Genomic DNA, 57,671 nt, shown 5'->3' with positions numbered 1-57,671 from the left:
CGTTAGGTGCTGGAGTCCATCTGTGAAGTCCTCTAATAAGAGGGGCACTCCTAATTGAAGGACAAGTGATATTGACAATAATAAAGTACCAAGCAGATAATTCCATTTATGTTGGAGAAAATGTGCACGAAATATAGGTCGTCTTTTCATTAAACCCCACCTTCTCACTTGCTGAATAGTGTTAAGATTACGCTTTCTTTATTAAATAAACAATGGATTTCCCTATCATGTTATATGGATTATCTTGCTCACAAGAAAAGCGCAAGGCGCCTGACTATCGGCTACAAGCATAAGACGAGCTAGCTGGAAGCATGTTCTTTAACCTTCTGGACAGAATGGCTTATGACCTGTGAAAACAGGGTTTAGTTTTCCCCTCGAGCCGATGGCGTCTGGAGCTAGACATCAAAGCTATATAAAAAGGACATATATTCTGGTGTACAAAAAAATACCGACATACCTGTCAGTATTTACTTCGTTTATCTCTATTTAATATATCGCTTGTATTGACAACTGGATCAAACCCTAACTCTTTCTGTGCTGTTTTGATGGACCATGGTTTGTCTGGATTATCAGAGACACCGTAATACGTTCCAAACTTAACAGTTGACTGAATGGCTAGATCAAAAAGCTGTACTGCATCTTTATGTGACAAAAGAGTATGTTGTAATCGGTCTTTCTCCTTTAAAGCCTTATATTCGTCTTCATGAACACTTCCAATTCGCAAATTTATAACAGATAATTGATCCTTATCATGTGCGAGAATATGACCAATATTTTCTGATGCTAGCTTGAGTACACCATAAAGACCTCGTGAAAATGGGTAATCATTCGTCGTTATCTCCCTCCCTAAACTTGATCTACCATCCTCTTCATAAAAATCGGTCGTATGATTACTGCTCGCATAAACAACCTTAGGAATTCCTAACACTTTAGCAGCATGTAAAATATAAAAGGAAGATGTAAAGTGAATTTCGGTCATTCTTTGAAATTGATCAATCGTTTCTAAATCATTCTTTGATTTGATTGTTAATAAATTGACCAGTGCATATGTGTCTTTAGGAATACTACTTATTAAAGACTCAAAGTTTGTGGCATCCACTTTTATATAATTTTTGGCATTATAGGAAGTTGAGACGTTTTTATCAAGTATGATGATTTCGTATTTATCAGATAATCCTTTAGCTAAGATTTGACCGATTGTTCCGCCTCCACCAATAATTGTGATTTTCTTCATGTCCTTCCTCCAATAAAAATGTGGCATAAACCATTTAGTTTATATCTTCCCGCTTTTAATAAAATCATACATAAATCATCCATCTAATAATAAATGTAAAAAGAGAGCCTGGAGTATCCCCAAGCTCTCTCTATCATAACTATAAGTATTTTGTTCATGCCCTGTCTCTTAAGAATAGTAACAACTACATCTTCAATGTCTTTATTTTTTTGCTCTAGCAACAGCTTTAATAGTAATCGATACGTTGTGCATTGTAATCTATTTGGACAACCGCCTCTGATTCAACGGCAATTTTATCCATAAACATAGCTGGTACAACAATTAGTAGATTACCATGATCCGCTACTGCAATAACAGCAATAGCATTCATCACCTGAAGCTATTGTTTGGCATCTTCTAATGGATCCACCGCAACAACAACATTTGGCCTACATCCATTTCGCCTTCCCCAACAACAACAGTATCCTAGAGAAAATAGTAAATTTCTATCTTATCTTGCATATAAAGTGGGTAAACTTATAGTATATACGCGCATCAATATGACATTTGTCATACTTTGGATATGACACCTATGTCTGCAAAAGTGTTTGAAATAAAATTATAATCTACTTATTATGAAAGGAAAGAATTTAAGTCATGACCACACATTCATCTCAAAAACATTTAAGAAAACAAGTTGCTCCTTTTGAAAAATCAAATCTAAAGGCTAGTATCCTTCAACTAGTTAATACAATAGGACCTTTTATTATTCTCTGGATTCTTGCTTATCAAAGTTTGGCAATTTCTTATTTTCTTACATTAGGAATTTCAGTCATTGCAGCAGGATTTCTAGTAAGAATTTTCATTATTTTTCATGATTGTTGTCACTACTCTTTCTTTAAAAATCGCAAGGCAAATAAAGTAATCGGTACAATAACAGGTGCATTAACCTTGTTCCCATACAGTCAATGGCAGCACGATCACGCGATTCACCATGCTACTAGCAGTAACTTGGATAAACGTGGGACTGGCGATATTTGGACACTAACAGTTGATGAATATTTGGCAGAAACACCAGTACGTAGACTTGCTTATCGAATCTATCGCAACCCATTTGTCATGTTTGGGCTAGGGCCTATCTATGTATTCTTAATTATGAATCGGTTTAACAAAAAGGGTGCTAAGAAAAAGGAACGCATAAATACCTATATAACTAATTTTTTAATTGTTGGGCTTGTTTTACTACTATGCGGGACACTTGGCGCAAAGGCATTTTTACTCATACAAGGACCGATCTTTTTAATCTCAGGTATTCTCGGTATTTGGTTATTTTATGTGCAACACACATTTGAGGATTCTTATTTTGAAGAAAATAAAGATTGGGACTTTGTGAAGGCAGCAGTGGAAGGAAGTTCTTTTTATAAGCTTCCAAAACTTTTGCAGTGGCTTACAGGAAATATTGGCTACCACCATGTCCATCACTTAAGTCCAAGAGTACCAAATTATAAACTAGAAGATGCACACAATCATACAGAGCCACTGCAACACGTTCCAACGATTACGTTAGCAACAAGTTTGAAATCCCTGCAATTCCGACTTTGGGATACAGAAAATAAGCGATTTGTCGGATTTAAATATTTATCTAAATTGTCTAAAAACTAATATAGTCATAAGGCTACTTTCTAAACAAAGAATTAGCCTTATGGTAAACTGTTAGCAGATATAAATAATGATTTTGTTACCTATTCGAAAACAATCATGAATAAAGAGGGTTCGATAATGAAAAAAGGGTTAATCAGTTACCAAAAAGGAAATGGTATCTCTCCATACATTTGGGCCTTTCTAAGCATTTTACCGTTTTATTTTATTTTCCAATCATCTTCAACCATAGAAATAATTGTCGGTATCATACTGACAATTTTATTTTTTATAACATTTCGGATTGCTTTTATAGCAAAAGGATGGCGTATTTACCTTTTTACTTGCATATTAATTGGGATTTCCTTTGCTTCAACATATCTTTTTAACTATTTTTATTTTTCCTTCTATATTGCCTATTTCAATGGAAATATAAAAGATCGAATTGCATTTATTACACTATACATTATTCATTTGGTGAGCGCGGCAGCATCTATTAATTTCAGCATCATCTTGCATGAGGATTTGCTAATACAGCAATTACCTTTTGTTATTATTAGCTGTATTAGTATCATTTTATTACCATTCAGTATTTATAACCGTAAAGAGCGCGGACAACTCCAAGTAAAACTCGAAGATGCTAACAAACGGATTTCAGAATTGGGTAAGATAGAAGAAAGACAGCGGATTGCCCGTGATCTTCATGATACGTTAGGCCAAAAGCTATCTATGATTGGGTTAAAGAGTGATTTGGCTAGAAAATTAATCTACAAAGATCCTGAGAAAGCTCGTAATGAAATGAAGGATGTACAACAAACAGCAAGAACTGCATTGAATGAAGTCCGGAAGATGGTCTCACAAATGCGAGGCATTCGACTAAAAGAGGAAATAATCCATGTAAAGCAAATACTTTCAGCAGCTCAGATTAACCTAGTATGTAATGAGGATTTCACCATAACTAACGTCCCTTTGTTAACAGAGAATATCCTAAGTATGTGTTTGAAAGAGGCTGTAAATAATGTTGTAAGACATAGTCAAGCCTCAACTTGTAATATCTCGATCAATCAATCACAAAATGCGATCGAGATTATCGTACAAGATGATGGAATTGGTTGTATAATAAATGATAACTTTACTAAAGGGAACGGCCTTTCAGGAATGAGAGAACGTCTAGAATTTGTTAACGGAAGCCTGGATATTATATCCCAGGGGGGAACAACGTTACTGATTAAGGTGCCCAATATTGTAAAGGCTACGGATAAGGAGGAGCTAGTGTGATTCGAATTGTCATTGCTGAAGATCAGCAAATGCTTTTGGGCGCCTTAGGTTCACTATTAAATTTAGAAGATGATATGGAAGTTGTCGGTAAGGCAAGTAATGGTGAGGAAGCTCTCACTCTTGTACAAGAGCAACAACCTGATGTTTGTATTATGGATATTGAAATGCCAGGTATGACAGGACTCGAAGCAGCAGAAAATCTAAAAAAGCAAGGCTGCAAAGTTATTATTCTTACCACATTCTCTCGATCTGGCTATTTTCAACGCGCATTAAAAGCAGGTGTAAGTGGATATTTATTAAAGGATAGTCCCAGCGAGGAATTAGCTAGTTCGATCCGTAACATCATGTCAGGTAGACGTATCTATGCTCCAGAATTAATGGATGATGTTTACAGTGAAGAAAACCCATTAACTGAACGAGAAAAAGAAGTATTAGGTCTAGTAGCTGATGGAAAAAACACTAAAGAAATCGCCGATGAACTTAGCATCAAAACTGGTACAGTCAGAAATTATATCTCAACTATTTTAGAGAAACTTGACGTGAAAAACCGTATAGAAGCTATTACTCACTCCAAAGAAAAAGGTTGGTTTAAATAGACTCCTATATCTCTAGAAATAGCTATCTAGTATCAAGCGAATTTAGATGAAACCTTTTATAAACTAAACACATAGAAAGGGAGATGATTTAGTATAATCAACTCCCTTTTTTGATACCACTTTTTATTCACATAGGCTGTTTTCGCAAGGATTGATGTTTTTCGTAATAAGTAAATCTTTACGAATTCAGCCTATCTTCGTGCTCTTTTCGTTAAATAACTCTGATATACCTTTGGAGATCGCTTTAATTTACATAATAAAAATCCAAAAGCCGATTTTTATTAGTACTATAGCAACAAACTTTTAGAAAAGAGCCTTCACATAAGATAAAGAATAATCAATCTATCCTCTACTTATTATGTATCAATTAGTTACTTGCCTTTTTTACTACTTTCACGTCGTACAGGCCACCTTCATAATTAAGCAGATACTCTGGTTTTGGTTGACCTAGCTTTGCTTTGTGTCCGGCAATATGTGCCTCGCTTTTTTCCCATTGCTTCCAATGTTGTTCAGATTCCCAACGAATTAAGACTAAGACCTCTTCCTCACCACGTCTTACCTTCTTTTCCATTATAGTTAAATCAACAAACCCTTCTTGTTCTTCTAGAATTCCTGGTTTCCCAAATCGATTTACAACAAGATTTGCATTGCCTTCAGTAACCGTCATTTTCCTCATTTGAACAAACATCGCTACATCTCCAATCATAAAATATCTTACCTTATTATAAATGATAATGATTTTCATTGTCTATGTTTTTAGCGAATTGGTTCTAATAATATAAAAATTGAGCCAAACATTTTTACTAATCTATTTAGATTGAATACTTTTTTAGTATTGAAAATCAAACTTCCTTGAATTTGGTAATTGTACCGTTATTTTCTCACCATCAATCTTCACATCTGGTGAATCGTACCAATTATCTTCACTTCTCCCCGGCTCTCCAAAAACAGTACTAACTAACCAATGAGTCCCAGGATCCATCCTTGTTTTGATTGTAGGTATTACTGTACGAGAGCTTATCAGGTTTGTATTTGAATGTGGATAAATGAATTCGGCTTTTCCACCACCATGAAGACTCTTGATTCCGCTTGCTCCCCATGAAAATCTACTCATGCATTCATTCTCTTTTTGAATGCTATCTATATTAGGTTGATGTCCATTGCTATCTTCAATCCCTAAGGCAAAACCACCATCGGCCGCATCAAGTAGTCTATTAGTTTTTATACAGTGTATTCGGACATGCCAAGGAGTTCCAGGTACAATCCAGGTTTTCACCTCAACATCATCCCACGGCTTCCATCTTGTATAGATATAGTCGTTGTTTATCTTATACTCCTCACATTGTCTTTTTACTCGATAAAGATTATCTCCTTCACTTAAGGCAAGCATTGAATCAAATGCACCTTGCGAAAGTCCCCACTCTGCTCTTGGTACACTAAAACCAAAAAAATTAGAGTAGACGAATTTTTCATATTTCGCAGACGTGTGAGTATGTTCGTTTGTTGTTTGATGGCCAGAGTTAAAAGCAAGAATATGTTCACGATCATTATCTCTACATATCACCAAATGTGACTCCTCTTGAATGATTTTGCTTTTGATCTCTGGCAATGGTGCTTCCTCTACCTGCCAAAATGGATGATCATCTTGTAAGGCGAGAGGTAAAAAGGTTTTCAATGCCCAATAAGGTGAGCCTGGGGAATTATAGTTTTCTGCCATGACTAGATTAGGATATCTATATCCGATCGTTAAAATTCCATCATCATTAAAAATTGGTTGTTTAAGCCACCAACGCAAATTCCTTAAAATAATTCCCTTCATGACACCTAAGGGAAAAGGATCAATTTCTGCGAAAACAGCAGCACTCCAAAAAGCTGACTGAGCAAATCGATACGAGAGACTTCTACCATAAGGTAATGAAGAGCCATCACTAGAAAACCATGTGATAAAATCCTTTGCAAAAACTTCTGCTCTCGTTTTATACAACTGTGAACGAATAGGGTCGTCCTTTTCCATCACTTTCGCATAAATGAGACCGTAATAATGGATGGCAAAGGGGACGTAATAATCACTGTGACCATCTATTCCATCTGAATACCAACCATTAGACAGATAAAATTGATCTATTCTATCGAGATTTTCGTCCATTTTTTGTTGATCATAGGGTAGACCGACATTTTTAAGCCCTAAATTGACAATTATCGGGAAAAAGAGCCAATTGCAATCCCAGACCTTGCATTGATTAATTTGATTTAGCCAGTTAGATAAATTTCGTTTCTCTAATTCATTAAGCGGCTCCCAGACTTTCTCAGGTATTAGTAACAACGCTAAACCAAACACGGCCATTTCAACCATTTTTTGATCAAAATCTCGAATATTCCCCCAATATTCCTCATGGTGAGGATCTGTACCATTTTTAATTCCTTGAAGATGCAATTCCCATATTTCATATTCTTCCTTATCTCCATCTTCCCCAGCTAGAAGAGGAACAAGCCCCCATAATACTCGTGAAAAACCTTCCATTTGGGCAATCAAACCACTATAGCCTGCACCTGTATTTCCTAATCGTAATCGTGCACACCCTCTGCTGTAAAAAGGTTTTAGAGGGTCGCAAATTTGTTTCAATATGTCACTGAGATCTTGTTTTGTTTTAAGTTCGTTAAGTGGTGACTGTAAGGTAAACAATTAGTAAGTTCACTCCTAATCTAAAAGAAATTTTTATTATTTTACTACTTTACCAAAATCGTATTTTATTTCCCTTTAAGATAGATAATCCTTCTACAAAAAAGTAATCGCCATATATAAGTGGGACATCAATATTTTTCCCTTCAGGATAATGACTTGTTCCATGTAAGATCAATCCGTCTTGTTTCGAATTCTCCCAATCACCATAGTTTTCATATAATGATTTGAGGATATTAACACCAGCATTTTTATAGATATTCTCTTCTGTTGGTGGTACATGTTGGGCAAGTAATAATAATCCACTTGCAGCTATTGCTCCTGCTGATGAATCTCGGTATTTCACTATATTTTCTGGCAGTCTAAAATCCCAATAAGGAACATCATCTGCCGGTAAATTAGCGATAAAATAATGGGAAACATTTTTTGCTGCTTGTAAATATTGATCCTCTTCTGTGTAGTGGAACAATAAAGTTAATCCATAAATGGCCCAGGCGGCACCTCTAGACCATGCAGAATCTGGAGAGAAACCTTGTCCTCCAATCGCTTCAATTCTTTCACCCGAAAAGGGATCAAATCGAACAATATGATGGACAGAACCATCTTTACGGATAAAGTTTTCCATTACGGTCTCACCATGTTTTTTTGCTATTGCACTAAATCTTGGATCTCCGGTTACTTCGGTTGCCCAAAATAAAAGCGGTAAATTCATTAAACAATCAATAATTGACCACCCTGAATTATCTTCTCCTTCGTTCCAAGGGTTCCAAGCACGAATATAGTTTCCAGCCGTGTTAAATCTGCCTGCAAGTAAATTTGCGATTAATAGCGCACGTCTTTTTGAATCTTGTTCACCTAAAATCCTAAATCTCGCTACACTTGTTAGTGTCCACATAAACCCCATATCATGGTCTAACTTATAATAATCTGTAATGACCTGGTCAAGTCTTTCTTCACATTGTTCAGCTAGTTGTTTTAATGACTCGTCCTTTGTATCACGATATACAAGCCATAATAAACCAGGCCAAAATCCGGCGGTCCACCAATGTGGTTCTTCCATTTGATACGTTCCATTGACACTTGCATGTGGAAAATTTGCACCGATCTTTTCACTCGTTCTCTTAATCTTTGTACGTACACTACTCCATGCTTCATCTACCCACTCCAAGTTGTTGTTAGACATAGATCTCACCTATTCTCATTTATTATTTAGCCCCTACATAGTCATTCTCATTAATCCTTCTCCTACATGTTCTTTATTTTGTTTACAAGCTTGTTAAACGTTTAAAAACATTTATGAAAAGAACCCCCATTTCATGTTTAATAATGGGGGTTCTTTTTCCTTTTAACGAATTAAACAACTAATTAATTCCATTTAAAATAAAACCGTATTTGTATGTTCTATTGGCAAACAGAGTGAATTCAGGGTGAGTTTTCTGCCCCCAGCTGTCGTCACCACCGACACCCATTTGCTTATAATTTATACGAAGTACGACTTTATCGCTTGTTGGTAGTTTGTAGCCGTAATCATGTTCCTCAAGCTCAGATGGTGAATATGGAAGTGCATTTACTTCTACGAGAGGTAGACCCGCTACTTTTAATCCAACACCAGCTTCATTTGTAATTGACATCCATCTAACGCCTGTTTTATTTCCACATTCTTGTGGTTTTAAATATGGCACATATTGACCTTGTACTGTTCCACTATATAAGCCGATTTTTGCTCCCATTGATCTATCCCAGTAACTTTCGTGTGGTCCCTTTCCATACCATGTAATCGTTTGAAAGGAATCATTCATTACAAGCATTACACCTATTTCTGGTATTTCAGAAAGATCTTCACCAGGTACAAGTTCTTGTTCAACTTTGATCTGACCATCACCTGTGATTGAGTAGTTCATTTTGCAAGTGGAAACATTGCTAGTTGGTAGTCTATATTCCACAGCGACTTCAACGGAATCATCAGAAATCGTATAATTGAAGGATTGTAGTTCACGATTTTCACCAGCATCCCGCCACGTAGCACTTCTTTCTTGTAGCTTATTACCTCTATCATTATCAGTCATCGCACGCCAAAAATTAGGTGTGGGTGCAGAACGAATTAATTCCATTTCCCCAATTTGATAGGAATCTAGATTACCGTTCTGTTTGTTAAATTTCACAACAAACCCTTCCCCTTTGATTGTTAATACCTGGTGGTTATTAGTTGTTTTCATTGTTGTAGGTATTTTAACTATTTCTTGTTGTTTTATGATTGAAATCGGCAACACAAATTGACCAAATGCGATCTCATGTCCCTTTTTTGCCCATTTGTTTTCATTTTTATTTTGCAAGCTAACTGTGAGCACATATTCATCCTTTGTTTCCGTCATATCTAATGAGTAATTAATAGGAACCTTTTGAGAATTCCCTGCTTCAATATCAAGTTCCACTGAACCTGATTTCACTATTTTTCCATTTTGGGTTACAGTCCATACGAACTGATATTCTTTTAGGTTCGTAAACAAGAATTTATTGGTTATCTCTATGATTCCTTTTTCCATATCTATCGCCAAAAACTCAACATTCTGATAGCATCTTTTCACTTCAAGGAGTTTAGGTGTTATCGACCCATCAGCAAAAATCAATCCATTTCCTGAGAAATTCCCATCATGTGGGGATTCCCCAAATGCACCACCATAAGCTAAATACTCAATCCCATCTGCTGTTTTGTGATCTAATGCTTGATCCTTCCAATCCCAGATAAATCCACCTTGAAGAATCGGATATTTATCAAATAACTCTGTATACTTATAGAAATTCCCACATGAATTTCCCATTGCATGACTATATTCACAAAGAATGTATGGTTTTTGTTTTCCATCATCATTTTTGCCATAACGTTCAACACCATCAGGGCTAATGTACATGGTACTCTCAATGTCTGATGCCGCCTCTGACTCTCGGTAATGAAAGATACCTTCATAATGAATAATTCTTGTTGGATCTTTTTCTTTTAAATAGTCATGCATTTTAATAAAGTTTTCGCCACCAAATGACTCATTTCCGAGTGACCAAATGATAACTGAAGGATGGTTTTTATCACGTTGAAACATAGAATTACAACGATCTAGAACGTTCTCTGTCCATTCCGACTTACCACCAGGGATGGCATCTCCTTCTTCACTTTGTCCATATCCCCATGACCCGTGTGTTTCAAGATTTGTTTCATCAATGACATACAATCCGTACTCATCACAAAGTTCATACCATAAAGGGTTATTAGGATAATGGGAAGTTCGAACAGCATTAATATTATGTTGTTTCATCAATTTGATATCATGTACCATATCGTCATAATCTACTGCTCTACCTTTGTCCGCTGCAAATTCATGCCGATTTACACCCTTGAATACAATTCTTTCTCCATTAATTTTCATAAGACCATCTTTTATTTCAAACGTTCGAAATCCTATTTTACTACTCTCAGTTTCTATAATCGTTCCATTTTCATCGATTAAACTGATTACTAGAGTGTACAAATTAGGATGCTCTGCACTCCATTTCAATGGGTTTTTAACGAATGCTTTTGTACTTATATTAATGGAATGACTATTATTTAGTTCCAAAGCATGTTCAAGTGGTTTATCTAAAACCTCTTGATTATTATTGTCATAGAGAATAGCCTGAAATGTGAGATTTTTCACTTCTACTTGATAATAGTTTGTTATATTTGCTTGAATTTTTAGATTAGCATGCTTATATTGGTCATCTAATTCTGTTATGACAAAGAAATCATCGATATGCACATTAGGTGTAGAATACAAATAAACATCTCTAAAGATACCACTCATTCGCCAAAAATCTTGATCTTCAAGCCAACTGGCATCACTCCAACGATATACTTCAACAGCTAATTTATTTTCTCCATCTATTAGGTATGGTGTTAAATCAAATTCTGCTGGAGTAAACGTGTCCTCACTATAACCAACAAATTGGCCATTTAGCCACACGTAAAAAGCTGATTCTACTCCTTGAAAGCTGATATAGATAGGGTTGTCTTTCCATGTTTCAGGTACTTTAATCATTTGAACATATTGACCAACAGGATTGTATTTTGTTGGTGCAAACGGTGGTTGAATATCTTCATTACCTTCCCATGGATAACGAACATTGGTGTACTGAGGGTAATCATACCCTTGAAGTTGCCAGTGAGCAGGAACTTTAATCGTTTCCCATAAGCTGCAATCATATTCACTTTCATAAAAGTTTGGAATTCTTTTACCTGGATTCTCTGCAAATGCAAATTTCCAATTACCATTCAATGAATGATAATATGCCGATGACGTCCGCTCTCCTTCCAATGCCTCTTCAACTGTTAGATACGGCATTAAAGTAGCATGAGCGTTTTTTCGATTTAATTGGAAAATTTCAGGATTATTATTCCACTCCGGGTATCCATTACTAGGAGGTGTATAGTTGAATTTTAATAAATCATTTTTTAACAAATTTATCCCTCGCTTTTTTAGTTTAGGCTCTGTTAAAATTGCAGGTTGATTTCCGTTCCAGACGTTGGCTTAAGCGGGCTGTCCGGGAGTCTCACGTCTTCCACTTCGATTAACATTGCGTAATAAATCAACCATAACCTTTAACGTTGTCTTATTTTATGTGGATTTCTATTCATTGATTGGTAGATTTACACCTTAAGAGATTCTCTTGTTAGCTTAGCGCTGTTTTTTTATCAATACTTTCAAAAGCTGGAAGAATAAAAAATGACCATTAAAAAATCTCTTTGTAAGCGTCTTCAAAGTAATGTTAATTTTTTTAGTAAAATTAGTCAAGTAAAACTTTGTACATTTTACTTCCGATACATTCTAAGAGGCGTTTAAATATAGATTAAATTATGTCTTATACTTTTAGAAACGATTAAATTCAGAGGATTTTTATAGAGAATTACGACCAGAAGGACCTTTTCTTTTGTAAGTAATGATATAAACAAGTAAAAATCTCATTAAAAAATTTGACTGTTTTACTTTAAGTAGCTAGCATAGAATGGACCAAGAGGAACTTTCTGTTTGACAAACCACACATTTGTGGCCTTTCACTTCATTCTTATGTAATTTCTGTGAAAATAAATTCAATTTCGACGAATAACAACAACTTTTAGAAAAGGGCGATAACTATTTACACTTAGTTATTGTACTTAAGAGGCGCAAACAGATAAGTTATGCTGACTTATCCGTTATTTAAACACGAACTTAAGAGGGGTAAAATTATGGCTACTATTAAAGATATTGCAGATAAGGTTGGAGTCTCGATTGCAACCGTTTCAAGGGTTCTTAATTATGATTTAAGTTTATCAGTTGGAGATGATACAAAAAAAAGAATATTTGAAGTAGCAGAGGAACTTTCCTATCAAAAGAGGGCTCAAAAGAAAAAAGCTTCTTGGCGTGTTGCCTTTGTCAATTGGATAAATGAAGAAGAAGAACTTAATGATATCTATTACATGTCTATTCGCCATGGGGTAGAGTCACGCGCTGAAAAGAAAAAGATGGAGCTTTTGAAGTACCTTAGAGATGATTCCGATCAAATCGAAAGTGATATCGATGGCATTATTGCTGTTGGTCGGTTTAATGATGAACAAATAATTAAGCTGAAAAATCTATCTACCAATATTGTTTTTGTCGATTCAGATCCTGAGGACGATAAATGTGATGCTGTTTGCGTAAACTTTGAAAGAGTGACAAAACAAGTTCTCGACTATTTCATAAGGAAAGAACATAAAAAAATTGGATATATAGGTGGTTACGAAAATCTTAGAAATACAATTTCTCCGATACAGGAAATTCGTGAAAACTATTTTAGATCCTATATGAAGGAAAAGAAGTTGCTAGATGTGAGCTATATTTATATTAATAACTTCACCGTTAATGATGGGTATCAATTAATGAAGAAAGCAATAAAGGACCATAAGGAAGACCTCCCTACTGCATTTTACGTTGCAAGTGACCCGTTGGCAATAGGTTGCTTACGTGCACTTCATGAAGCGAATATTCAAGTTCCCGAAAGAGTTAGTATTATTGGAGTTAATGACATCAGTATTTCTAAATACATGTATCCGCCTCTAAGTTCAGTGAAAATCGAAACAGAAGTTATGGGTGAAACAGCTGTCGACCTTATGATAGAGCGACTTTCAGATGAACGAAGAGTTGCAAAAGTGGTCCACATTGCCACCAGATTAATGACTCGCGAAACGACTAAATAAGTTACGACTACTCCAAAGTTAAAGTAGGCAGTTTAACATTCAAAAAGCGTAAAGGAATGACATTCATCATTCCTTTACGCTTTTATTTATTTTCAGTCTATTAATGAATCACTACTATTTAAAATTGATCACCTTTTAAAAGCTTTTCATCTGATTTTGGTAATGTGATGATCTTACCGCCAATTTGGACGTGGATCGTGTCTTTAAAAATAGCTTTAACAATTCCTTTTAACGAAATAGTTGAATCAACTGCGATTGGATTTTTTGGTTCTGTCGTCATATAAATACACACCTTCCTAGCAAAATATTATGATTCATTAATAATTTGATAGTTTTTATGAGAAACTACGGTTAATTGTGTTTCAACCTGAAGTTTCTCAGCGTCGGTACTGCTAATTCTTACTATGACACTTTCATCTCTTACTTTACATACTTCCCCAATTATATCTAATTCGTTTCGAATAAAAAAGACTTTTTCTCCTTCTTTAGCTACTATTCCCTCTGGCATATCGACACTACACTCCATTTTAAGAAAGTCTGTTATCACAAAGATTATTCTTTTTTATAATAAGTACTTAAGTCTGTCATCTATCAAGTATTACATGTCACTTTTACTGTGTCAATAAAAATGAACTCTAGTTCAACTTTTGATTAATGTGGTATGATAATGGTGAGGTGATACGAAATGTCTGAGCAAGAAGAAGTCCATTTAGTTGGCAAATACCCCTCTTTGCCTAAACAGAAACGAGCTCTAGAAAAAAGACGTGCATTACTTCAAAGTGGGCGTGAATTATTTATTGAGAAAGGTTACGAGCAAACAAATGCAAAAGAGATTGCTGCTCATGCTGGTGTTGCGACAGGTACTTTTTATAGATATTTCACAGATAAACGACAACTGATGATGTCACTTTTGGACGATCAAGTCGAAAAGTTTCTTCCACCAATACCTAATTGGACAGAAATTGATCCAGAAACATTTTTTGCTACACGTTTGAAAGAACATTATACACAACTGGACAAGCTTGGCTTACATCGAGTTCTACCCGAAATGCTCTTTAAGGATTCACAATTTGCAGACGTTATTGCAGAGGCTAGGGAAAAAATACAAACTAGGATTTATTCTAGTTTGAAGCACGCCCATGAACAGGGATTGGTTTGGCAGGATCTTGACCTTGATACAGTTGCATGGTCAATTATGATGCTCTCAGAAAAAACACCTGAGAAGCTTAAGCAAAATAAGGAACAAGTTGACTATCAAGCACTATCAAAGGTGATTTGCCGATTAGTATTTCCTCCCAACGTTTTAGTACAATTAAAAAACAGGATAGAAAAAGATACTGGATGCTAAGAGAGGACTACAAGCTATTGAATACAAAACAGATAAATCTTAATGAACTGAAGAAAATAAAAGTTGAAATGACACGATTTATGATGGCATATAAATTTGCCCTAGATGAAGTGAATACGAAAATAAATATTTTAAAAGATGAATTTAATTATATTCATGATTATAACCCAATAGAACATGTAAAATCTCGAGTAAAGTCACCTGAAAGTATTTTGAAAAAGGTTCTTAAAAAGGGTAGTTCATTTGAATTCGCTTCGATAAAGGAAAATATTAGAGACATTGCAGGAGTAAGAATTACTGTATCCTTTATCTCAGATATATATAAATTAGCTGATATGCTTAAAACTCAGAAAGATATCACAGTTATCGATAGTAAGGACTACATTCTGCATCCAAAAAAAAATGGTTATCAAAGTTACCATATGATTTTGGAAATTCCGATCTTTATGTCGGATCGTGAAGAAAAGGTTTATGTAGAGGTCCAGATACGGACAATCGCCATGGACTTTTGGGCAAGTCTTGAACATAAGATATTTTATAAATACAATAAAGAAATTCCTGAAAATCTTTTAATTGAACTAAAAGAAGCAGCAACTGTCGCAAATGCTTTAGATGAAAAAATGGAACAACTAAATAGAGAAGTAACTGCATGTAAGGAAGACAACGCTGCCCAAGAAAAGGAAGAATTAATATTGAATAGTAACAAAGAACCATTCAACCTCCCGCTTACATTAATTGAATCCTTTCTTCAAAAAAAGGATGACTAAACTAGTATAGACCCAGTACTTTTACTAACCGCATAAAGGAAAAGATAGTAAGCTCAAACCTTACTATCTTTTTTAGTTTATCCAACACTTATTGTGTAAAATATGGAATTTGCAGAAAAATTATGTTATTTTAAGATCAAGAGATAGCCATAACTACTCATAACTTATAAACTGACTTCTAGAAGGATGTGGAACATATAGGCAGTCAACCTTATCAACATTCAATCCGTCTTATCCTATTTCTTTCTCTTATCATTTTGATACAAATACAAAGTTATCCTCTATTACTTATATGGGCACTTGTTACCCTTTTTATATACAACTTTAGCAATCATACAATGAAACAATTTATTCTCATTACTAGTTTATTCGGAATCGGTTTCTCACTTTACTTGTTTGCTACACATGGTGTAGACCTCGATCACTTTCCAAAGGAACTACAGGTTTTTATAGAACGTTCGTGTTTATTATTACTAGTCGCCGTTTTATCAGTATTTTCATTTCGTTGTAAACTCCCATTTATGCACTATTGGCAAAAACCTCAATGGAATAACGCTATATCTTTTCCATTTATTTGGTCTGGGTTTCACCATATAAAAACAAAGTACTTCTTATGCATAGCCCTAACAAGTAACATATTGATATTTCTTCCATTTATTATCGACAAAGGCTGGACCAATATTCAATCAATTTGGTTACTAGCAATTATCTTTTCGCTTACGAATGCTATCTTGGAGGAACTGATATGGAGAGGATATCTTTTGAGTCGCTTCTCGGAATTACTCGGAGAAAAGTGGGCAATCGTTTTGACAAGCCTAGGATTTGGATTGCAGCATTACTCCCTAGGTTTTCCATGGGGGATTTGTCTGGCCTTTTCCATTGGTGGCTTCTTTTATGCCGGAATTACAGTAAAAACAAAAAGCATATTTCCGGCATTAATATGGCATATTTCTCTAAATATCTTAATGGTTATTAGTGGATTAATAGAGTTTTAAGGTCTTTGTTTACTTCTAAAAGATAAGTAGAGCATCGTGTCTTTTTTGGAATGGAATATGTTTAATCTAAAAGGAGATCCCCCGGTAAGGAATCCCCCTTTGCTTGATCATTTCCTTTTAAAAAACGATGCTACTTCTTTTCAAGGTATTCTTCTAATTCCAACTTCAGTAACTCAAGACCTTCATGACTCAAAACAAACTTTCCCTGTCCCAAGGTCATGTTACGATCAGAAATGTTTCCTGTCATGATACACGAATTTTGAGGTTCGTACTTTTTTAAAATGATCCTGTTATCATCCGTATATATTTCAAGTGGTTCACCTAAATCTATTCCAAGTGATTTTCGTAACTCTTTTGGGATTACGATTCTACCTAATTGATCAACTTTTCTTACTATGCCGGTTGCCTTCATAGAAATTCTCCTTTACGGTTTTATACTCAACGTATTAACAAATAATATTGTTCGTTACACGGGATCGTTTCATGCCGGTATGTTTTCAAAGAAAACAATAATCGAAACTTATTCGTTTTAACATGAATTAGATAGATTCATAAGAGTAAGTTTCAACGTACTAATAACCTCATTATAGCATTTGACGAGTTAACAGTTAAACAGATAAGTATCATTCTCTTAAAGATGGGACATTATCTTCATTTAATACGTACCCTATACCCAATGCACCTAATCTCTAAACAAAGTAAAGTGAATATCTTCATTGGCTATAATGAATCTATAGACTTATATATAGTCACTATTTAATAGCTTCATCATTAATTTTAATATTCTCGTGGTATTTTTCGCGGTACCCTTTACCCCATTCATACATTGACTCAAGAATCGGCATTAATGTTATACCTTGTTCTGTTAAAGAATATTCTACCTTTGGTGGAACAACCGGATAAACTTCACGATGGACAATGAGATCCTCTTCAAGCTCTCGCAATTGGTTAACCATCATTCTTTGGGTAATCCCAGGAATTAACGCTTTCAATTCACTAAAGCGAAGTGTACCTACCTTCCCAAGATGCCACATAATTAACATTTTCCACTTTCCACCAATTATATTCAAGGTTAATTCCTTTTCACAATTAAATATTTTTTCATCAAAACGTCCCATTATAATCACCTCATCCTTATTTTAACCCATGGTATACTTTTAGGCACTATATGTTTTAAAAGTGCGTACTTTTCATTTCTTACAATTCATATACAATGAGAACTAGCACCAAATAACCGATTACATAGGAGGAGTTAGTTTTGAAATTACAATTAGCGTTAGATCTAGTAAATATCGAAGAGGCAAAACAAGTCGTTCAAGAAGTTCAGGACCATATCGATATTGTTGAGATCGGTACACCTGTTGTTATTAATGAGGGACTTAGAGCCGTAAGGGAAATAAAAGAGGCTTTCCCTGGATTAATTGTTTTAGCTGATTTAAAAGTAATGGATGCAGGTGGATACGAAGTGATGAAAGCGTCTGAAGCCGGAGCCGGGATAGTAACCGTACTTGGTGCAACAGATGATGCTACGATTATTGGGGCAGTTGAAGAAGGAAAGAAACAAGGATCAGAAATTCTTGTTGATATGATCAATGTAAAGGATATTGAACAACGCGCTAAAGAGGTTGATGCACTTGGAGTTGATTATATTTGCGTGCATACTGGTTATGATCTTCAAGCCGCAGGAGAAAATTCATTTGAGCAACTTCGAACGATTAAACGAGTTGTTAAACACGCAAAGACAGCCGTTGCTGGTGGAATTAAGTTAGAAACACTTCCAGAAGTGATTCAAGCCCAACCAGATTTAATTATTGTTGGTGGCGGAATAACTGGTCAAGATGATAAAAAAGCCGTTGCCGCTGAAATGCAAAAATTAGTAAAACAATCTGTCTTATCATAAAAGGTAAACTCTATGAAAATAAATGAGTATGTAAACATTGTCTTAGATGAATTAGATTCATCTACTAAACAAATATCAAATGAGGAAGCTGAAACATTTGTCCAAATGATTACGGCTTCTTCCAAAGTATTTGTTGCTGGAGCTGGGAGATCAGGTCTCATGGCTAAATCCTTTGCGATGAGAATGATGCACATGGGGATCGATTCCTATGTGGTAGGTGAAACCGTTACCCCTAATATTGGGCAAGAAGATTTACTAATTATTAGTTCTGGATCAGGTGAAACATCAAGTTTGGTTTCAATGGCCGAAAAGGCGAAAACACTTGAGGCAACAGTAGCTTTAGTTTCTATCTTTCCAGAATCAACCATCGGGAAGAAAGCCGACATAACAATTAAGCTTCCTGGTTCACCAAAAGACAAAGAAGCAAATCACTATAAAACGATACAGCCTATGGCTTCTCTATTTGAACAAACGCTATTAATTTTTTATGATGCCGTTATTTTAAGATATATGGAAAAGCAAGGGTTAGACTCAGGATCTATGTTTAGTAAGCATGCGAATCTCGAATAAACGCAAACTAGCTTCAAAACCTTTTCTAGTCGGTTTTGAAGCTAGTTTGATTTAATGATGCATTTATTTCACAATCTGTTTCAATTCCACAATTTGGCCTGGTTTGATCATTGCTAGAAGAGGCAAATTTTCTGGAACGACCTGACCTATTACATTGACTCGTTCATCTGCAGGTAGATCCCTTAAGGTAACCTGCACTTCGCCACGATACCTTCCATAAAGATCATTGTCCATAGTGATCGTCCCTATTGGTCGCCTTTCATTCCTTTTTTGCGGAACATTTCCTTCACTTCTAGTATCCATTAAACGCAGGACATCCCTAGAAAAATCAGGCCTAGTTCGGTATTCCCCCTCTTGCAAATTAGTAGTTTCGATATAAATAGGGAGAATTTTGTCCTCATCGTATTTAACTAATTGCTTTAGAAAATTCTCTCCGGGATCTGGGTCACCTATATACACATCGCTAATACCCAGTGAGTATAATTCAATCGCAGATATAAATGGATCTGCATCCCGATGTCGTTCTAATGTAGGTAGTCCCTCAAAAATTGGCCCTCGTTTCTCACCACGTCCTGGTATATAAGCATAGACTGGAATATTAAATCGTTTGAATAATGCGTTTTGTGCCATGAAAAAGTTTTTATCTAATCCTGTTTCACGTCTCGGGTAAAAATTATGCCATGCGATTAACTTTTCGTTATTTACTCCCTTAGACAATAATGAATCAAGATCTTGTTCTTGAATAATACTAGCATTTATCGCAAGTTGAAACTGCTTTGATAGTTTAATAATTACTTCATCATCAAAGAAATCATCTAATCGTAAACCTGCAACACCAAAGGAAGATAAATCTTCTAACTTTTCAATCCCTAAATGCTTCGGTGTCTTCAACGATACATCTGCATAGACTTCTATTCCAAGATCCCTTGAAAGTTCGAGTAATTTTTTCGCTCTATAAGCTAGATTACCCGTTTCTTCAGGAATATGAAGAGAGGTAAAAGCCTGTTTAACACCTAGTTTACTTGCTTCGATTATTCTGCTTTCTGCTTGAGCGTCATTTAAATAAAACGATATACCAATCAATCAAATTCACCAGCCATACCATCATTAAATCCAAATAAATAGGTAAAGATAAATCCTGCTATATACGCAATGAATAAACCTACTAAATACAAAACGATTTGTTGTGCATGAACTAGAAATGACAATGGTAGTCCAGAAACTCCAACAGCAATTGTTGCTATGTTAAAATAAGCCTGAAATGCACCACCGATTCCTGCTCCAAGACAGGCTGTTAAAAATGGTCTTCCGAGTGGCAAGGTAACACCGAATATTAATGGTTCACCAATACCAAGTATTCCAGAAGGAAGTGATCCACCTATTGCACGTTTTAGACGCGTCTTCTTTGTTTTTAAATAAATAGCAAATGCTGCACCTACTTGACCGGCACCACCCATTGCTAGTATCGGTAGGAGTGGATCGTCTCCAATTGTATTAATGAGTTCTAAGTGAACCGGTGTTAAACCTTGATGCAAACCTGTTACAACTAGGGGAAGGAAGGTTGCTCCTAAGACAAACCCTGCAACAATGCCGCCCATATCTAAAACAGCTAACAAACCTTTGGTAATCCCTTCAGAAATAAATCCTCCGATGGGCATAAATAAGATATAGGTAACTATACCAGTAATAAGTAAAGCTATTGTCGGAGTAAGAATAATATCAAGTGACTGTGGAACAAAACGACGGACACGTTTTTCAACAAGTGCTATGAAAATAGCAGCCATTAAAACTCCTATTAATCCACCACGACCAGGTACTAATTCTTCACCGAAAAGACTAATGCCTGCAACTGCTGGGTTTATGATCAAGATACCAGCAAGTCCTCCCAATGCTGGAGAACCTCCGAATTCCTTTGCCGCATTGATCCCAACTAAAATACCAAGGTATGCAAATAAACCTCCGCCTATCGTTGTTAAGATTAGGGCAATTTGTGACTCACCTGACATCCACCCAGCTTGAATAATTGCCTTTGTCACACCTGTTATTAACCCTGATGCAACCAGAGCAGGAATGAGGGGGATAAAGATACTAGCTATTCTGCGTAGTATCATCTTAAATGGAGTTGCATTTTTTTCCTTTAACTCTGATTTTTTTTGTGCTGCCCGTTCAGTTAGGTCTATTTCTGATGCTTCTACTAACTTACCAAACTCCTCTGTTACTTTATTTACTTTTCCTGGCCCTAAAATGATTTGTAACGTCTCCTGCTCAACAAGCCCAATTACACCATCTATTTTTTTGATTGCAACTTTGTTGACAAGTGATCCATCTTTTGGTGTAACACGTAACCTTGTCATACAATGAGTATAGGATGCAATATTATTGGGGCCACCGAGCTGTTCAATTATTTGTTTTGCTAGCTTTATATTTTCCACAGACATGTTAAATCCCCCTTATGTGAAAGCGTTATTATTTCTCTTCACAATAAAATTTTGGTTATTTGCTATTTTTTAAGAACTTTATTGCTTCCCGAGTCTTATCAATATAGTGCACGGTATCATCATATTGTTTAGCTGCCATACATAAAAACAAAATATCAATCATATACAACTGAGCTAGTCGAGAGGATGTTGCCGCACTCCTAAAAGGTGCTTCGTAAGAATAGGAGGTAAAGAGTTGAATATCCGCTAAGGCAGAAACTGTTGACTGTCCATACTTCGTTAAGCTGATTGTTTTTACATCACTTTCTTTTGCAAGCGAAAGAACCTTAGTAACCTCAGGTGTCTCTCCTGAAAAAGATATCCCAAACACAACATCATCTGGATCTGCGTTTGCTATTAAAGAAGCAACAAGATGTGCATCACTAAAAGCTGTCGACCCTTTATTAATTCGAAGAAACTTTTGCTGTGCATCCATGGCAATTATATGAGATGCGCCAATTCCAAAAAAATGGACATTCTTTGCTTTAAGTAAAGCTGTTACCGCACACTCTAGTTCTTCATAGTTGATAATCTCCGAAGTATCACTTAATCCTTGTATACTATTGCTTGTTGTTTTTTGGACAATTGATTGGATCGTTTCATTTGGTTCGATATCCCGATAACCTTGTTCAATCGGTTTAGTTAGCTCTCCAGCAACTCGTACCTTCAACTCTTGAAAGCCCTTCACCCCAATAGATTTACAGAGGCGAATGACAGCTGCACTACTGGCATTGGCATATGCTCCAAGTTCTCCAGCTGTACAGTTTACAATAACTTGGGGATGTTCTAATATATAATGAGCTATTTTACGCTCAGATTCTGGGAGGCTTGGCATTACATTTTTGATCATATTTAATCCACCAGTTGCCATTATCTTTCTCCTTTATACTTTACTAATTTCAATTGCTTTTCTAACATATCCATTGGACCTTTCGAGAAGTAATTTAGCTTCTTCATAATCCTTGTTTGCTTCTAGCATCACAATGGCTGTTTTCACTTCATTGCGTGCAGCTTCCAATGTTTCATTTGCCAATTCATAAGAAACATTTGTAATCTTACGAATGATGTTAATTGCACGATCCTTTAATTTATAGTTACTCACATTAACATCCACCATCAAATTCTCATACGCTTTACCAAGCTGGACCATGGATGTTGTTGAAATCATATTTAATATCATTTTATGTGCAGTAGCAGCTTTCAACCTTGTTGATCCTGTCAGTACTTCAGGTCCCACAATAACTTCAATGCTATGATCTGCCACTTCACTAATCGGCGCGTTTTCATTACAAGATAGTGCTACCGCTTTCGCCCCAATACTTCTCGCATAAGCTAGAGCACCGATCACATAGGGGGTACGTCCACTTGCAGCTATCCCAATAACTGTATCTTTGGAATTAAGGTCAATCTCTCTTAAATCCTGTTCTCCAAGTTCTTCTTTATCTTCCGCACCTTCAACTGCTTTTACAAATGCTTTCTCTCCTCCAGCCATAATACCTTGAACTAGGCTTGGATCTGTACTAAATGTTGGTGGACATTCAACTGCATCCAGAACACCAAGTCTACCACTAGTACCAGCTCCAATATAGATAAGGCGTCCCCCACTTTTGAGCGAATTAAAAGCAAAATTCACTGTCACTTCAATATCTGGAAGTACCTGTTGAACAGCTATAGCAACCTTTTGATCTTCTTCATTCATTATTCTTAATATCTCTGTCGTATCCGCTGTGTCTATATGCATGGTTCGGTCATTTCGTGACTCTGTTGTTAATAATGTCAATTTTTGATCCACTAGATTCGACCTCCAATAATCATGTTGTTTATTTCTACCTGTAGTATAATCCAACTGTTATATTATTTCAATAAAAATTTATTTTATTAAAATATAATTTCATATATAGAGAGAAACGTATATCAATCACTGTTTTAGAGGATGTAATGATAAATAGCCTTTGCTACACCAGCTTGACTATTTGATTCCGTAATTGCATTAGCAGCTTCCCTTACTAAACTAGGAGCATTAGCCATTGCTATACCTAACCCAGCAGTTTTAAGCATGTCCAAATCATTGTAATTATCTCCAATAGCAGCAACTTTTGATAACGGAATACCCAATTCATTGGTTAGCTTAATTAAAGATGAAGCTTTTGTAACACCAAATGGGGAGATTTCTAAATTAAAATAATCAAGACTACTTGATATCTCATAATCTTTTGAGTGCCTCTCTAGTTTCTTTGAAAATTCAAGTAAATTATCTTCTTCATGAAATACCGCTATTTTTGAAATTTTCGGTTGGGTTTCTGTTATATAGCTTGTTAAATCTGATACCAATTTAACGGAGCATTGTTCACGATACTTTTTACAATTAATCGGGTTTCCACCGGTCTTTTTTAAAGATAGAATATTCTTTTCTACCCATTGATTATTCCAACGGTTTTCTTCAGGAACTAGTAATGAATCTCCTTCATAAAAGTGAGCGTATACACCATATGCAAGGCAAAATTCTAGTAAAGTACTTACAGCTTTATTATCAAAACTACTCAACTGTTTCATTTCACCATGATTTGTTTGGATCACTGCTCCATTATAGGCAATGATTGGATCAGTTAATCCTATTGTTTCTGCTACCCACCTAGTAGATAAAGGTGATCTACCACTACAAATGACAACCTTCCCTCCACTTGCACAGTATTTTCGGATTGCTTCAATAGATTGATAATCAATTTCCTGTTCCTTGTTTAATAAGGTTCCGTCTAGATCTACTGCTAATAACGAATATTCCATTTAAGGTCACCTCTTATAACTTCTTTGACTTATTATTTTAATAATAATATACTATTAGTGAAATTTTATTTCAAACATTATTAATTATGCATGTTATTTAAAAAGTTTTTTGAGTAACTAAATTCGTATTGAAATATATTCTAATGTAAGAGTTTACCTATTAGATTGTACAAGGATAAATAAATAAGTTTAAGGTGTGATTATATGATAACAAGCCAAATAAAATCGAAACTATTAAATGTAGTTGGCCCTGAGAACTTTGATGATTCAAAGGCAGGCTGCCTTGTATATTCCTATGATGCAACACCCCAGTTCCAATCAATGCCAGATGGAGTCATTTCTCCACGTGATACAAAGGAGATTTCTGATATCGTTAAAATTTGTAATGAATATAACATCCCCATCGTACCTAGAGGATCTGGTACTAATCTGTGCGCAGGTACTTGTCCCACAGAGGGTGGACTTGTTCTCTTGTTTAACCAAATGAACAAGATTCTTGAAATTGATGAGGAGAATTTGACTGTAACTGTTCAACCTGGTGTGGTCACGTTAGATTTAATCAACGCAGTAGAAACAAAAGGTTTATTTTATCCTCCGGATCCTAGTTCAATGAAAATATCAACGATTGGAGGGAATATCAATGAAAATTCAGGTGGTTTACGTGGATTAAAATATGGGGTTACCAGAGATTATGTTATCGGTCTCGAAATCGTGCTTGCTAACGGTTCCATAATCAAAACAGGTGGAAAACTAGCAAAAGATGTAGCAGGATATGATTTAACAAGATTATTCGTAGGCTCAGAAGGAACATTAGGAATTGTGACAGAAGCAATCTTAAAATTGATACCTATACCTGAAACAAAGAAAACGATGTTAGCACTATATCAGGACATTGAAGCTGCCGCTCGCGCTGTATCAAAAATTATAGCCAATAAAATTATTCCCACTACACTTGAATTCTTAGACCAGCCTACACTCCAAGTTGTCGAGGATTTTGCAAAAATCGGATTGCCTACCGATGTCCAGGCTGTATTATTAATCGAACAAGATGGTACAAAAGAAGTTGTTGATCGTGATATAAAACGGATAACAGAGGTTTGTTCTACCGAAAATGCGATATCTGTTCAAGTAGCAGAAACAGAAGAACAGGCAATGGCTCTTCGTACAGCAAGACGTTCTGCCTTATCAGCGCTTGCTCGTTTAAAGCCAACAACGATTTTAGAAGATGCAACTGTTCCACGCTCCGAGATTGCAAAGATGGTACGTGCAATTAGTGATATTGCTAAAAAATACAACCTTGATATTTGCACATTTGGCCATGCTGGTGATGGAAATCTTCATCCTACATGTTTAACTGATTCACGAAACCTTGATGAGATCAAACGGGTAGAAATAGCTTTTACTGAGATATTTGAAAAAGCTGTCGAGCTCGGCGGTACGATAACTGGTGAACACGGTGTTGGCGTGATGAAAGCACCTTACCTTGAATTAAAGCTTGGAAAAGAAGGAATTGCAGCGATGAGAGGGATCAAGGATGCTTTTGATCCGAACAATATTATGAATCCTGGCAAAGTGTTCGCAAAAGAAACACGTAAACGGGTGGTGGTCACTCGATGACAAATATAAATGAACGTGAAACAATCCAACAACTTTTTAAAGATCGAATGGATGAAGACGAGCTTCTTAATTGTATGCGGTGTGGTTTTTGTTTACCTTCCTGTCCAACATATGTAGAATCCGGGTTTAAAGAATCTCACTCTCCTCGTGGTCGTATTGCCCTCATGAAGGGTGTCGTTGATGGTTTAATTGAACCCGACGAGGATGTTGAACGGTCATTAGAGCTTTGTTTAGGATGTCGAGCGTGTGAGCCAGTTTGCCCGTCTGGAGTCAATTACGGTCATTTGCTAGAAGAAGCTCGAGATATTATCAATCAAAATAAAAAGCATTCATTACCTGTTAGAGCTGTTAAAAAAGTCGTTTTTGAAGAGTTATTCCCTCATCAAAACCGCATGATAATGGCAACTGGTTTTCTCGGAATCTATCAACGGTCAGGTTTACAAACCTTCGCTCGGAAAACAGGCTTATTAAATCTTTTGCCAAATAACCTAGCAACAATGGAAAAAGTTCTACCAAAAGTACCAACAATGAAACAAATGAAAAACCGCCCTACACATCTTCATGCACAGGGGACACTGAAAAAACGAGTAGCCTTTTTCTCAGGCTGTTTGATGGATACGATGTTCTTATCCACCAATAATTCCACGATGAAACTATTACAATTAGCTGGTTGTGAAGTAGTTATACCAAACAATCAAGCATGTTGTGGGGCACTACACGGTCATAGCGGTGAAAAAAGTGGTGCAAAAGAATTAGCAAAACGGAACATTAAAGCATTTGAAGAGTTAGATATTGATTATATCATTACAAATGCTGGTGGTTGTGGTGCATTTTTAATTGATTATAACCATCTATTGAAAGATGATCCCGAATGGCAAGACCGTGCACAATCATTTGTTGATAAGCTGAAAGATGTTTCAGGTGTCTTAGTTGAACTAGAATTTCATAAACGCACTCTACACCTACCACCACAGGTAATTACCTATCAGGATTCTTGTCATTTACGAAATGTTATGCATACATCTCTTGAGCCACGGCTTCTCTTACAATCAATTGAGGGTATCGAGTTCCGAGAAATGAAGGATGCCGATCGATGTTGTGGTTCAGCAGGTATCTATAATATTGTCGAGTCTGAAATGTCGATGCAGATACTAGATCATAAAATGGAAGAGGCAAAAGCGACAACCGCAACAACCATTATTACAGCTAATCCTGGCTGTTTATTACAGATCAAGTTAGGAATAGAGCGCGAAGGTTTATCGGAAAGTGTTCGAGCAATTCATATCATTGATTTGTTAGTAGAGGCTGTTGAATATACTTTAGAAGGCCAATAGATCCAAGGATTTCCTATTAACCTGACCGATATTACTTAGTAATATCGCAACAAACTTTAAACAGCTTAATCAAATTACTAATTCCGTCACATTTTCACTAATAAATGGTTCAGATGTGTATTGACGTATTAATAAAAGTATTATAAAATGAGAACAATTAAATAATCGTATCTCCTAAAGGGGAGTAGCTTTAACAATAAAGTCGTCAATACAGAGTAATTCTACTCTCGGCTTTATTGGCAACAGAACGTTGTTAGCAAGACCTTTACTAAATGGTAAAGGTCTTTATTATTTTTGTCAAAAAACCTTTACCATATTGGTAAAGGTTTTTTTTAGCTCTTTTCTGATTATACGATTCAATTAATGAAAACTTGTTTCAAAAAAACAAACTTAGTAAGTACGCGAGATGAGAAATGGAGAGCTAAATACTTCTAGTAATTCTCATTACAATAAGCTTGATAATGACAAAGGAGTCCTAAAAATGAAGAAAGCAACTTTCAATGATTTAATGGAAAAAAATAAAGAAGAGATACTACAAGATAAAGAAAAATTAGAAAAAATTGAGAAACGAATCGATTTAAAATATAGTGCGAAAAAATAATAAAGTAGGAGGCTAAAAATGTTACTGAGAAAATATATGTCCCTTTTAGGAATAGGTTCAGCAATAATTGATCTGATACTACCAAAAGAAACATACCAACGTGGGGATGGCATTAACGGACACTTCTCTATTAAGGGTGGAACAATTGCACAACAAATCAACCGAATTGATTGTGACCTAGTCATGTTAGATCAAACGATTGGAAAAGAAAAGGTCATTGATTCAGCAACTATTTTATCTTCTAAACTCTTAAACTCAGAAGAATCTAACACTATATCTTTTACATTTATATTGCCGGATACGATACCAGTTTCTTCAGACACCATATCCTATCGTTTTAAAACAAGGCTAACCTTTAATGAGGGAGTGGAAAGTAAAGATCAGGATATCATCCAGGTCATTTAAAGAGGAGTTTTACAGTTAAGACTACTAAACTGTGTGAATTTAGGGTAATCTACTAGAGTAAATTACTTTAAGCTCTTTTCTAAAAGGTTGTTGCTATAGTACTTATAAAAATCGGCATTTGGATTTATATGATGTAAATTGAAGGATCTCTAGAGGGTTATCAGAGTAATTTAGGAAAAAGAGCACGAAGAAATTCTTAAAACGTGTACATTAGTACTTTTTACGGAAAACAACAACCTTTGCGAAAACAGCCTTACTTTAAGAAATGAATATACTATTAGACCTAAAAAGGGGTGATACGAATGTTGAATTTTTTCAAAAGATTTACATTCATCCTTAAATTTTGGAAATTTATCCCGTTCTTGAAAGACTTCTTTCTTACACAAGAAGTGGAGCTGCATAAAAAGGCGATTGGAGTATTATTGATCCTTGGATATGCCTTTTTCCCATTTGATATCATCCCCGACTTTCTATTTGTGTTAGGCTTTGTCGATGATATAGTCATTGCAACGTTTATTCTAGAAAGAATGATCAAAATAGCACCTGATTCCTTAAAGGATAAGTATAACCTAAACTAAACAAGGAAGCTGGCACTGTTTTTAGTAGCTAGCTTCCTTGTTTGGTCTTTACTACCCACCTTTCATCTTATTACTACATATAGGAGTCATCTCTCATCCAGCTAAGAAAATCTATCTATTGACGATTTTCTCCTTTCCTACACATTCAGCTCAGTACTTTTAAACAAACAAAAAACAGATTAGCACAATTACAATTGCTAACCTGTTTTGAAATATTGTTATTTCTCGATTGGTAACCACTTCAATACATCTTGAATTTTACGATCCCAATACTCCCAATCATGTACTCCAGGTCCAAAATCTGTCGTTAATGGATAGCTGGTTTTTTCACACTTTTCTTTAAACGTTAGATTACTTTCATATAAAAAGTCTTCTGTACCACAGCATTGATAAATAGCTGGTTTCGGCAGTTCTGTTGCTTTTTCACCTTGTTCTAGTAACCACATCAGATCGTTATCTGTGTTTTCAATGTCCTCATTTCCATAAATTAACTGAAAGACATTATTCAGATGATCCTCTTGTTTGATCCAGTTTGCCATATCAACAGCACCAGATAAAGTCGCAGCAGCTGCAAATTTTTCTGGGTGACGAAGTGCCCATTTTAATGCACCATATCCACCCATCGATAATCCTGCTACAAAGTTATCCTCTCGTTTCACCGATAGGGGAAAGAAGGATTGTGCGATCGCTGGTAATTCTTCTGTGAGAAACGTCCAATATCGATTACCATATTTCATATCTGTATAAAAACTTTGATGGACTTGAGGCATGACGACTGCAAGTCCAAGTGGAGCAACATACCGTTCAATCGATGTGCGTCGTGTCCAAATCGTATCATCATCACTAAAACCATGGAGAAGATATAACGTCTTATGTTTATTTCCCATTTGCTTATTCTCCATACCAATTTGTGAAGTTGTTTGCTGTGGCAAAATCACTGTCATAGATGTACTTAATGACAGAACCTCAGAATAAAATTGACATTGAATTAACGCCATATTAGTTTCCTCCTATAAATTCAGATGATCCTAGCGAATTCATCGATATGTAGATGAGCGGCCACCAAATGCGATCGTCCAATCTCTAGCTTGTTGCTTCTCCCCATACAAAATTCCCCACTGGTATTTACTCCTCTACACTCGACAAATGTTCATAACCTGATATTTCAAGCTATTTTTACATGTTTGAATTTACTATGCACTTTTTGTTATCGCTGTCATTTTTAAAAAACAAATAAAGTGAACGATAACTTTATACAATAAATATAATTCTGAACCTTTTAAGTGTCAATTGAAATTACTCTTGATGCTTGTTTCTTTAGAAAGATTTATTAACAATGTAACTAGTGCCCGCCAGTTAATCTATCAACTTTTTTGATAATCTATAATCTAACACCTGACAGCTTTCAGTCTGCAAAATTTAAAAAGTTCTAGGTAGAATAAAGACGTTCTTACTCTCTTTAATAGACAGGATAGTAGCAAAAGTGGCAAATAAAAAACACCCAGTTCACTTTGAACTAGGTGCTCTAACATAACTTTTTGCCATTTACTTAGTAAATGCTTCTGTTAATACAGGTACAATTTGTTTTTTACGTGAAACAACACCTTTAAGTGTAGCTTGGTTGTTGTCTAAAGATACATGGAAAGCTTGTTCAACTTTACTTGCTTCGTTACCAATTGCAACTGCAACTGAATCATTTGTAAGAATATCTGTTACAACAAATAAGAATAAATCTAATCCTTTATCAGCAATGACACTTGAAAGTGCTGCCTCAACCTCTGCTTTATGTACAAGCACATCGTTTGTATCAACAGCATTTACTTGAGCAATTTCCACTTTACTTGAGCCCATTTGAAATTCTTTCGCATCAAGAGAAATTAATTGTTGTACAGATTTATCACTTAAATCTGCTCCAGCCTTTAACATATCTAATCCGTAAACATCTGCATCAACCCCAGCAATAGCAGCTAACTCTTTTGCAGCGTCTATATCCTCTTGCGTACATGTTGGAGATTTGAATAATAATGAATCAGAAATGATAGCAGACAGCATTAATCCAGCAGTTTCCTTCTCGATTTGAACGCTGTTCTCCTTATACATTTTGTTAAGAATAGTAGCTGTACATCCAACTGGCTCTGCACGGTAATACAATGGGTCACTCGTTTCAAAGTTTGCAATCCGGTGATGATCGATTACTTCAAGGACACGAACTTCAGTAATATCATCGGCACTTTGTTGACGTTCATTATGATCAACTAAAATAACCTCTTTTGTCTCGCTAGCTACTTTTTCAACTAAACGTGGTGCTTCTTTTTTAAAATAGTCTAAGGCAAATTGTGTTTCACCACTTACCTCTCCTAAACGTATTGGTTCTGCATTTTGACCAATTTTATTTTTTAATTCAGCATAGGCAATTGCAGAACAGATTGTATCTGTATCGGGATTTTTATGACCAAAAATAAGTACTTTCTCCATAATTAGCTCCTTTTCACAATAAAATATACCTTATTTTATCATAGTTTCACCTTAGACAATATCCTTCAAATATGAATTTATCAAAAAAACTTTAAAATCTGATAGGATTACTTGGCTTAAGGGATTCTCAATGTTTATATTTTCTAATAAATGCAGCCGATATCTATGCTTGTACAATTTAAAAAACCACTCATATATAAGTGGCTTTTGCATCTGGTACATTTTACGCTTTAGCAAAGTGTATGGTGACCCATTCATTTGTTTGTGCCTTTTCCTCGATTGAAAATCCACCTGCTTGAAAAACTTCAATTAATGGGTCAATATGCCATTCTACTAAACCTGAAATGATAAAATGGTTGCTGTTGTTTAATAGCTCATGTTTTTTCAAAATACTCATTGTTTCGTTAGCACCGATATTGATCAAAATCAAATCATAATTTTCATCAATTGTATAATCTCCAGTAATTAAGTCAGCTTGTACAACCTCAAGTTTATTTGTGAGATTATTTAATTTTGCATTATGGTATAGTTCTCTTGCAACATCTTCATAATCCACTGCAATAACGTTATCAGCACCCTTTAGTGATGCAGCAATTGTTAACATTCCAGAACCCGTTCCTAAGTCGAGAACACTTTGTCCAGATAAATCCTTTTCAATAATCATTCGTAAACAGCCTTGTGTTGTATCATGAAGACCTGTACCAAATGCGGCTAGTGGATCAAACTTGAGCACATTTTTATCCACATACTGTGCTTTAAAATCAGGATATGCGATGACCCAGCCATTTCCTAAATCGATATCTTCAAATTTATATGATTGCTCCCAATTCACTTCAGCCTTTGAGATATATTGAATCTCATCCCTGCTAATTGATAATGTTTCTTCTAGTAGTGAAAAGTATGCCTCGGGTAAGTTCTCTACTTCAAGATCACTAGAGTAAATTTTCAAATCTATTTGCTGATCTGCTTTTTCTTCGTATCCATATCCATTTTGGACTTTGATAATTTCAATTGGTGATTCATAATACAAGTTATAAATCCCTGCAACATTTAGCTTGTCCGTGTATTCATCAATATTTTTATACGGTATATTAAGTGTGAATTCATGTAGCATGTAGTTATTCCTCTCTTAGTTGAGCGATTTTTATATATTGCAGAAGATCAATCTATATGTATCCGTACATAAGCAATAACATGTAAATATAGCGGCTATTAAATTAAACTAGCACGATATACACGATTTATCCCTTCACAGTTTAATATATATTGGGACTAGAAAGCAAATTGGTTTGGCATGAATCATTCATACAGCTATTCCGCTAACTTCTTCTATAGAATAGGTGATTGTTATTTTCATACAAAGTCATTGTTAGTAAAAGCAGCCTTAGAAAAAGCCAAAGACCTAGCAATCTGCCAAGTCCTTCGTTTCTTTTTACTCAACGGTCACATCTCTCCAACATAACCGCTATCTAAAAACTCCTTGACCACTGAATGCCCTAGTAACCATTTCTCCGGTGACTGCTACTTTTTTTAAATGAATGACTCCCTTACTCGAGTATATTCTCAATTTCTACGATAACGTCGCTCGTTAGTGTTACCCCAACACCCTTGACATTTTCAATGATTTGCTGTGGTTTTGTTGCTCCTACTAATGTACTCGCAACTCCTGGCTGACGTAGAATCCATGCAATTGCTAATTGAGCTAAACTAATTGAATGGTTATTGGCAATTCCAGCTAATTTTTCTACCTTTACAAGTGTTTCATCATTTAGAAATTGATTCATAAACATATTAGAATTAGGGTCTGTCGCTCGACTTCCCTCTGGTAGACGATTACTTAAACTATATTTACCTGTTAACACGCCTTGTGCTAGTGGAGAGAAAACAATTTGACTAATACCATGCTGCTCACTTACTGGTAGGACTTCGCTTTCTATATTGCGGTGAAACATATTATAGTTTGATTGATTAACAATAATCCGGTCTAATAGATACTTATCAGCTGTCCCAACAGCCTCTTGTATTTGTTGTGCTGTCCATTCACTAACGCCAGCATACAAAACTTTCCCTTGGCGAATCATATCATCTATCGTTCTTAATGTTTCATCAACTGGTGTTTCCTTATCATAACGATGACAGTAATAGATATCTATATAATCCATATTTAAACGCTTTAAACTAGCATGAAGCTGTTCAAAAATATGTTTTCTTGAAAGACCTTGATCATTTGGACCATCCCCCATTTGTCCAAACACCTTTGTTGCCAATACATACGACTCACGGTCATATTTGCTAAGTGCCTCACCAACAACCTTTTCTGATTCTCCTCTAGCATATACATTTGCTGTATCGAATGAGTTAATCCCTAAATCATAAGCGGTTTCAATTGTTTTGATCGCTATTTCCTTTTCAGTTGATCCACCAAAAGTGAGCCAACTTCCTAAGCTTACCTCACTAACTTTTAACCCTGATCTTCCTACACGTCTGTATTTCATGCTCCCATCTCCTTTTTCTATTTATACTTAATAAATTCCCTTATTTTTTTCAAACTGTTATTCACTTGTGAATTATAAGTTGTTTGAAAAGTGTATACAAGTACTGAAATATTATTGATATAATAAAAACTATGGTAGTTACTATAAAATATATAGCAGCTATAAAGGAGGATATAATGGAAAAATTGGATGAACTACAGATAGAATGCTCAATTGAAAAATCATTAGATATTATAGGTGGCAAATGGTCTTTTCTAGTGATTAAAGAACTTTTTGACGGAACAAGACGCTTTAGTGAATTGCAACGCTCCATTCCAAAAGTAAGCCCAAGAGCGTTAACAGACACACTCCGTCATTTAGAAAATCATGATGTGTTAACACGAGAAACTTTTGCGACTGTTCCAGTTACAGTTGAATATACCTTAACTGAAAAGGGACACTCTCTTAATAAATTGCTAAAGGAAATGAAAATGTGGGGTGCGAAGTGGGGATAAGTTAGGACTTGTTATGAAATCACCTACATACTAATTTTGTAAAAGAAAAGGACCAATTAGGACCTTTTCTTTTATTCATTTTTAGCACAATAAACGTTTGAATCATCTAATCCACTGCCTCATCATCTAAAAAGCGGGATGCTTTATTCCCCAAAATCCCATTGTGGATTCCACACCACTTCCCACAAATGTCCATCTGGGTCTTGAAAGTGACCAGAGTATCCTCCCCAAAATGTTTCATGTGCAGGGTCATTTATAGTAGCTCCCGCCTGTTTTGCAAGATTCATAACTTGATCCACTTCTTCTTTACTATGTACATTATGACCGAGAGTAAATTCGGTTGGGCTTGACCCTGTCAAAGGTACCTTTGTTTCATGGGCAAGATCTTTTCGATTCCAAATTGCTAGCTTTACCCCTGCTTGTAAGTCAAAAAATGCTACGGCGCCGTGCTCAAATTCTTTGCCAACTATCCCTTGTGTCGGTAGACCTAGTCCGTCACGGTAAAAGTCCAACGACCTTTCCAAATCATCTACACCTAGCGTAATAACGGTAATTCGTGGTTTCATTTTTTACCTCCTTATTCATTTGCTTGATGATTCATAAAAGTTGTTTCTTACTGATCCTTAGACACTTTCCCTTTAATGGTATCAACATTTCAAAAGCAACCAAATTATAAATTAGCTCCTTTATTGATATTCTAGTTGCGAACAAAATCAATAACAAGTAAAAAGCGGTAAGATACTAGAAACCACCTCTCCCCACCCATTAGCATTGATTGTAATAATCAATCCTTTGGTCTAGTCTCTTTAAACTTTCCAATGCCCGTTTTTCACTTAGCGTACGGGTGTGATGGAATCCCCCTTCTTCTTCATCTTTTTCATCTGCCCACTTTATCACATCCTGTAGAGGTGTCCGAATGATCGTTCCCCCTGGTAAAAAAGAATCGGTATGGAATAAAATAGCTAATGCAATTTCTTTCGCTTTGACGGGATTTTCCCCAAGGCGAATTAATAATTTATGAGCTCGTTCCGCTCCTTTGACAGCATGAATATCATTCTGTTTATACAAATCATAGTCCCACTTCCCATCCTTATACCAGGTATAATGGCCAATATCATGAAGAAAACCTGCCTTTGCAGCACTATCAACGTCCAATCCCTTTTCATTCGCAAAACGAAAAGAATGATAAGAAACAGCAATAGCATGAGACAAACCAGAACGGGTTACATATTTCCGAGCAATATGATGGTTGAAAATATCAACCATTTTAACATCACGCATAAAAAAACTCCCTTATTTGCCGAATCCTTTTTACGTTAATAGAATTCCTTTTAGGCGCCTATGCCATACCTTATAAAATAATATTTATTCCTCGATAAAAGAATGCTTAATGAGTATGCAAATAATGTTTTTAACTTTCAATCATCGAAAACTAACCAAAAGAACAAAGCGTAATCGCTTGATCAGTCCCAATAAATTTTAGACCATCTACAAGCACATGAGCATTTTATATCCTTGTGTATGAATTGGACTTAAACACAAAAAGAGAATGACCTAAGTCACCCTCAAATTTGTTAGCACATGTTATTCAGACTTGAGCATGTTATAGACCTGCTCGACATCCTTATCCCCTCTACCAGAAAGATTAATGATGATCACATCTTCACGATCAAGTTGTTTTGCTAGTTTCATTGCGTAGGCAATGGCGTGAGCACTTTCGAGGGCCGGAATAATCCCTTCTACTTTAGAAAGAATTTGAAAAGCTTCAAGGGCTTCTTGTCCACTTACAGTTACATACTCTGCACGATTTATCGTTTTTAAATGGCTATGTTCTGGGCCGATTCCAGGATAATCTAGTCCGGCAGCAATTGAATAGGTTGGTAGTGGTTCACCATTTTCGTCCAATAGTGTCAAACATTTAAAACCATGAATAATCGCAGGTGTACCTTGTGTTAAGGTTGCTGCTTCAATTGGTTCGACACCAATTAACCGAACAGTTTCTTCATCAACATAATGGGCAAAAGAACCAATCGCATTACTCCCGCCACCAACACATGCGACAACTGCTTTTGGAAGCTTACCTTCTTTTTCTAGAATCTGCCTTTTTGATTCTTCACTAATAATTGCTTGGAAATGCTTCACCATTGTCGGAAATGGATGAGGCCCTACGGCTGAGCCTAAAAGATAAAACGTCTGTTGATAGTTTTCAACAAGATCATTTAATGCTTCATCTACCGCATCCTTTAGCCTACCTTGTCCCTTTTCTACAGGAATAACCTTTGCACCTAATAACTGCATACGAAATACATTAAGGGACTGTCTTTCAGTGTCTAATTTCCCCATGTAAATCGTACAATCCATGCCACCTACAATTGCACAGGCTGTGGCAGTAGCTACACCATGTTGACCTGCCCCAGTCTCAGCGATAATGCGTGTTGCCCCCATACGTTTAGCTAGTAATATCTGGCCGATTGCATTATTAATTTTATGAGCACCCGTATGATTTAAATCTTCCCTTTTTAAGTAGATTTTTGCTCCACCAACTTGCTTAGTTAAATTTCCCGCAAATGTTAACGGATTTTCACGACCAATGTATTCCTTCATATAATAATCAAATTCACTGATAAATGTAGGATCATTTTTATATTTTTCAAAGTTTTCATCTAGCACTCTTAAAACATTTTTTAGATCCTCCGGTACGAAGCTACCACCAAAATCACCAAAATAACCTTTTTCTTCTATACTCAATGTCATATCTATTATCCCCTTTCCTTTGATTTAAATAGTAAATATTCTGAATAAATCGATAATGAATAGTATACCATTAGTTTTTAATTTTGTATAAACACCAAATCAACGAGGTTAATAGGATGACATTGGTCCAAATTAATACCGATAAATATGACATTCCTTTTTTCATTGATAAACCCACCTCTACTAATCCATTCTAACTATTCAGACGCTAGAGGGAGTTCATTTGTTTCAAAATAGCCTACCTTATTTTTTCTTTAGACAGGCATTCTAGTTAAAACGACAAAAAAGCAGACCCTATTTAGAGTCCGCAAAACCACTTTTTTATTTTTCGGTATTACTTTTTTTCTTCACTTGCGGTATCAGCTGTTTCTTCTTTATCTTTACTTAAATTATTTTTAACTTTATATTCTTCTTTTTTCTTTTCTAACCATTTCGGATATTCCGTTTGGAATTTTTGTTGGAAGAGTTGGTCTTTGATTTGTTCTTTACTGTCATCAAAGTTTGCCTCAACTGCCTCTTGTTTATCCGTTACTTTTATTATATGGTAGCCATGCGTTGTTTTTACAGGATCACTGATTTCGTCAATTTCCATTGAAAATGCTGCAGCTTCAAATTCTGGAACCATACTTCCTTCTCCAAAGAACCCTAAATCTCCACCGGCCTCAACTGTACCTGGATCTGTTGAGTATTCTTTTACTAATTCAGCAAAGTCACCGCCATCATCTATCTTCTTCTTCACTTCTTTGGCTGTTGCTTCATCTTCTACTAAGATATGACTTGCTTTAACCTGTTTCGCTTTAGCAAACGTTTCTTTGTTTTCATCAAAAAATGTTTGCATTTCTTTATCTGTTATTTTGATCGTTGGTTCAAGTAACTTTTCGATTTGAAGATTTGTTTTCACATCTACTTCTAAATCTTCCTTAGTTAAACCTGCTTGTTGTAGTTGGGCATTAAACGCTTCTTCCCCACCATAAGCTTCGATTAATGTTTTAACTTCTTCATCTACTTCTTTATCAGAAACAGATACTTTTTCCTTTTTAACTTCTTGTTCGATTAAGCTTTTCGTAATAAGGGTATCTACAGCTACATCACCATTTTGCTCAACAAAAAATGTATATAAGTCATCCTTTGTAAGAGATTCATCCCCGATTTTTGCTACAACTTCACTTCTCATTGAGAGAAAGATGAAAATTGCAACAGCCACTACTACAAGGATAGCTAAAATACCAATTGTTTTTTTACTTGAAAGTAATTTTCCCATTTAAATTATGTCTCCTCATTTAGAAAGTCTATTCTGTTACCATGCTTCTATCATACCAAAAAGATATGAATAAACTATGAACAAATGGAAAAAAAAATAAAAATAGCTCATTTTGTATCAAATTACGATTGTTTTTCGTCCTTTATCGGAATAGAAATCGTAAATTTAGTGCCTTTATTTTGTTCGCTTTTGATTTCAATTTTCCCTTTATGCATCTCTACTAATCGTTTAACAATTGATAGACCTAAACCAAATTCACCAAATTGGTTACTTGTTCTTGATAAATCAGCTTTATAAAATCTCCGCCAAACGGATTCAATCTCCTCTTTATCCATACCAATTCCGTTATCTTCAATCTCAATAACAGTTTCTTCATTGGTTTGTCTACCACGGAGCCAAACTGCACCTTGATTTGTAAATTGAATACTATTTTTCGTAATATTAATGAGAATTTGAATAAGGCGGTCATAGTCTGCCACAATTATACTATTTGCTTCTGCTTCAATGATTAGCTGGATATTTTTCTCTTCTGCCTGGACGAATAAATGATCTCTAATCACCTCGAGTACTTCTACTAATTCTATCTTTTCTTTAACAAGTTTTACTTGATTTGATCGGATTCTTTCATAATCCAAATTTTCGTTTACAAGTCGAATTAATCGCTTTGTTTCTTGACTAACTAAATGGATTCCTTTTTCCTTTTCATCATCCTCAATCATATTGTTTTTAAGTCCTTCTATCACACCGCTTATTGTCGTTAAAGGGGTTCGAAGTTCATGTGAAACATCAGCAATAAATTGCCTACGTCGTTTTTCTAGAGTTTCGATTTCTACATTCTGTGATTTTAATTGATCAATCATTTCATTAAAATCGCTAGCCATTTCGGCAATTTCATCGAAATTAGAGGCAGGAATATGAGCATCATCGAAATCACCTTTAGCAATTTTAGATGTTGCCTTTCTTATATTTTGGATTCGTTTAACATGAATTTTTGATAGAATCCAACTTAATAAAAATGAGACAGATAAAGCAATGAGTACCGTATAAAGAAGGTATTGATTCACTTCACTAATCATTTCTCTGGAACCACTAATAGGGGAAATCAGTAAGATCCCACCACCCAAACCTTCGCTTCCGATATAAGGTAATGCTACTAACGAGACCTCTTGATCTGCCCATTTGATATTGTGTTTTGTGACAATTTTCTCTCCATTTGAAAGCTTATTCCAATCTTCTTCTGTAATCCTAGTTGTTGGTGTACGATCTGACAAAGGATAAACAATGCGACCTTGCTGATCAAAAATACTAAAAAAGACATTTTGCGAACTTAATACATAATTGTATTGCGTAAAAATATATTCCTGTCCGGTCTGCTCAAAATCATTTAAAATATTCTCACCATAATCGGTCAATTCATTTACCTTGTTTTCATAAACCATATTTTCTAAAAAATGGGCAAACAGCAGACTCAAAATAATAAATGCAATAATTAATATACTAATATGACTGATAAATAGTTGATAAATGTATTTAATTCTCATCTATTTCAATCGATTCATCAAATTTATAGCCCACTCCCCAAACTGTATGGAAAAAGGGCAGACTCGGAGTTTCAACTTTTTTCCTTAAGCGTTTAATATGGACATCAACTGTACGCTCATCTCCGTAAAACTGATAACCCCAAACTTGTTCTAACAGTTGCTCACGTGTAAATACTTGATGTGGATTCTTAACAAAAAAGTAAAGAAGATCAAATTCCTTAGGAGTTAAATTTGTAATTTTCCGTTCTTGTAAATAGACTTCTCTGGATAATTGACTAATTTTAAAATGTTCAGTGATTAAAAACTCTGAATTGCTTGTCTGAACACTTTCAACAATCTGATAGCGACGAGTTACCGCCTTAATCCTTGCCATTAAGGCTAGTGGACTAAAAGGCTTTGTCACATAATCATCTGCCCCCATCTCTAGTCCGAGAACTTGATCTGACTCACTATCCTTAGCTGTTAGCATTATGATTGGAATCGAACTCTTTTCTTCTCTAATTTTTCTACAAAGAGTTACGCCATCCATACCAGGTAGCATCCAATCTACGATGATCAAATCCCAGGGATTGTCTTTGTAACTCTCGTATCCTTTCAATCCATCATGGACGAATTCACCTGAAATTCCTTCCTTCGAAAAAAACATCTCAAGCATAGAACAAACACTTGGATTATCTTCAATGACTAAAACTCTCACTTTTTTCACCTACCGTTAAATTGCATTGATTGTATGTATTACAACATTTTTCATTTATGCTCTTTTCTATAAGTTTGTTGTACTAGGAGAAGAGTACGACCCCCATGATAGATCTAGATATGTAAATCTTTACTTTTCACAAGGCTGTTTTCGCAAAGTTTGTTGTTTTCCGTACAAAGTACTGATGTACACGTATTAAAGATATCTTCGTGCTCTTTTCGCTAAATTACTCTAATATCCCTTTGACATAGCTTCAATTTAGATCATAGCGCAACAAACTTTTAGAAAAGAGTTTTTCACCAAAAACAACCTTTGCGAAAACATACTTCATTTATATGTAATGTGGATTTATTAATAATCTCAGTTATCTACATTCTTTACCTATTTCGTTACGTTAATCATTTTACTGAGTGGCTGTTTTCGAAATGATTGTTGTTTGTCTTACCCTCTCAGTATAGTGAATGAGTGATTAATTTCAAGTATATCGGTAAAGGATGACGAGTACCTACAAATAGCAAAGTTTAGGAAGAAGATTTGTTCATTCTAAAAAAAGACCCCGTAATCGGAGTCTTTTTTGGAGCTGCATTTGCAGCATTATCCTTATTTTTGTACGTTAGCAGCTTGTGGTCCACGAGCTCCTTGCTCAACTTCAAAAGTAACGGTTTGGCCTTCTTCTAGAGTCTTGAAACCCTCGCCTTGAATTGCAGAGAAGTGAACGAATACATCTTCTTGTCCTTCTACTTCAATAAATCCAAAACCTTTTTCTGAATTAAACCATTTAACTTTACCTTCTAACATTGTTTTTCCTCCTGAGCGTGGTATAGATCCACCTTGTATTATTTACTATTCTTGCTAGACAATGATCGTTTTAAGCGGAACCTTTTAAAGCAAAAGTAATTTCCATCTTTTATCCTTATCCGAACAAAAATAATCACTTAAATTTTATCATCTGCCTTTGGTGAAATCAAGAAAAAACCATCCCTTTTCCTAGTGTAATTGAATAATAGTATAGGATATTTATTTTCTAATTCTTAACAATAAAACAGTTGATTAACCGTACACTGTTTTACCCAAGACTCTATACGCGGTACAGCTATTCCTCCGTTTTACAGTCTTTAAGATTGACTAATACAGTATTTAACTTTTCATATGTTTCAATAAAAGCGATGATTTCACTTTCTTCAAAACTAGTAATAAACGACTCAACTAATTTTTGAATCTTCTTTTCTGTCTTTATATAAAATTTGCTACCTTTATCCGTTAATGTTAAATAAATAACACGGCGGTCTTTTTCATCACGTGTTCTCTTAATAAGTTCCTTTTCAGTTAAGCGATTGATAATCGCAGTAATAGCACTTTTCTTCACGTCAAAGGCATCAGCTAACTCAGTGGACGTACAGGTCCCAGCAAGATGAATATACCGTAATGTATAATGCTGATCATATGTAATAAAGTCACCTATGCTTTCCTTAATTAAATTTCCACCCTTTTTAGTGACCGAAAAGGACACTGATAGGTAGCGATTAATCAGCGTTTCTATCTGTTTTTCTTCCATACATAGAACCACCTTTATTTTAGTTAAACAGTTTAACTATTCACTTATTTAACTATAAAACGCTAGTTACCTCCTGTCAATTATAAAAATAAGTTGGTGAAAGGGAAAATAGATAAACGAAGCATGTCGAAAAAGACCTAATGGAACTGACTAAATATGTACAAGTATGTACTCATCCATTTGTTTATGTTTGAGGTTTTTAACAAAGCTATTCTTTTATAAATTGGTTTTCTATTTCTATCTTCACTTACGAAACCATATAATACGTTAACTAAACCAAAAGGGTGGGATAGTATGATTTTAATTAATCATCATTTGTTCACTACTACTCAATTAACTTCCTCAACTTTGACCGCTGAAGAAACTGAAATGATTGAACGAATGAGTCGTTATCAGGAGACTTATTCTTTTATTAATGTTGACCATTTTCACTTTGTACTTCATCTTCGTCAATCCATTATTCAAGCATCAAGATTATTATTTTCAAGCAAAGCCAGATTTTCAACCTTTGCAAATGCTCGGTGTAACAAAACCTATTGGCAATTAACAGAACAGGGTGGATTTAAACTTAAGACTGGGGTAATTCCATCTGATGCGATTCGTGATATCTTTGAAAATGGTCCTTTATACAGTTTTGAATGTGCCACAGCAATTGTCATATTGTTTTATAAAGCCGTTCTTGACTCTATTAATCTCGACCAATTTAATCGTATCTATCAAGGAATGTATTTACGCGATTGGCAATCAGACGAGGATTTACCGATATTCTCAAAGACCGGAAATGATTACTTACCAGGTGATTGTTTATATTTTAATAATCCAGAATTTGATCCAAACCAGTCACAATGGCGGGGTGAAAATGCGATTGATTTAGGTAATGGTCTATATTATGGCCATGGTATAGGTATTAAAACAGCCGAAGGGATCATTGAAGCATTAAATAAACGGAGAAAGCCTAATGCAACAGAATCTTCCTATCTATTATCACAAGTGACGCGAATAGATAACCGCTACCTGTACCAGTTTGCAAATCAATCTCATGAACGAAGTGGAACTCCTAATTTTATCACCTATAATCGGGTAGTTGCTAAAATTGGTTCTCATGCATTTTGTGACGTGCAAAAGTCGATCGATGTTTAAGCGCACTTGAATGAAAAATGAAACCAAACGCTTTCTAATACGTACTTCCTTTTATAAAATGGTGTTGGAGGCGAACAAATTGATTGAAGAATTCACAAGGCAATTAATAAATTTAGACCAGCAAAAGAAAACCTTAAATAAATTCACGAGACAACTAACCGAATATGAAGAAACTAGAATCGAAAAAGAAAAAGTGAGAGATCAATTCATGGTTAGACTAGCAGCAGAAAAAAGAGATGTTGACAGGCTGAACCAGTTTACACTATCAAATATACTCTATTCGATTAGTGGAAAAAAATTAGAAAAGCTAGATAAAGAAGAGAGAGAATATGTAGCAGTTCGTGTGAAAGTAGATTTATTAGCCAAAGAAATAGCTACCATTTTAAATAAAGAAAAAGAATTAAAGGCAAAAAGGGAAATTTGAGCGATGTCAATCATCAATACAATCTTGTTTTAGCCAAAAAGGAACAACTCCTACTGTCGATTGACCGTGAATCTAGTTTCAAAATTCATTCATTGTTAAATGCAGAATATCAGAAAACGGCACAGATACAAGAGTATGAGGAAGCAATCATTGCAGGAGAGGTTGTTATACATTCGTTAGGGAAAGCAAAATCCGCTTTAAAAAATGCCAGTAATTGGGGAACATTCGATCTACTTGGAGGTGGTATGATTTCAAGTGCAATAAAACACAACCATTTAGAAGAAGCAACAAGTATTATAAGTGACGTTCAGACAAAGCTTGTTGAATTTCATAAAGAATTAATCGATATTGGTCATGTGTGGAAAGAACTAAATGTAGATATATCGGGATTTCTGAAATTTGCTGATTACTTTCTTGATGACATCTTTAGTGATTGGGCCGTCCAGCAAGTAATTACTGATATAACAAGTCAAGTAACGTTGCAGGAAAAACAAGTTGATGTGATGTTAAATAAACTTAGAAGAAACCTAGCACTTTTACAAAAAGAGGTAAAAGGTCTAAAGCATGATAGAGAAGCAATCAGCGTCAGTACAACAGAGCTTTACTCTTATGCTTAATTACCCCTTCTTCAAAAAATTGACGAAATTAAGACAATACTTGGATTACGAGCAGTACAACAAAAATCGCATCCACGTGTTACTCAGTTCTCAAAATGGTTAGGGAAAGTAACGCACCCGGAGCTATATAACTTTGCGTTCTTTCCCTCCGTTTTTCTACATACATTTCATATAAAAATGTCTATTACGGGGTCCATCAAATTCACAAAAATAAATGCCTTGCCATGTACCTAAAAGTAATTTTCCATTTGTAATAATAACTGTTTGAGAAGAGCCAACAGTACTTGCCTTCATATGTGCAGCTGTATTTCCTTCTGCATGCATATCCTTTACCAGATTCCAAGGGAACATTTCATCAAAGCGTCTTAGCATATCACTTTTTACATCGGGATCCGCATTTTCATTTATCGTAATCCCTGCAGTTGTATGTGGACAATAGATCAAAACAGTCCCTTCTTTAATAGCTAATTCATTAACAAAGTCTTGAACATCATTTGTTACCTCAATCATTTCATCGCGCAGGTTTGTTTCAATCGCTTGCTTTTTTAGCATTCTAGATCTCCACCCTTTTCCTTATTCTTGTATTGTTTATATCTAGTATATACCGAAAAAACGACTAGATTAAACTACGTAAACAAAGTAACTATGTAGTTTAGGACCATTTCAAAATAAAAGGAATGCTGTTTTTATTAAATTTTCTTAATACAATCTATTTTCTACTTTTTAAACCAACCCCCTTTATTATATTTTTCCATTATTCAATAGGATTTTCTGCAATCTATCTAAAGAAGTGTGCATACTAAGGAAAATAAGTAACTTAATAAGAGTCCTTTATTATTTCCTCAGGATTTTTAAATTTGTGTTGATCCACAAGACACCTACTTAAACCATTGTATACACATTTACATAGATAGAAAGTGGTGATGACATGAAAGTTAGTGAAGAAGAGAAAAAACAACTAAGTGAGGCTATCGATAAAATGAATGAAGGATTAGATGCCTTTATTGGCTTTTATAATGAAACGGAAGAGGATAAAGAGCTAATAGAATTTGCTGATGAAACGATTATATCCATTCAAAAAGCGATTGATCTTTATGGGAAGGATGAAGTTACAGCTAAAATCAACACTATTATTAGAGAAATCTTATCATTTTCACCTAATAAGAAGGGGTGATTGTATATGTCAAAATCAAATAAAACAATTATCCATTGGTTTAGATGGCCTATTCATTATCGAATAACACTTGTACTCATTTTAATCATCTTAATTTTTGGACAGGTCATATCTGTAGTAGAGCCAACTGTTTTCCCAACTGTCTTCGATGGTATTTGGTGGGCTGTGGTAACTGTTTCTACGGTTGGCTTTGGAGATTATGTCCCTAAAACCTATTTAGGGAGGGTCATAGCCATCTTCATGATTTTAGCTGGAGCAACCTTTGTTACTGCCTACTTTGCAACGATATCAGCTGCAACTATTAGAAGACATAATTCATATGTAAATGGAAATGTCGCCTTTAAGGGTAGTAATCATGTGGTGTTAATAGGCTGGAACGCAAAATCAAATGAAATGATTGATTCACTCCATTCTATAAAGCCAAATAAACAGATCGTCTTGATTGATGAATCTTTAAAAGCAGCCCCTTTACTCGAAAATGTCTATTTCATTAGAGGTAACCCTGCTAATGACCAAACATTGCTACAAGCAAACATAGATACTGCTGATGCAGCGATTATTACAGCAGATCAAAACAAAAATGAACATAATGCTGATATGCATTCAGTACTCGTTTTATTAACATTAAAGGGAATTAATCCTACCTTGTATTGTGTCGTTGAAATCCTAACAGAATTGCAAGTTAACAATGCTCATAGAGCAGGTGCTGATGAAATGATTAAGTCATATAAACTGACAAGTCATTTTATCATGAGTAGTTATTTAGCAAGAAATGGATTATCAGAATTTTACTCCGAATTCAATCCTGCAACCGGAAATTCTTTTAAAGTACTACCTGTCACTGAAAAATTAATTGGCAAGACGTTTAAGGAAGCTAGTCAAGTATTATTAGAAAATGAGTCGATCTTAATTGGCATTAAAAAAGGAGAGGAAACGAAAGTAAATCCGCCACTCTCCTATGAAATACAACCACTAGATGCACTAATCATTCTTACTCACTGATCTAGTAGTTTTACTTCTATTTCTTTAACTAGTTCCTTCCCTAAATCAATAAATTTACTAGGGAAGGTAGCATCTTTATCTTGTGGCTCCTGAAATTGATTAAACGATGCACTAAAGTTACCAATTTTCGCATGATCATCTAGCCCTATTTGGTATTTGTGTGAGAGCAGAAACGGTGTACCTAAACGAACTGTTGTATTAGGTGAATCTAGCTCCCCAGCTGTTGCAATAAAAGGAAGCCTTAAATATTGGTATCCTACTTCTGAATCGATTTTATAATCAAAAGAACCATGATCATACTCCCAATTCCCTCCAATTGAGTAGCCTAATGGTTTTAGTTTTAACTCAAGATCATACAATGAAAAAGATTGTCCATCTATGCTTGATGGAATTTCAATCATCCAAATAACCTCCTTTTACGTTTAGAATTTCCTATTAAGAGAAAAAAATTCTTAAGAACTTTTGTTGCAAAAGGCCTCAGAATCATTTGAAACAAGTAGTTCATCTCCTATCACCAGACGAATGGGACTTTTTATATTGACATTCTCATAAAAACAGACAATAATGAAATTGATAATCATTATCAATGTTGATACTTTAAAGGAGTGTGAAATGATGACCTTTCATGAAGATATTTTTGATGTAACAATTATTGGCGGTGGTCCAGCTGGCTTGTTTTCAGCTTTTTATAGTGGTATGCGTGAAATGAAAACAAAGATTATTGAGTTCCAACCAACATTAGGTGGAAAGGTTCATGTATACCCTGAAAAAATGATCTGGGACGTAGGTGCCCAAACCCCATTGACAGGGGCGCAACTAATTCAACAAATGGTTGAGCAGGCATTAACATTTGATCCTGAAGTTGTTGTCAATGAAAAAGTTATCAAGATAGAAAAATCAAGAGAACAGCTCTTTATTCTTACCGCAGAAAACGGAAATCAACATTTTAGCAGAACGGTGATATTAGCAGTTGGAGGCGGCATCTTAAAACCAATTAAATTAGAAATTCAAGGTGCAGATAGATATGAGGTTACAAATCTCCATTATGTTGTCCAAAGTTTAAGTAAATTCAGAAATAAAGACGTATTAATTTCTGGAGGGGGAAATGCTGCAATTGATTGGGCAATCGAGTTAGCCCCTGTTGCTAAAAGTATTCACCTTGTCCATAGAAGAGATCATTTCGATTGTCATGAAGCACAAAGAACGCAAATTGAACAATTACATACACATATACACTTAAATACAACAATAGAAAAGTTTATATCCACAACTGATAATAGCAAAATAAAATCTGTACAGTTAAAAAATCAGCTTTCTCAAGAAGTATCAAATATTGATGTTGATGATGTGATTATAAGTTATGGTTTTGAGCGAGAGCTGACATTTATTAAGGAGAGCCCCTTAAATATTGAATTAGTTAATGAATTCTTTATTAATGGGTCAACGAAGTCAGAATCAAACATTGAAGGTCTCTTTGCTGCAGGTGATATCTTACATTTTGAAGGAAAGGTTCATTTAATCTTAGGGGCATTTGCAGATGCAGCGAATGCAGTCAATCAGGCAAAACAAGTGCTTGACCCTACATCTTCTGCAAAAGCAAGGGTTTCATCTCACAATAGTCGGTTTGACGAGAAAAATAAAGAATTAATGAAGCATTTATATGTCTAAGTTCCATAGAGGAGTTTACTTAGGTTGTGGGTATGTATAGTATCATACCCACTGTTTCTAGGTATGTCCGCATTGAGCGTTGAAAAACGTTATCGATAAATAACAAGCGAACTTTCATTGACGAGAGAATTACTTCGACATTTTACCCTTTTACATAATAGATTCCTTACCTACAAAATCCTTTATTTCGTCCACCTATCCCTCAATAAAATACAGCTCAAATCTTTTCAAACTAAAAATGTGACCAATTTCAACCCAATTAGGTCAAAATATAGTCACACTCTTAACTACTTCTATCAAATTATGTTAAATCATTAGATTATTTTTCTAAGCGTTTCTCTAATTCTGCCTTTTTCTCTTCAAATCCTGGTTTTCCAAGTAAAGCAAACATATTTACTTTGTAAGCTTCAACACCCGGTTGATCAAACGGATTGACACCTAGTAGGTATCCACTCATGGCACATGCTTTTTCAAAGAAGTACACTAGATAACCAAAAGTATACTCATCCATTTTTGGAATTGTTACAACTAGGTTTGGAACACCACCATCAGTATGGGCAAGCATCGTCCCTTGGAACGCCTTTTTATTTACGAAATCAACAGATTTACCAGTTAAATAATTTAAACCATCTAAATCATTTTCTTCTGACTCAACTACTAATTCATGGCGTGATGTTTCAACATTAATAATCGTTTCAAAAATGTCACGACGGCCTTCTTGAACATATTGACCTAATGAATGCAGGTCAGTCGAAAAGTTTGCAGATGAAGGATAGATTCCTTTTTGGTCTTTCCCTTCACTTTCTCCAAACAATTGTTTCCACCACTCAGAGAAATATTGAAGTCCTGGCTCATAATTAATCAGCATTTCAATCGTTTTCCCTTTGTTGTAAAGGACATTACGAACAACCGCATATTGATAAGCAGCATTTTCTTCAAGCTCTGACTTACCGAAGTCTTCACTTGCTGCAGCTGCTCCCTTCATCATTGCTTCAATATCAACACCTGTTACAGCGATTGGCAATAGACCTACAGCCGTTAATACAGAGTATCGACCACCAACATCATCTGGAATAATAAACGATTCATAGCCCTCTTCAGTAGCTAACGTCTTCAATGCACCACGTGATTGGTCAGTTGTTGCATAAATACGCTGTTTTGCTTCTGTTTTACCATATTTCTCTTCAAGAAGCTTTCTAAAAATACGGAATGCTAATGCTGGCTCAGTAGTTGTACCAGATTTTGAAATAACGTTAATCGAGAAATCTTTACCTTCAAGTAAATCATGAAGATCTTTCATATATGTAGAACTAATATTGTTACCCACAAAAATCACTTGCGGAGCTTGTCTCTGTTCTTTAGACAAAGCATTGTAGAAAGAATGATTTAACATTTCAATCGCGGCACGAGCTCCTAAGTATGAACCACCAATCCCAATAACAAGAAGCACCTCAGAATCAGACTTAATCTTTGCAGCACTCTTCTGAATACGTGCAAACTCTTCCTTATCATAATTTGTAGGAAGATCAACCCAACCTAAAAAATCACTCCCAGCACCTGTTTGCTCATGGATCGTGTGATGTGCAACTTTTACAAAATCACGTAAGTATGTAATTTCATGTTCATTAAAAAATGATAACGCATTTGAATAGTCAAAACGTACATGTGTCATAACTAGTTCCTCCATTAGTATCATTATTATTATAGCTACTATCACTTTATCTAAGATAAGGAAGTAAATCAAGTAGGAAAAAGCACTCTCCTTTTTCCCTACACTTAATTCCCAAAAAAGGACATATATAGTAAGCGCCTCTCTAAGAAAAAGCGGTCTTCTTTTTCCCTAACGCAAATATTAGACCTGCACGGAAAAAGCACTCTCCTTTTTCCCTACACTTAATTCCCCAAAAAGGACATATAGTAAGCGCCTCTCTAAGAAAAAGCGGTCTTCTTTTTCCCTAACGCAAATATTAGACCTGCACGGAAAAAGCGCTCTCCTTTTTCCCTACACTTAATTCCTCAAAAAAGAACATATAATAAGCGCCTCATTAGGAAAAAGTGCACTTCTTTTTCCCTATCCTCAATCCACAAATAAACAAATTAACAATCGCCCTCACAAGATAAAGGAACACTTCTTTTTCCCTAAATCAAACAACAATCGATTTTTAATTATTCTTCAAGTAGGAATGCCCACTCCTAGGAAAAAGCGCTCTCCTTTTCCCCTATCCCTCACAAACTAACAACGCCCTTCACAAGATAAAAGCCCACGTCAATTCCCCTGATTCAAATAACAGAGTTATAAGCGTGCTCTATATGGAAGGGCGGTTTGCTTTTTTGTTTTGTTGTTAAGCACTAGTTAGTGTTTGGAAAAAGAAGGACTCTTTTTCCTTACTTATAAGGAAGCTGTCAAAATCGCTCTGACATCTTCATCATTTAACTTTTTAAAATTACCAAATTCACCATTTGCCATCGACTTTTCAACCATTAATTCAATCTTTTCATCATTTATCTGATAATCCTGTAAACGACTAGGCGCTCCGATGCTACTCCAGAATTCACGAAGCTTCTCGATTCCTTCTAAAGCTATTGTTTGATCATCTTTTCCAGTAGGATTAATGTCAAATACATTTACCGCTAATTGAACAAATCGTTTCACATTTTCATGCAAATTATGTTTCATCCAATTTGGAAAGAGAATTGCTAATCCCCCACCATGAGGAATGTCATACACTGCGGAAACAGCATGTTCGATATTATGACTTGCCCAATCTCCATGGTAACCCATCTGTAATTGTCCATTTAATGCGATTGTTCCTGAGTAAAGGATTGTCTCACGAAGTTGATAATTATCAAGGTCTTCAATTAACTTAGGTGCAGTTTCAATAACCGTTTTCAACAGTGACTCGCAGAAACGATCCTGTAAGGGTGTATTTTTCGTATGATGAAAGTATTGTTCAAATACATGTGACATCATATCGACCATGCCATAAACAGTTTGATCCTTTGGAACTGTAAACGTGTTCGTTGGATCTAATATCGAAAATTGCGGGAATGTTAAGGGGCTTCCCCAGCCATGTTTTTCTTTTGTTTCCCAATTGGTAATAACAGATCCTGAATTCATTTCCGAGCCGGTAGCAGCCAATGTCAGTACTGTACCAAAAGGTAATGCCTCAGTAGGCATATGTTTTCTTGTCACAATATCCCATGCATCACCATCATATTTCGCTCCAACAGCAATCGCTTTTGTACAATCAATAACACTTCCACCACCGACAGCTAAAATGAAATCAATGGCCTCTGTTTTACATATATCAACTCCACGATGCACAGTTGTTAATCTTGGGTTTGGTTCAACACCAGATAATTCAAATAGTTGAATGTCATTTTCACCTAATAAATTGACAACCTCATCATAAAGACCATTTCGTTTAATGCTACCGCCACCATATACAAGAAGTACCTTTTTTCCGTATTTCGGTACTTCTTTTACTAGTTGCTGTACTTGTCCCTTACCAAAAATCAACTTTGTAGGGTTGTAATATGTAAAGTTTTCCATTTTTTATCGCCTCCATAATTAGATTATGTACAATTTGATTTTTTTAGTAAAGAAATACGCATTTCCATTATTTATAATTGAATAGATTTTCTCCTTTTTTCACAAGCTAGTCTTGTAGAACATTAAAGGAGGAAGCAAATGAGCGCAATACAACGTATAGCACTTTTACTTACCATCATTGGCGCAATAAACTGGGGACTAATTGGATTCTTTGGGTTCAATTTAGTAGCAGCTATATTCGGTGATGATTCAGCATTATCTAGAATCATTTATGGCATAGTGGGGATCGCTGGCTTAATCAACTTAGGTCTTCTCTTTAAACCTGCAGCAGAGGTTGTTCGGGAACCAAGACCAGAAGCAAGATAAATGAACAATCAGGAGTTTATCTTGCTCCAGTATCAATAGAACTTAAATAAATAAAAGGATGAAACGCAATTGCGTTTCATCCTTTTATTTATTCCTTATTTCTTTACTTCTTCACGCTTAGATTGTTCGATCCACTCTTCAAGTTTATCCTTTAGTGTATTAAACCCTTGTGGTGTTTCTGTTTCTGTTTTAACAGTTGCTTGACGTTTCTTAGGTTTTCTTGGTGCTTCTTTCTTTTCTTCAACAGGTGCTTCTTGAGTTGCACGAATTGAAAGACTGATTTTACCAGAATTTTCATCGATTGAAAGTACTTTAATTTGTACTTCATCATTTAATTTTAAGTGTTCGTTCACATCTTTAACAAAACCATGTGTAATTTCAGAAATATGAACTAGTCCTTGAGTTGAATCGTCAAGAGCAACGAACGCTCCGTATGGTTGAATTCCTGTAACTTTACCTGTATGCACACTACCTATTTCGTACTTTGTTGTCATAAATAACACTCCTAATTTCTTATATTATATGTCCTTTTATACGCAATATAAAATTATATCACATCTTTACGTTTTTTTCAAAAATAAAAGTATGTGTCCTCATTATATTATACCCCAAAAAACAGTGGTTGAAGCCACTGCTTTTTAAAGTGATTGATAAACAACTTTTGGAATTCCCTTGTCATATTCCATTTGGAATAAATATGGTTCTCCATTATTCTTTATTAGTGTATAGGTTAATAGTTGATCTCCTTGTTCAGAGCTGTCAATTATAGCATTCACTTCATTTGATAATGTTTGAAACTCCGTACGTTTTTGCTCCATTTCTTCAATAAAGTCTTCAACACTTGGCAACTGAGCATCTTCGTCGTCATGTAAAAGATAATACGCTGTTTCGTAATCTCCTTTTGCGATGGCATACACGAAAATTCTATAAATCGAAAATTCTATTGATGTAGTAGTACCTGTAAATGGACCATGTAATATGTCATCATTATGTGTTTTCTTATATTCCTGATAGACATTGATCATTGAATCGGTTAAGGGAAATAGATGTGTCGGCGAATAGTAGCTCGATATTCCTTTTAACTCAGAAGGTATACTATTGCTCATTTCACTTCTTAATTGATCAGTAAGTACGAAGTCATTTTCTGTTAACTTCTCAATAAACGTTACCAATTGATTTGCAGACTTTGTGCCATGGTGCTCTTCAACAAATCCCCCTAAAGTTTCAACAGACGAATCCTTTAAATAATTTAAAAAGACTTTTTGATATTCGAACCTTAAGAATTCTATTTTTTCAAAATTAGGATAAGACAATATGGCTTGTTCTAATTTTATAATTCTTTCCTCCATTGTATCATTTGAGATTACTGAAACATCTCCAACATCTCTAATCTCTGAGCGCATTTCTAAATAAACTCGCAATTGCTCACTAATATGACCAACAAAATCAGCTAAGATTTTCTGGCTATTAATATCAAAATAGATATCACCTTCATCTTCATAAAAACTGTAACCATTGCTTAATAATGTTTCAACTATAGCAGATCCTTCCACATCCCAATTATTTAATTCAGTTACATAATTTTCTATATTAGGACTTAGGCCTCTTTCTATATTCTCTATCTGCCATTTTTCATTATATCGTTCATGGAGAATATCTAATTTATTTATATAACTAAGTAGATCATCCTCACTAATTGGATCTCCATTTTCAAAGTTTCTTCTTAGTGTCGCATACTCGTCTTTAGGCAAGGACACTTTCTGATCTATGATTTCTTTTACCTTTTCCATATCAGTCGTTAGTTCTTGCTGATTTTGGTAACTTTTTCTGCCTTCAAATTTCTCAACGGTAGCTTTTGCCTCTTGAACAAATGAATATTGCTCCACATCATTAAATTCTAAGTGAGTACTTAATTCATCCACCTTACGTTCGTAATATCCACGAACTTCATTAATCGCTGATTCTATTTCTTTATCTGTAATCGCTTGAGACTGTTTATCTTCGGTTAGTGGTTGTTTTGCCTGATTAAAATTTGCCTGTGATATGAATTGCATTCCTAAAACGCCACCAATTATTAATACTCCTATAAAGGATGCGACAATTGGTAAATGAGTGAAGAATCGTTTTTTAACGGGTTTTTCTTGTTTCTTAAGTACTGTCATTATCTTGTCACTCGAAGACATCGTTGGCATATGATCGTATGATTGTTTTAATTTTTCCATTCGTTCCTCAAATTGTTTATCATCCATTGGGATCACCTTCTTTTTTGCTTTGTTCCTCCATTGCTTTCTTAAGCATTGTCTTCCCTCTTAATATTCTTGTCTTTACAGTCGATAAGGTAATCGACATGATTTCTGCAATTTCTTCGTACTTTTTTTCGTGAAAAAAGTAGAGAACGATAGGGATACGATACTTCTCATCAAGCTTTTGAATAGCTAAGTGTAGAATACGATCCTCGTCGCTTCTAATCACAGCTGCTTCAATTTCTGGATAATTCTCATTTCGAAGGTCCTGTTGTACTTTAAAAACTTTTCTAAGATTTGATTGCCGCTTTCTTGCAAAATCTCTTGTTACGTTCAAGGTGATTTTATATAACCAGGTCGAAAACTTCGCCTTGGAAAATTGATCGATGAATCGATAGACGCGAATAAACACTTCCTGGGTAATATCTTCGATTTCATCCTGTCTATTTCCTAATTGATAGGCAAACTTCTCAACGACTGGATAATGAAGTTCTACAAGTTGTCCAAATGCATTCAGATTCCCTTGTTTTGCTTTTTTAATTAATTCGTCTTCAGTCATTTCGTTCTATCCTCCCTTTGCACTATATTAAACGGTAGATTTCATGAAATTGTTTCATTGTAAAAATTGGTTAAACAAAAGGGGAAAATAACGTGTGTCTTTATATTTTTTTGATAAAACAGGTTTAGAGAAATAAAAAAAGGGGGAGTATTAGAAGCATAAGGCTTTCTAGTATTCCCCCCCTTTTTATTTTCTAGATATATTGGTTGACTCTTAATCAGAGGCAACCTCTTTTTTTGCTCTTTTCTAAAAGTTTGTTGCTCTAGATCTAAATAGAAGCTATGTCCAAAGGGATATCAGAGTAATTTAGCGAAAAAAGCACGAGATATCCTTAAAACGTGTACATTAGTACTTTGTACGGAAAACAACAATCTTTGCGAAAAAAGCCTTTCTATAAAAATTTAAATGTGTTTATCAACAAAGCGTTTCATTCTTTTCACTGCTTCTTGAAGTTGTTCTAATGATGTAGCATAGGAGCAACGAATAAAGCCTTCTCCACTTTCACCAAATACATTCCCAGGAACTACCGCAACTTTTTCTTCTACTAATAATTGTTCAGCAAATTCCTCTGAAGAAAGATTGGTTACCTGTATTGAAGGGAAGGCATAAAATGCTCCTCCAGGATTATGACATGTTAACCCCATCTCATTTAGCGTTCCTACAAACAAATTTCGTCGTTGTCTGTAACTCTTTTTCATATGGAGTACATCCTCTTGACCACTTTTCATTGCTTCAATCGCAGCATATTGAGCCATTGTAGGAGCACACATCATTGAATATTGGTGAATTTTCAACATAGCACTTAAAAAATCAGGATGTGCTGCGACATAGCCTAATCGCCAACCTGTCATTGCAAAGCCCTTTGAAAATCCTGATACTAGAATCGTGCGCTTAGCCATACCTTCTATTGAAACAAAACTTGCATATGGTTCATCATATGTAAGCTCTGCATAAATTTCATCTGAAATGACTAATAAATCATGTTTTTCAATTATAGCTGCAATTCTCTCCAATTCTTCCTTAACAAGAACAGTTCCAGTCGGATTATTTGGCGAACATAAGATAAGTGCTTTCGTTTTACTCGTGATTGCTTTTTCTAAATCTGCGGGTTGTAGTTTAAATTCCATCTCTCCACTTGTTTGAACCTCTACAGGAACCCCACCAGCTAAAGTTACAAGCGATGCATATGATACAAAACTTGGATTGATCACAATGACTTCATCACCAGGATTTACAATCGCTCTTAAAGCGATATCTAGAGCCTGACTTGCACCCACAGTTACTAATATTTCATCCTTAGGGTTATATTCAACAGTTGTTTTTTCCTTTAAATAGGAACTTATTTCATTCCTTAATTCTATTAGTCCAGCGTTTGCTGTATATGATGTATACCCTTGTTCGAGGGAAAGGATACACGCTTCTCTTATACTCCATGATGTGACGAAATCAGGTTCACCTACACCTAATGAAATAACACCCTCCATGCTAGCTGCTAAATCAAAAAACTTTCGTATTCCTGATGGTTTTAAATCTCTGACTGTACTCGAGAGGTAATGCGATGGTTCAATCATGGAGACACCACAATTCTCTTGTCCTCATCATCTACTTCAAATATCGTGCCATCATGCTTATATTTCTTTAAGATAAAATGAGTTGTTGTAGACAATACTGAATCTAAAGTAGATAATTTCTCCGACACGAATTGAGCAATTGCAGACATTGATTTACCTTCTATAATAACGGAAAGGTCATACGCCCCCGACATTAAATACACTGATTTAACTTCATTAAATCTATATATTCGACTGGCAATATCATCAAATCCAACTCCACGCTTGGGCTGAACTTTGACATCGATCATCGCTTTAACGCCTTCATGACCATCAACCTTACGCCAATTAACTTGTGCCGTATAGTCAACAATAATGCGTTGTTCTTCTAAATTTTGAATCAATTGTTTAGTAGCTTCTTCTGTTAAGTCAATCATTTTAGCGATTTGTTCAGCAGATAAGCGACAGTTATCCTCTAAGATCTCTAATATCTCGACTTCCTTCTCAGTAAATTTCATTTTCACCACTCCTACTTTTCAAATCTTCTGATAATTGTATCACTTTATAACTTGTTTTTTCTAGTTTTCTCTACTAGAAAAAAGGGTAAGTTTTTACATGTGTTTTCCACACGTTTTTGGTAACCATAAACACGACAATACTAATTTGCCCCGGATTAACAATAATTCAAACCTATGCTAATCGACATTTTATTTTATCATATTTGCAACGACTATTTATAGGGAAAACGGAGTGAAGCTTATGGAAATAGAAAAGAGCCATTATTATAGCAGTTCTATGAACATTCTTGGTGTTAATGTTCATTATGAAGTATATGAAAAAGATCCTGCAAAGCCAACGATGGTATTAATTCATGGTTTTTTATCTTCTACCTTCAGTTTTCGGAAGATCATTCCTTTGTTAGAAAATGAATTTAGTCTTGTGGCGATTGATCTCCCTCCGTTTGGCAAGACGGAAAAGTCTACAAAATTTGTTCATTCCTATACAAATATGGCTAAACTTGTTATAAAGCTAGTTGAAGGATTACAAATAAAGAAAGCATATCTTGTCGGTCATTCAA

59 protein-coding genes and 1 pseudogene (2 of these 60 cut by a window edge) are annotated in these 57,671 nt (G+C 35.2%); 23 read left to right on the top strand and 37 right to left on the bottom strand.

Annotated features, from left to right (window positions below; translation table 11 throughout):
* From AC6CHR_RS12975 to AC6CHR_RS12965, 3 genes and pseudogenes are all read right to left on the bottom strand, one after another.
* Nucleotides 1-150 carry the 5' end (the start) of an ABC transporter ATP-binding protein gene (locus AC6CHR_RS12975; protein WP_498249306.1) on the bottom strand. Its footprint begins 1,650 nt before the window's first position, so the window shows 150 of its 1,800 coding nt (coding positions 1-150); its start codon is at nt 148-150; its stop codon lies beyond the left edge, outside the window.
* A gap of 310 nt (nt 151-460) precedes the next feature.
* Nucleotides 461-1,234 (bottom strand): NAD-dependent epimerase/dehydratase family protein, encoded by a 774-nt coding sequence (locus tag AC6CHR_RS12970; RefSeq protein ID WP_498249305.1) that lies wholly within the window; start codon nt 1,232-1,234, stop codon nt 461-463.
* Nucleotides 1,235-1,398: 164 nt separating this feature from the next.
* Nucleotides 1,399-1,670: pseudogene (locus tag AC6CHR_RS12965) on the bottom strand (fructose-bisphosphatase class II); the annotation flags it as partial.
* A 200-nt stretch (nt 1,671-1,870) separates the two neighbouring features.
* On the opposite strand from AC6CHR_RS12965, the gene desA reads away from it, so the two are divergent.
* The 3 genes from desA to AC6CHR_RS12950 all read left to right on the top strand — a co-directional run bounded on the left by desA (nt 1,871) and on the right by AC6CHR_RS12950 (nt 4,725).
* Nucleotides 1,871-2,875 carry a Delta(5) desaturase DesA gene (desA, locus tag AC6CHR_RS12960; protein WP_498249304.1) on the top strand — a complete coding sequence of 335 codons (1,005 nt, stop codon included), beginning with the start codon at nt 1,871-1,873 and terminating at the stop codon, nt 2,873-2,875.
* Nucleotides 2,876-2,992: 117 nt separating this feature from the next.
* Nucleotides 2,993-4,129 (top strand): sensor histidine kinase, encoded by a 1,137-nt coding sequence (locus tag AC6CHR_RS12955; RefSeq protein ID WP_498249303.1) that lies wholly within the window; start codon nt 2,993-2,995, stop codon nt 4,127-4,129.
* On the top strand, nt 4,126-4,725 hold the full coding sequence (locus AC6CHR_RS12950; RefSeq protein ID WP_498249302.1) for a response regulator transcription factor: 600 nt from the start codon (nt 4,126-4,128) through the stop codon (nt 4,723-4,725). Before AC6CHR_RS12955 ends, AC6CHR_RS12950 begins: the two co-directional genes overlap by 4 nt.
* Nucleotides 4,726-5,092: 367 nt before the next feature.
* On the opposite strand, the gene AC6CHR_RS12945 is transcribed toward AC6CHR_RS12950, so the two are convergent.
* The 4 genes from AC6CHR_RS12945 to lacZ all read right to left on the bottom strand — a co-directional run bounded on the left by AC6CHR_RS12945 (nt 5,093) and on the right by lacZ (nt 11,892).
* Nucleotides 5,093-5,413: an antibiotic biosynthesis monooxygenase gene (locus AC6CHR_RS12945; protein ID WP_498249300.1), complete on the bottom strand. Its 321-nt coding sequence runs from the start codon at nt 5,411-5,413 to the stop codon at nt 5,093-5,095.
* Nucleotides 5,414-5,554: 141 nt separating this feature from the next.
* Complete coding sequence (locus tag AC6CHR_RS12940; protein ID WP_498249298.1) at nt 5,555-7,408, bottom strand: DUF2264 domain-containing protein; 1,854 nt, start codon at nt 7,406-7,408, stop codon at nt 5,555-5,557.
* Nucleotides 7,409-7,457: 49 nt separating this feature from the next.
* Nucleotides 7,458-8,588 carry a glycoside hydrolase family 88 protein gene (locus AC6CHR_RS12935; RefSeq protein ID WP_498249297.1) on the bottom strand — a complete coding sequence of 377 codons (1,131 nt, stop codon included), beginning with the start codon at nt 8,586-8,588 and terminating at the stop codon, nt 7,458-7,460.
* Between the two features lie 178 nt (nt 8,589-8,766).
* Nucleotides 8,767-11,892, bottom strand: a complete 3,126-nt coding sequence (gene lacZ / locus AC6CHR_RS12930) for a beta-galactosidase, LacZ type (protein WP_498249296.1) — start codon at nt 11,890-11,892, stop codon at nt 8,767-8,769.
* Nucleotides 11,893-12,659: 767 nt separating this feature from the next.
* On the opposite strand from lacZ, the gene AC6CHR_RS12925 reads away from it, so the two are divergent.
* Nucleotides 12,660-13,649, top strand: a complete 990-nt coding sequence (locus AC6CHR_RS12925) for a LacI family DNA-binding transcriptional regulator (RefSeq protein ID WP_498249295.1) — start codon at nt 12,660-12,662, stop codon at nt 13,647-13,649.
* 118 nt (nt 13,650-13,767) lie between these two features.
* On the opposite strand, the gene AC6CHR_RS12920 is transcribed toward AC6CHR_RS12925, so the two are convergent.
* Both AC6CHR_RS12920 and AC6CHR_RS12915 read right to left on the bottom strand, forming a co-directional pair.
* Nucleotides 13,768-13,929 (bottom strand): hypothetical protein, encoded by a 162-nt coding sequence (locus AC6CHR_RS12920; protein ID WP_498249294.1) that lies wholly within the window; start codon nt 13,927-13,929, stop codon nt 13,768-13,770.
* A 27-nt stretch (nt 13,930-13,956) separates the two neighbouring features.
* Entirely contained in the window at nt 13,957-14,157 is a 201-nt protein-coding gene (locus AC6CHR_RS12915; protein ID WP_498249293.1) for a DUF2187 family protein, read from the bottom strand.
* 177 nt (nt 14,158-14,334) lie between these two features.
* Between AC6CHR_RS12915 and AC6CHR_RS12910 the strand changes: the two genes are divergently transcribed.
* From AC6CHR_RS12910 to AC6CHR_RS12900, 3 genes are all read left to right on the top strand, one after another.
* Entirely contained in the window at nt 14,335-14,997 is a 663-nt protein-coding gene (locus AC6CHR_RS12910) for a TetR/AcrR family transcriptional regulator (protein ID WP_498249292.1), read from the top strand.
* 68 nt (nt 14,998-15,065) lie between these two features.
* On the top strand, nt 15,066-15,764 hold the full coding sequence (locus tag AC6CHR_RS12905; RefSeq protein WP_498249435.1) for a GTP pyrophosphokinase: 699 nt from the start codon (nt 15,066-15,068) through the stop codon (nt 15,762-15,764).
* Nucleotides 15,765-16,102: 338 nt separating this feature from the next.
* Entirely contained in the window at nt 16,103-16,759 is a 657-nt protein-coding gene (locus tag AC6CHR_RS12900) for a CPBP family intramembrane glutamic endopeptidase (protein WP_498249291.1), read from the top strand.
* Between the two features lie 130 nt (nt 16,760-16,889).
* Here AC6CHR_RS12900 and AC6CHR_RS12895 read toward each other — a convergent pair whose 3' ends face one another.
* Nucleotides 16,890-17,171 (bottom strand): AbrB/MazE/SpoVT family DNA-binding domain-containing protein, encoded by a 282-nt coding sequence (locus tag AC6CHR_RS12895; protein WP_498249290.1) that lies wholly within the window; start codon nt 17,169-17,171, stop codon nt 16,890-16,892.
* 340 nt (nt 17,172-17,511) lie between these two features.
* On the bottom strand, nt 17,512-17,877 hold the full coding sequence (locus AC6CHR_RS12890) for a winged helix-turn-helix transcriptional regulator (protein ID WP_498249288.1): 366 nt from the start codon (nt 17,875-17,877) through the stop codon (nt 17,512-17,514).
* 140 nt (nt 17,878-18,017) lie between these two features.
* Here AC6CHR_RS12890 and hxlA point away from each other — a divergent pair, with 140 nt between their 5' ends.
* Nucleotides 18,018-18,659: a 3-hexulose-6-phosphate synthase gene (hxlA, locus tag AC6CHR_RS12885; RefSeq protein WP_498249287.1), complete on the top strand. Its 642-nt coding sequence runs from the start codon at nt 18,018-18,020 to the stop codon at nt 18,657-18,659.
* A 12-nt stretch (nt 18,660-18,671) separates the two neighbouring features.
* Nucleotides 18,672-19,229 (top strand): 6-phospho-3-hexuloisomerase, encoded by a 558-nt coding sequence (gene hxlB / locus AC6CHR_RS12880; protein ID WP_498249286.1) that lies wholly within the window; start codon nt 18,672-18,674, stop codon nt 19,227-19,229.
* 63 nt (nt 19,230-19,292) lie between these two features.
* On the opposite strand, the gene AC6CHR_RS12875 is transcribed toward hxlB, so the two are convergent.
* From AC6CHR_RS12875 to AC6CHR_RS12855, 5 genes are all read right to left on the bottom strand, one after another.
* Nucleotides 19,293-20,312 carry a MupG family TIM beta-alpha barrel fold protein gene (locus tag AC6CHR_RS12875; RefSeq protein ID WP_498249285.1) on the bottom strand — a complete coding sequence of 340 codons (1,020 nt, stop codon included), beginning with the start codon at nt 20,310-20,312 and terminating at the stop codon, nt 19,293-19,295.
* Nucleotides 20,309-21,667 (bottom strand): PTS transporter subunit EIIC, encoded by a 1,359-nt coding sequence (locus AC6CHR_RS12870; RefSeq protein ID WP_498249284.1) that lies wholly within the window; start codon nt 21,665-21,667, stop codon nt 20,309-20,311. Before AC6CHR_RS12870 ends, AC6CHR_RS12875 begins: the two co-directional genes overlap by 4 nt.
* A 55-nt stretch (nt 21,668-21,722) precedes the next feature.
* Nucleotides 21,723-22,577, bottom strand: coding sequence for a MurR/RpiR family transcriptional regulator (locus AC6CHR_RS12865; protein ID WP_498249283.1), 855 nt, complete (start codon nt 22,575-22,577; stop codon nt 21,723-21,725).
* A 12-nt stretch (nt 22,578-22,589) separates the two neighbouring features.
* Complete coding sequence (murQ, locus tag AC6CHR_RS12860) at nt 22,590-23,498, bottom strand: N-acetylmuramic acid 6-phosphate etherase (protein ID WP_498249282.1); 909 nt, start codon at nt 23,496-23,498, stop codon at nt 22,590-22,592.
* A gap of 134 nt (nt 23,499-23,632) precedes the next feature.
* Entirely contained in the window at nt 23,633-24,490 is an 858-nt protein-coding gene (locus tag AC6CHR_RS12855; RefSeq protein ID WP_498249281.1) for a Cof-type HAD-IIB family hydrolase, read from the bottom strand.
* 204 nt (nt 24,491-24,694) lie between these two features.
* Here AC6CHR_RS12855 and glcD point away from each other — a divergent pair, with 204 nt between their 5' ends.
* The 5 genes from glcD to AC6CHR_RS12830 all read left to right on the top strand — a co-directional run bounded on the left by glcD (nt 24,695) and on the right by AC6CHR_RS12830 (nt 29,025).
* On the top strand, nt 24,695-26,107 hold the full coding sequence (gene glcD, locus AC6CHR_RS12850; RefSeq protein WP_498249279.1) for a glycolate oxidase subunit GlcD: 1,413 nt from the start codon (nt 24,695-24,697) through the stop codon (nt 26,105-26,107).
* Complete coding sequence (locus tag AC6CHR_RS12845) at nt 26,104-27,441, top strand: (Fe-S)-binding protein (protein ID WP_498249278.1); 1,338 nt, start codon at nt 26,104-26,106, stop codon at nt 27,439-27,441. The genes glcD and AC6CHR_RS12845 overlap by 4 nt, the downstream gene beginning before the upstream one ends.
* A gap of 481 nt (nt 27,442-27,922) precedes the next feature.
* Nucleotides 27,923-28,042: an FbpB family small basic protein gene (locus AC6CHR_RS12840; RefSeq protein WP_498249277.1), complete on the top strand. Its 120-nt coding sequence runs from the start codon at nt 27,923-27,925 to the stop codon at nt 28,040-28,042.
* Between the two features lie 18 nt (nt 28,043-28,060).
* Nucleotides 28,061-28,447: a sporulation protein gene (locus tag AC6CHR_RS12835; protein WP_498249276.1), complete on the top strand. Its 387-nt coding sequence runs from the start codon at nt 28,061-28,063 to the stop codon at nt 28,445-28,447.
* Nucleotides 28,448-28,749: 302 nt separating this feature from the next.
* Nucleotides 28,750-29,025, top strand: a complete 276-nt coding sequence (locus tag AC6CHR_RS12830; protein ID WP_498249275.1) for a YkvA family protein — start codon at nt 28,750-28,752, stop codon at nt 29,023-29,025.
* A gap of 218 nt (nt 29,026-29,243) precedes the next feature.
* On the opposite strand, the gene AC6CHR_RS12825 is transcribed toward AC6CHR_RS12830, so the two are convergent.
* The 4 genes from AC6CHR_RS12825 to AC6CHR_RS12810 all read right to left on the bottom strand — a co-directional run bounded on the left by AC6CHR_RS12825 (nt 29,244) and on the right by AC6CHR_RS12810 (nt 33,995).
* Nucleotides 29,244-30,023, bottom strand: coding sequence for an alpha/beta hydrolase (locus tag AC6CHR_RS12825; protein ID WP_498249273.1), 780 nt, complete (start codon nt 30,021-30,023; stop codon nt 29,244-29,246).
* A gap of 547 nt (nt 30,024-30,570) precedes the next feature.
* Nucleotides 30,571-31,500 (bottom strand): manganese-dependent inorganic pyrophosphatase, encoded by a 930-nt coding sequence (locus AC6CHR_RS12820; protein ID WP_498249272.1) that lies wholly within the window; start codon nt 31,498-31,500, stop codon nt 30,571-30,573.
* Nucleotides 31,501-31,723: 223 nt separating this feature from the next.
* A complete protein-coding gene (locus AC6CHR_RS12815) occupies nt 31,724-32,614 on the bottom strand; it encodes a 50S ribosomal protein L11 methyltransferase (RefSeq protein ID WP_498249270.1) in 891 nt (296 codons plus the stop codon).
* A 433-nt stretch (nt 32,615-33,047) separates the two neighbouring features.
* Complete coding sequence (locus tag AC6CHR_RS12810; RefSeq protein ID WP_498249268.1) at nt 33,048-33,995, bottom strand: aldo/keto reductase family protein; 948 nt, start codon at nt 33,993-33,995, stop codon at nt 33,048-33,050.
* Between the two features lie 176 nt (nt 33,996-34,171).
* Here AC6CHR_RS12810 and AC6CHR_RS12805 point away from each other — a divergent pair, with 176 nt between their 5' ends.
* Nucleotides 34,172-34,489: a winged helix-turn-helix transcriptional regulator gene (locus AC6CHR_RS12805; RefSeq protein ID WP_498249266.1), complete on the top strand. Its 318-nt coding sequence runs from the start codon at nt 34,172-34,174 to the stop codon at nt 34,487-34,489.
* Nucleotides 34,490-34,632: 143 nt separating this feature from the next.
* On the opposite strand, the gene AC6CHR_RS12800 is transcribed toward AC6CHR_RS12805, so the two are convergent.
* From AC6CHR_RS12800 to AC6CHR_RS12765, 8 genes are all read right to left on the bottom strand, one after another.
* Nucleotides 34,633-35,055 (bottom strand): VOC family protein, encoded by a 423-nt coding sequence (locus AC6CHR_RS12800; RefSeq protein ID WP_498249264.1) that lies wholly within the window; start codon nt 35,053-35,055, stop codon nt 34,633-34,635.
* Between the two features lie 199 nt (nt 35,056-35,254).
* Nucleotides 35,255-35,770 (bottom strand): HD domain-containing protein, encoded by a 516-nt coding sequence (locus AC6CHR_RS12795; RefSeq protein ID WP_498249262.1) that lies wholly within the window; start codon nt 35,768-35,770, stop codon nt 35,255-35,257.
* A gap of 303 nt (nt 35,771-36,073) precedes the next feature.
* Nucleotides 36,074-37,243 carry a tryptophan synthase subunit beta gene (gene trpB, locus AC6CHR_RS12790; protein WP_498249260.1) on the bottom strand — a complete coding sequence of 390 codons (1,170 nt, stop codon included), beginning with the start codon at nt 37,241-37,243 and terminating at the stop codon, nt 36,074-36,076.
* A gap of 334 nt (nt 37,244-37,577) precedes the next feature.
* Complete coding sequence (locus tag AC6CHR_RS12785; protein ID WP_498249258.1) at nt 37,578-38,504, bottom strand: peptidylprolyl isomerase; 927 nt, start codon at nt 38,502-38,504, stop codon at nt 37,578-37,580.
* Between the two features lie 122 nt (nt 38,505-38,626).
* The gene (locus AC6CHR_RS12780; RefSeq protein WP_498249256.1) at nt 38,627-40,045 is read right to left on the bottom strand and encodes a sensor histidine kinase; all 1,419 of its coding nucleotides are present in this window, start codon (nt 40,043-40,045) and stop codon (nt 38,627-38,629) included.
* The gene (locus tag AC6CHR_RS12775; RefSeq protein WP_498249254.1) at nt 40,035-40,742 is read right to left on the bottom strand and encodes a winged helix-turn-helix domain-containing protein; all 708 of its coding nucleotides are present in this window, start codon (nt 40,740-40,742) and stop codon (nt 40,035-40,037) included. The genes AC6CHR_RS12780 and AC6CHR_RS12775 overlap by 11 nt, the downstream gene beginning before the upstream one ends.
* A gap of 600 nt (nt 40,743-41,342) precedes the next feature.
* Nucleotides 41,343-41,540: a cold-shock protein gene (locus AC6CHR_RS12770; protein ID WP_498249252.1), complete on the bottom strand. Its 198-nt coding sequence runs from the start codon at nt 41,538-41,540 to the stop codon at nt 41,343-41,345.
* A 295-nt stretch (nt 41,541-41,835) separates the two neighbouring features.
* Nucleotides 41,836-42,297 (bottom strand): MarR family winged helix-turn-helix transcriptional regulator, encoded by a 462-nt coding sequence (locus AC6CHR_RS12765; RefSeq protein ID WP_498249250.1) that lies wholly within the window; start codon nt 42,295-42,297, stop codon nt 41,836-41,838.
* 294 nt (nt 42,298-42,591) lie between these two features.
* On the opposite strand from AC6CHR_RS12765, the gene AC6CHR_RS12760 reads away from it, so the two are divergent.
* The 3 genes from AC6CHR_RS12760 (at nt 42,592) to AC6CHR_RS12750 (ending at nt 44,478) form a co-directional block, all read left to right on the top strand.
* Complete coding sequence (locus AC6CHR_RS12760; protein WP_498249248.1) at nt 42,592-43,437, top strand: protein-glutamine gamma-glutamyltransferase; 846 nt, start codon at nt 42,592-42,594, stop codon at nt 43,435-43,437.
* Nucleotides 43,438-43,516: 79 nt separating this feature from the next.
* Entirely contained in the window at nt 43,517-43,861 is a 345-nt protein-coding gene (locus AC6CHR_RS12755; RefSeq protein ID WP_498249246.1) for a hypothetical protein, read from the top strand.
* A complete protein-coding gene (locus AC6CHR_RS12750) occupies nt 43,858-44,478 on the top strand; it encodes a hypothetical protein (RefSeq protein ID WP_498249245.1) in 621 nt (206 codons plus the stop codon). Before AC6CHR_RS12755 ends, AC6CHR_RS12750 begins: the two co-directional genes overlap by 4 nt.
* Nucleotides 44,479-44,634: 156 nt before the next feature.
* Here AC6CHR_RS12750 and AC6CHR_RS12745 read toward each other — a convergent pair whose 3' ends face one another.
* Entirely contained in the window at nt 44,635-45,030 is a 396-nt protein-coding gene (locus AC6CHR_RS12745; RefSeq protein WP_498249243.1) for a secondary thiamine-phosphate synthase enzyme YjbQ, read from the bottom strand.
* A 376-nt stretch (nt 45,031-45,406) separates the two neighbouring features.
* On the opposite strand from AC6CHR_RS12745, the gene AC6CHR_RS12740 reads away from it, so the two are divergent.
* A complete protein-coding gene (locus AC6CHR_RS12740) occupies nt 45,407-45,652 on the top strand; it encodes a protein mistic (RefSeq protein WP_498249241.1) in 246 nt (81 codons plus the stop codon).
* Between the two features lie 6 nt (nt 45,653-45,658).
* Nucleotides 45,659-46,654 (top strand): potassium channel family protein, encoded by a 996-nt coding sequence (locus AC6CHR_RS12735; protein WP_498249240.1) that lies wholly within the window; start codon nt 45,659-45,661, stop codon nt 46,652-46,654.
* On the opposite strand, the gene AC6CHR_RS12730 is transcribed toward AC6CHR_RS12735, so the two are convergent.
* Nucleotides 46,648-47,055: a YugN-like family protein gene (locus AC6CHR_RS12730; RefSeq protein ID WP_498249238.1), complete on the bottom strand. Its 408-nt coding sequence runs from the start codon at nt 47,053-47,055 to the stop codon at nt 46,648-46,650. The genes AC6CHR_RS12735 and AC6CHR_RS12730 overlap by 7 nt on opposite strands.
* A 214-nt stretch (nt 47,056-47,269) precedes the next feature.
* Here AC6CHR_RS12730 and AC6CHR_RS12725 point away from each other — a divergent pair, with 214 nt between their 5' ends.
* Entirely contained in the window at nt 47,270-48,322 is a 1,053-nt protein-coding gene (locus tag AC6CHR_RS12725) for an NAD(P)/FAD-dependent oxidoreductase (protein WP_498249236.1), read from the top strand.
* A gap of 319 nt (nt 48,323-48,641) precedes the next feature.
* Here the strand turns inward: AC6CHR_RS12725 and AC6CHR_RS12720 are convergent, their stop codons facing one another.
* Together AC6CHR_RS12720 and AC6CHR_RS12715 are read right to left on the bottom strand one after the other, a co-directional pair.
* The gene (locus AC6CHR_RS12720) at nt 48,642-49,994 is read right to left on the bottom strand and encodes a glucose-6-phosphate isomerase (RefSeq protein WP_498249234.1); all 1,353 of its coding nucleotides are present in this window, start codon (nt 49,992-49,994) and stop codon (nt 48,642-48,644) included.
* Between the two features lie 717 nt (nt 49,995-50,711).
* Complete coding sequence (locus tag AC6CHR_RS12715; protein WP_498249232.1) at nt 50,712-51,875, bottom strand: iron-containing alcohol dehydrogenase; 1,164 nt, start codon at nt 51,873-51,875, stop codon at nt 50,712-50,714.
* Nucleotides 51,876-52,013: 138 nt separating this feature from the next.
* Here AC6CHR_RS12715 and AC6CHR_RS12710 point away from each other — a divergent pair, with 138 nt between their 5' ends.
* Nucleotides 52,014-52,241, top strand: coding sequence for a DUF378 domain-containing protein (locus AC6CHR_RS12710; protein WP_498249230.1), 228 nt, complete (start codon nt 52,014-52,016; stop codon nt 52,239-52,241).
* A 95-nt stretch (nt 52,242-52,336) separates the two neighbouring features.
* Here the strand turns inward: AC6CHR_RS12710 and yugI are convergent, their stop codons facing one another.
* The 5 genes from yugI to AC6CHR_RS12685 all read right to left on the bottom strand — a co-directional run bounded on the left by yugI (nt 52,337) and on the right by AC6CHR_RS12685 (nt 57,111).
* Nucleotides 52,337-52,735 carry a S1 domain-containing post-transcriptional regulator GSP13 gene (gene yugI, locus AC6CHR_RS12705; protein ID WP_498249229.1) on the bottom strand — a complete coding sequence of 133 codons (399 nt, stop codon included), beginning with the start codon at nt 52,733-52,735 and terminating at the stop codon, nt 52,337-52,339.
* Between the two features lie 144 nt (nt 52,736-52,879).
* On the bottom strand, nt 52,880-54,490 hold the full coding sequence (locus AC6CHR_RS12700) for a hypothetical protein (RefSeq protein ID WP_498249227.1): 1,611 nt from the start codon (nt 54,488-54,490) through the stop codon (nt 52,880-52,882).
* Nucleotides 54,483-55,043, bottom strand: coding sequence for an RNA polymerase sigma factor (locus AC6CHR_RS12695; protein ID WP_498249225.1), 561 nt, complete (start codon nt 55,041-55,043; stop codon nt 54,483-54,485). The genes AC6CHR_RS12700 and AC6CHR_RS12695 overlap by 8 nt, the downstream gene beginning before the upstream one ends.
* Nucleotides 55,044-55,444: 401 nt before the next feature.
* Nucleotides 55,445-56,614 (bottom strand): aminotransferase, encoded by a 1,170-nt coding sequence (locus tag AC6CHR_RS12690; protein ID WP_498249223.1) that lies wholly within the window; start codon nt 56,612-56,614, stop codon nt 55,445-55,447.
* Nucleotides 56,611-57,111 (bottom strand): Lrp/AsnC family transcriptional regulator, encoded by a 501-nt coding sequence (locus AC6CHR_RS12685; RefSeq protein WP_498249221.1) that lies wholly within the window; start codon nt 57,109-57,111, stop codon nt 56,611-56,613. The genes AC6CHR_RS12690 and AC6CHR_RS12685 overlap by 4 nt, the downstream gene beginning before the upstream one ends.
* A 241-nt stretch (nt 57,112-57,352) precedes the next feature.
* On the opposite strand from AC6CHR_RS12685, the gene AC6CHR_RS12680 reads away from it, so the two are divergent.
* Nucleotides 57,353-57,671, top strand: partial view of an alpha/beta fold hydrolase gene (locus AC6CHR_RS12680; protein ID WP_498249220.1) — the 5' end (the start) only. It continues 515 nt past the right edge of the window; 319 of the gene's 834 nt are visible here — the first part of the coding sequence; its start codon is at nt 57,353-57,355; its stop codon lies off the right edge, out of view.

The sequence above is a fragment of the Metabacillus sp. GQ13 genome, from assembly GCF_059758525.1.
This window is presented reverse-complemented; position numbering and strand designations above follow the sequence as displayed.

What these genes read in the sequence shown, in the direction of transcription:
- AC6CHR_RS12715 (WP_498249232.1), bottom strand. Translation starts at nt 51,875, where the DNA reads ATGGAAAACTTTACATATTACAACCCTACAAAGTTGATTTTTGGTAAG.
- AC6CHR_RS12905 (WP_498249435.1), top strand. Translation starts at nt 15,066, where the DNA reads ATGACACGATTTATGATGGCATATAAATTTGCCCTAGATGAAGTGAAT.
- AC6CHR_RS12720 (WP_498249234.1), bottom strand. Translation starts at nt 49,994, where the DNA reads ATGACACATGTACGTTTTGACTATTCAAATGCGTTATCATTTTTTAAT.
- AC6CHR_RS12845 (WP_498249278.1), top strand. Translation starts at nt 26,104, where the DNA reads ATGACAAATATAAATGAACGTGAAACAATCCAACAACTTTTTAAAGAT.
- AC6CHR_RS12690 (WP_498249223.1), bottom strand. Translation starts at nt 56,614, where the DNA reads ATGATTGAACCATCGCATTACCTCTCGAGTACAGTCAGAGATTTAAAA.
- AC6CHR_RS12825 (WP_498249273.1), bottom strand. Translation starts at nt 30,023, where the DNA reads ATGGCGTTAATTCAATGTCAATTTTATTCTGAGGTTCTGTCATTAAGT.
- AC6CHR_RS12760 (WP_498249248.1), top strand. Translation starts at nt 42,592, where the DNA reads ATGATTTTAATTAATCATCATTTGTTCACTACTACTCAATTAACTTCC.
- AC6CHR_RS12900 (WP_498249291.1), top strand. Translation starts at nt 16,103, where the DNA reads ATGAAACAATTTATTCTCATTACTAGTTTATTCGGAATCGGTTTCTCA.
- hxlB (WP_498249286.1), top strand. Translation starts at nt 18,672, where the DNA reads ATGAAAATAAATGAGTATGTAAACATTGTCTTAGATGAATTAGATTCA.
- AC6CHR_RS12795 (WP_498249262.1), bottom strand. Translation starts at nt 35,770, where the DNA reads ATGCGTGATGTTAAAATGGTTGATATTTTCAACCATCATATTGCTCGG.
- AC6CHR_RS12925 (WP_498249295.1), top strand. Translation starts at nt 12,660, where the DNA reads ATGGCTACTATTAAAGATATTGCAGATAAGGTTGGAGTCTCGATTGCA.
- AC6CHR_RS12765 (WP_498249250.1), bottom strand. Translation starts at nt 42,297, where the DNA reads ATGGAAGAAAAACAGATAGAAACGCTGATTAATCGCTACCTATCAGTG.
- AC6CHR_RS12815 (WP_498249270.1), bottom strand. Translation starts at nt 32,614, where the DNA reads ATGCTACATGAATTCACACTTAATATACCGTATAAAAATATTGATGAA.
- AC6CHR_RS12835 (WP_498249276.1), top strand. Translation starts at nt 28,061, where the DNA reads ATGTTACTGAGAAAATATATGTCCCTTTTAGGAATAGGTTCAGCAATA.
- AC6CHR_RS12700 (WP_498249227.1), bottom strand. Translation starts at nt 54,490, where the DNA reads ATGGATGATAAACAATTTGAGGAACGAATGGAAAAATTAAAACAATCA.
- AC6CHR_RS12915 (WP_498249293.1), bottom strand. Translation starts at nt 14,157, where the DNA reads ATGCCAGAGGGAATAGTAGCTAAAGAAGGAGAAAAAGTCTTTTTTATT.
- trpB (WP_498249260.1), bottom strand. Translation starts at nt 37,243, where the DNA reads ATGACATTGAGTATAGAAGAAAAAGGTTATTTTGGTGATTTTGGTGGT.
- AC6CHR_RS12695 (WP_498249225.1), bottom strand. Translation starts at nt 55,043, where the DNA reads ATGACTGAAGACGAATTAATTAAAAAAGCAAAACAAGGGAATCTGAAT.
- AC6CHR_RS12725 (WP_498249236.1), top strand. Translation starts at nt 47,270, where the DNA reads ATGACCTTTCATGAAGATATTTTTGATGTAACAATTATTGGCGGTGGT.
- yugI (WP_498249229.1), bottom strand. Translation starts at nt 52,735, where the DNA reads ATGACAACAAAGTACGAAATAGGTAGTGTGCATACAGGTAAAGTTACA.
- AC6CHR_RS12740 (WP_498249241.1), top strand. Translation starts at nt 45,407, where the DNA reads ATGAAAGTTAGTGAAGAAGAGAAAAAACAACTAAGTGAGGCTATCGAT.
- AC6CHR_RS12770 (WP_498249252.1), bottom strand. Translation starts at nt 41,540, where the DNA reads ATGTTAGAAGGTAAAGTTAAATGGTTTAATTCAGAAAAAGGTTTTGGA.
- AC6CHR_RS12935 (WP_498249297.1), bottom strand. Translation starts at nt 8,588, where the DNA reads ATGTCTAACAACAACTTGGAGTGGGTAGATGAAGCATGGAGTAGTGTA.
- AC6CHR_RS12855 (WP_498249281.1), bottom strand. Translation starts at nt 24,490, where the DNA reads ATGGAATATTCGTTATTAGCAGTAGATCTAGACGGAACCTTATTAAAC.
- AC6CHR_RS12810 (WP_498249268.1), bottom strand. Translation starts at nt 33,995, where the DNA reads ATGAAATACAGACGTGTAGGAAGATCAGGGTTAAAAGTTAGTGAGGTA.
- AC6CHR_RS12910 (WP_498249292.1), top strand. Translation starts at nt 14,335, where the DNA reads ATGTCTGAGCAAGAAGAAGTCCATTTAGTTGGCAAATACCCCTCTTTG.
- AC6CHR_RS12710 (WP_498249230.1), top strand. Translation starts at nt 52,014, where the DNA reads ATGAGCGCAATACAACGTATAGCACTTTTACTTACCATCATTGGCGCA.
- AC6CHR_RS12805 (WP_498249266.1), top strand. Translation starts at nt 34,172, where the DNA reads ATGGAAAAATTGGATGAACTACAGATAGAATGCTCAATTGAAAAATCA.
- AC6CHR_RS12945 (WP_498249300.1), bottom strand. Translation starts at nt 5,413, where the DNA reads ATGTTTGTTCAAATGAGGAAAATGACGGTTACTGAAGGCAATGCAAAT.
- glcD (WP_498249279.1), top strand. Translation starts at nt 24,695, where the DNA reads ATGATAACAAGCCAAATAAAATCGAAACTATTAAATGTAGTTGGCCCT.
- AC6CHR_RS12685 (WP_498249221.1), bottom strand. Translation starts at nt 57,111, where the DNA reads ATGAAATTTACTGAGAAGGAAGTCGAGATATTAGAGATCTTAGAGGAT.
- AC6CHR_RS12820 (WP_498249272.1), bottom strand. Translation starts at nt 31,500, where the DNA reads ATGGAGAAAGTACTTATTTTTGGTCATAAAAATCCCGATACAGATACA.
- AC6CHR_RS12730 (WP_498249238.1), bottom strand. Translation starts at nt 47,055, where the DNA reads ATGATTGAAATTCCATCAAGCATAGATGGACAATCTTTTTCATTGTAT.
- AC6CHR_RS12970 (WP_498249305.1), bottom strand. Translation starts at nt 1,234, where the DNA reads ATGAAGAAAATCACAATTATTGGTGGAGGCGGAACAATCGGTCAAATC.
- AC6CHR_RS12830 (WP_498249275.1), top strand. Translation starts at nt 28,750, where the DNA reads ATGTTGAATTTTTTCAAAAGATTTACATTCATCCTTAAATTTTGGAAA.
- desA (WP_498249304.1), top strand. Translation starts at nt 1,871, where the DNA reads ATGACCACACATTCATCTCAAAAACATTTAAGAAAACAAGTTGCTCCT.
- AC6CHR_RS12745 (WP_498249243.1), bottom strand. Translation starts at nt 45,030, where the DNA reads ATGCTAAAAAAGCAAGCGATTGAAACAAACCTGCGCGATGAAATGATT.
- AC6CHR_RS12870 (WP_498249284.1), bottom strand. Translation starts at nt 21,667, where the DNA reads ATGTCTGTGGAAAATATAAAGCTAGCAAAACAAATAATTGAACAGCTC.
- AC6CHR_RS12890 (WP_498249288.1), bottom strand. Translation starts at nt 17,877, where the DNA reads ATGGGACGTTTTGATGAAAAAATATTTAATTGTGAAAAGGAATTAACC.
- AC6CHR_RS12895 (WP_498249290.1), bottom strand. Translation starts at nt 17,171, where the DNA reads ATGAAGGCAACCGGCATAGTAAGAAAAGTTGATCAATTAGGTAGAATC.
- AC6CHR_RS12800 (WP_498249264.1), bottom strand. Translation starts at nt 35,055, where the DNA reads ATGAAACCACGAATTACCGTTATTACGCTAGGTGTAGATGATTTGGAA.
- AC6CHR_RS12735 (WP_498249240.1), top strand. Translation starts at nt 45,659, where the DNA reads ATGTCAAAATCAAATAAAACAATTATCCATTGGTTTAGATGGCCTATT.
- AC6CHR_RS12780 (WP_498249256.1), bottom strand. Translation starts at nt 40,045, where the DNA reads ATGAGAATTAAATACATTTATCAACTATTTATCAGTCATATTAGTATA.
- AC6CHR_RS12865 (WP_498249283.1), bottom strand. Translation starts at nt 22,577, where the DNA reads ATGGCAACTGGTGGATTAAATATGATCAAAAATGTAATGCCAAGCCTC.
- AC6CHR_RS12920 (WP_498249294.1), bottom strand. Translation starts at nt 13,929, where the DNA reads ATGACGACAGAACCAAAAAATCCAATCGCAGTTGATTCAACTATTTCG.
- AC6CHR_RS12785 (WP_498249258.1), bottom strand. Translation starts at nt 38,504, where the DNA reads ATGGGAAAATTACTTTCAAGTAAAAAAACAATTGGTATTTTAGCTATC.
- AC6CHR_RS12840 (WP_498249277.1), top strand. Translation starts at nt 27,923, where the DNA reads ATGAAGAAAGCAACTTTCAATGATTTAATGGAAAAAAATAAAGAAGAG.
- AC6CHR_RS12955 (WP_498249303.1), top strand. Translation starts at nt 2,993, where the DNA reads ATGAAAAAAGGGTTAATCAGTTACCAAAAAGGAAATGGTATCTCTCCA.